General features: G+C 43.4%; 49 protein-coding genes (1 of these 49 running past the window's edge). 30 read left to right on the top strand and 19 right to left on the bottom strand.

What is annotated here, in order from left to right:
* On the bottom strand, positions 1–436 hold the 5' portion of the coding sequence (locus tag CTER_RS07565) for a LacI family DNA-binding transcriptional regulator (protein ID WP_004624801.1). Its footprint begins 596 nt before the window's first position; 436 of the gene's 1,032 nt are visible here — the first part of the coding sequence; it begins with the start codon at positions 434–436; the stop codon falls past the left edge of the window.
* A gap of 361 nt (positions 437–797) precedes the next feature.
* Here CTER_RS07565 and CTER_RS07560 point away from each other — a divergent pair, with 361 nt between their 5' ends.
* The 6 genes from CTER_RS07560 to CTER_RS07535 all read left to right on the top strand — a co-directional run bounded on the left by CTER_RS07560 (position 798) and on the right by CTER_RS07535 (position 12,845).
* The gene (locus CTER_RS07560) at positions 798–2,165 is read left to right on the top strand and encodes an ABC transporter substrate-binding protein (protein ID WP_004624897.1); all 1,368 of its coding nucleotides are present in this window, start codon (positions 798–800) and stop codon (positions 2,163–2,165) included.
* A gap of 72 nt (positions 2,166–2,237) precedes the next feature.
* Entirely contained in the window at positions 2,238–3,143 is a 906-nt protein-coding gene (locus CTER_RS07555; RefSeq protein ID WP_004624969.1) for a carbohydrate ABC transporter permease, read from the top strand.
* A 1-nt stretch (position 3,144) separates the two neighbouring features.
* The gene (locus tag CTER_RS07550) at positions 3,145–3,960 is read left to right on the top strand and encodes a carbohydrate ABC transporter permease (protein ID WP_004625090.1); all 816 of its coding nucleotides are present in this window, start codon (positions 3,145–3,147) and stop codon (positions 3,958–3,960) included.
* 35 nt (positions 3,961–3,995) lie between these two features.
* Positions 3,996–5,177: a glycoside hydrolase family 130 protein gene (locus CTER_RS07545; protein WP_004625081.1), complete on the top strand. Its 1,182-nt coding sequence runs from the start codon at positions 3,996–3,998 to the stop codon at positions 5,175–5,177.
* 147 nt (positions 5,178–5,324) lie between these two features.
* Positions 5,325–6,290, top strand: coding sequence for a DUF1861 family protein (locus CTER_RS07540; RefSeq protein WP_004624820.1), 966 nt, complete (start codon positions 5,325–5,327; stop codon positions 6,288–6,290).
* 174 nt (positions 6,291–6,464) lie between these two features.
* The gene (locus CTER_RS07535) at positions 6,465–12,845 is read left to right on the top strand and encodes a polysaccharide lyase family 8 super-sandwich domain-containing protein (RefSeq protein ID WP_004625029.1); all 6,381 of its coding nucleotides are present in this window, start codon (positions 6,465–6,467) and stop codon (positions 12,843–12,845) included.
* Positions 12,846–12,947: 102 nt separating this feature from the next.
* Here CTER_RS07535 and CTER_RS07530 read toward each other — a convergent pair whose 3' ends face one another.
* From CTER_RS07530 to CTER_RS07520, 3 genes are all read right to left on the bottom strand, one after another.
* On the bottom strand, positions 12,948–13,364 hold the full coding sequence (locus tag CTER_RS07530) for a Fur family transcriptional regulator (protein WP_004625032.1): 417 nt from the start codon (positions 13,362–13,364) through the stop codon (positions 12,948–12,950).
* Between the two features lie 185 nt (positions 13,365–13,549).
* Positions 13,550–14,365 carry a metal ABC transporter permease gene (locus CTER_RS07525; protein WP_004624802.1) on the bottom strand — a complete coding sequence of 272 codons (816 nt, stop codon included), beginning with the start codon at positions 14,363–14,365 and terminating at the stop codon, positions 13,550–13,552.
* Entirely contained in the window at positions 14,358–15,035 is a 678-nt protein-coding gene (locus tag CTER_RS07520) for a metal ABC transporter ATP-binding protein (protein ID WP_004625055.1), read from the bottom strand. The genes CTER_RS07525 and CTER_RS07520 overlap by 8 nt, the downstream gene beginning before the upstream one ends.
* Before the next feature lie 147 nt (positions 15,036–15,182).
* On the opposite strand from CTER_RS07520, the gene CTER_RS07515 reads away from it, so the two are divergent.
* Entirely contained in the window at positions 15,183–16,097 is a 915-nt protein-coding gene (locus CTER_RS07515) for a metal ABC transporter substrate-binding protein (RefSeq protein ID WP_004624948.1), read from the top strand.
* Between the two features lie 52 nt (positions 16,098–16,149).
* Here CTER_RS07515 and CTER_RS07510 read toward each other — a convergent pair whose 3' ends face one another.
* On the bottom strand, positions 16,150–17,037 hold the full coding sequence (locus tag CTER_RS07510) for a fructose bisphosphate aldolase (RefSeq protein ID WP_004624775.1): 888 nt from the start codon (positions 17,035–17,037) through the stop codon (positions 16,150–16,152).
* A gap of 176 nt (positions 17,038–17,213) precedes the next feature.
* On the opposite strand from CTER_RS07510, the gene CTER_RS07505 reads away from it, so the two are divergent.
* The 15 genes from CTER_RS07505 to CTER_RS27945 all read left to right on the top strand — a co-directional run bounded on the left by CTER_RS07505 (position 17,214) and on the right by CTER_RS27945 (position 33,950).
* Positions 17,214–17,858, top strand: coding sequence for a hypothetical protein (locus CTER_RS07505; protein ID WP_004624988.1), 645 nt, complete (start codon positions 17,214–17,216; stop codon positions 17,856–17,858).
* A 158-nt stretch (positions 17,859–18,016) separates the two neighbouring features.
* Positions 18,017–19,804 carry a cache domain-containing sensor histidine kinase gene (locus CTER_RS07500; RefSeq protein ID WP_004624888.1) on the top strand — a complete coding sequence of 596 codons (1,788 nt, stop codon included), beginning with the start codon at positions 18,017–18,019 and terminating at the stop codon, positions 19,802–19,804.
* Between the two features lie 41 nt (positions 19,805–19,845).
* On the top strand, positions 19,846–21,459 hold the full coding sequence (locus tag CTER_RS07495; protein ID WP_004624799.1) for a response regulator: 1,614 nt from the start codon (positions 19,846–19,848) through the stop codon (positions 21,457–21,459).
* Between the two features lie 189 nt (positions 21,460–21,648).
* Positions 21,649–23,019 (top strand): ABC transporter substrate-binding protein, encoded by a 1,371-nt coding sequence (locus CTER_RS07490; RefSeq protein ID WP_004624819.1) that lies wholly within the window; start codon positions 21,649–21,651, stop codon positions 23,017–23,019.
* 73 nt (positions 23,020–23,092) lie between these two features.
* Positions 23,093–23,983, top strand: coding sequence for a carbohydrate ABC transporter permease (locus tag CTER_RS07485; protein WP_117387149.1), 891 nt, complete (start codon positions 23,093–23,095; stop codon positions 23,981–23,983).
* A gap of 14 nt (positions 23,984–23,997) precedes the next feature.
* Complete coding sequence (locus CTER_RS07480; protein ID WP_004624961.1) at positions 23,998–24,828, top strand: carbohydrate ABC transporter permease; 831 nt, start codon at positions 23,998–24,000, stop codon at positions 24,826–24,828.
* A gap of 13 nt (positions 24,829–24,841) precedes the next feature.
* A complete protein-coding gene (locus CTER_RS07475; RefSeq protein WP_004624936.1) occupies positions 24,842–25,249 on the top strand; it encodes a VOC family protein in 408 nt (135 codons plus the stop codon).
* A gap of 32 nt (positions 25,250–25,281) precedes the next feature.
* The gene (locus CTER_RS07470) at positions 25,282–26,601 is read left to right on the top strand and encodes a hypothetical protein (protein WP_004624842.1); all 1,320 of its coding nucleotides are present in this window, start codon (positions 25,282–25,284) and stop codon (positions 26,599–26,601) included.
* A gap of 239 nt (positions 26,602–26,840) precedes the next feature.
* On the top strand, positions 26,841–27,488 hold the full coding sequence (locus CTER_RS07465) for a TetR/AcrR family transcriptional regulator (RefSeq protein ID WP_004624911.1): 648 nt from the start codon (positions 26,841–26,843) through the stop codon (positions 27,486–27,488).
* Complete coding sequence (locus tag CTER_RS07460; protein ID WP_004625014.1) at positions 27,481–28,791, top strand: MFS transporter; 1,311 nt, start codon at positions 27,481–27,483, stop codon at positions 28,789–28,791. Before CTER_RS07465 ends, CTER_RS07460 begins: the two co-directional genes overlap by 8 nt.
* Complete coding sequence (locus CTER_RS07455) at positions 28,776–31,094, top strand: ABC transporter permease (RefSeq protein WP_004624964.1); 2,319 nt, start codon at positions 28,776–28,778, stop codon at positions 31,092–31,094. Before CTER_RS07460 ends, CTER_RS07455 begins: the two co-directional genes overlap by 16 nt.
* Before the next feature lie 3 nt (positions 31,095–31,097).
* A complete protein-coding gene (locus CTER_RS07450) occupies positions 31,098–31,856 on the top strand; it encodes an ABC transporter ATP-binding protein (protein ID WP_004624898.1) in 759 nt (252 codons plus the stop codon).
* A 338-nt stretch (positions 31,857–32,194) separates the two neighbouring features.
* Positions 32,195–32,605, top strand: a complete 411-nt coding sequence (locus CTER_RS07445; protein WP_004624982.1) for a DUF1801 domain-containing protein — start codon at positions 32,195–32,197, stop codon at positions 32,603–32,605.
* A 65-nt stretch (positions 32,606–32,670) separates the two neighbouring features.
* Positions 32,671–33,042, top strand: coding sequence for an iron chaperone (locus tag CTER_RS07440; RefSeq protein WP_004625077.1), 372 nt, complete (start codon positions 32,671–32,673; stop codon positions 33,040–33,042).
* Positions 33,043–33,329: 287 nt separating this feature from the next.
* Positions 33,330–33,950 carry an NTTRR-F1 domain gene (locus CTER_RS27945; RefSeq protein WP_004625026.1) on the top strand — a complete coding sequence of 207 codons (621 nt, stop codon included), beginning with the start codon at positions 33,330–33,332 and terminating at the stop codon, positions 33,948–33,950.
* Here CTER_RS27945 and CTER_RS07430 read toward each other — a convergent pair.
* The 3 genes from CTER_RS07430 to CTER_RS07420 all read right to left on the bottom strand — a co-directional run bounded on the left by CTER_RS07430 (position 33,947) and on the right by CTER_RS07420 (position 38,212).
* Positions 33,947–35,626 carry a recombinase family protein gene (locus CTER_RS07430; protein WP_004624740.1) on the bottom strand — a complete coding sequence of 560 codons (1,680 nt, stop codon included), beginning with the start codon at positions 35,624–35,626 and terminating at the stop codon, positions 33,947–33,949. The two genes, CTER_RS27945 and CTER_RS07430, sit on opposite strands and share 4 nt — an antisense overlap.
* A 73-nt stretch (positions 35,627–35,699) precedes the next feature.
* Positions 35,700–35,963, bottom strand: coding sequence for a DUF6870 family protein (locus CTER_RS07425; RefSeq protein ID WP_004625018.1), 264 nt, complete (start codon positions 35,961–35,963; stop codon positions 35,700–35,702).
* A gap of 272 nt (positions 35,964–36,235) precedes the next feature.
* Positions 36,236–38,212, bottom strand: coding sequence for a cytidylate kinase family protein (locus CTER_RS07420; RefSeq protein ID WP_004624735.1), 1,977 nt, complete (start codon positions 38,210–38,212; stop codon positions 36,236–36,238).
* 119 nt (positions 38,213–38,331) lie between these two features.
* Between CTER_RS07420 and CTER_RS07415 the strand changes: the two genes are divergently transcribed.
* Complete coding sequence (locus tag CTER_RS07415; RefSeq protein WP_117387145.1) at positions 38,332–39,159, top strand: MerR family transcriptional regulator; 828 nt, start codon at positions 38,332–38,334, stop codon at positions 39,157–39,159.
* Positions 39,160–39,551: 392 nt separating this feature from the next.
* Entirely contained in the window at positions 39,552–40,622 is a 1,071-nt protein-coding gene (locus tag CTER_RS28725; RefSeq protein ID WP_242834943.1) for a collagen-like protein, read from the top strand.
* A 143-nt stretch (positions 40,623–40,765) separates the two neighbouring features.
* On the opposite strand, the gene CTER_RS07405 is transcribed toward CTER_RS28725, so the two are convergent.
* The 7 genes from CTER_RS07405 to CTER_RS07375 form a co-directional block, all read right to left on the bottom strand.
* A complete protein-coding gene (locus CTER_RS07405; RefSeq protein ID WP_004625067.1) occupies positions 40,766–41,665 on the bottom strand; it encodes a cysteine ABC transporter substrate-binding protein in 900 nt (299 codons plus the stop codon).
* A gap of 18 nt (positions 41,666–41,683) precedes the next feature.
* Positions 41,684–42,427, bottom strand: a complete 744-nt coding sequence (locus CTER_RS07400; protein WP_004624829.1) for an amino acid ABC transporter ATP-binding protein — start codon at positions 42,425–42,427, stop codon at positions 41,684–41,686.
* Between the two features lie 227 nt (positions 42,428–42,654).
* Entirely contained in the window at positions 42,655–43,332 is a 678-nt protein-coding gene (locus CTER_RS07395) for an amino acid ABC transporter permease (RefSeq protein WP_004624881.1), read from the bottom strand.
* Positions 43,313–43,972, bottom strand: a complete 660-nt coding sequence (locus tag CTER_RS07390) for an amino acid ABC transporter permease (protein ID WP_004624970.1) — start codon at positions 43,970–43,972, stop codon at positions 43,313–43,315. The genes CTER_RS07395 and CTER_RS07390 overlap by 20 nt, the downstream gene beginning before the upstream one ends.
* Before the next feature lie 356 nt (positions 43,973–44,328).
* Positions 44,329–45,153: a polysaccharide deacetylase family protein gene (locus CTER_RS07385; protein ID WP_004624731.1), complete on the bottom strand. Its 825-nt coding sequence runs from the start codon at positions 45,151–45,153 to the stop codon at positions 44,329–44,331.
* A 530-nt stretch (positions 45,154–45,683) separates the two neighbouring features.
* A complete protein-coding gene (mnmL, locus tag CTER_RS07380) occupies positions 45,684–46,613 on the bottom strand; it encodes a tRNA modification radical SAM protein MnmL/YtqA (protein WP_004625096.1) in 930 nt (309 codons plus the stop codon).
* Positions 46,614–46,731: 118 nt separating this feature from the next.
* Positions 46,732–48,174 (bottom strand): MDR family MFS transporter, encoded by a 1,443-nt coding sequence (locus CTER_RS07375; protein WP_004624815.1) that lies wholly within the window; start codon positions 48,172–48,174, stop codon positions 46,732–46,734.
* A 113-nt stretch (positions 48,175–48,287) separates the two neighbouring features.
* On the opposite strand from CTER_RS07375, the gene CTER_RS07370 reads away from it, so the two are divergent.
* The 6 genes from CTER_RS07370 (at position 48,288) to CTER_RS07345 (ending at position 54,418) form a co-directional block, all read left to right on the top strand.
* Positions 48,288–48,920, top strand: a complete 633-nt coding sequence (locus CTER_RS07370) for a TetR/AcrR family transcriptional regulator (protein ID WP_004624914.1) — start codon at positions 48,288–48,290, stop codon at positions 48,918–48,920.
* A 166-nt stretch (positions 48,921–49,086) separates the two neighbouring features.
* Entirely contained in the window at positions 49,087–50,229 is a 1,143-nt protein-coding gene (locus tag CTER_RS07365) for a SpoIIE family protein phosphatase (protein ID WP_242834955.1), read from the top strand.
* A 42-nt stretch (positions 50,230–50,271) separates the two neighbouring features.
* The gene (locus CTER_RS07360) at positions 50,272–50,487 is read left to right on the top strand and encodes a ferritin family protein (RefSeq protein WP_004624755.1); all 216 of its coding nucleotides are present in this window, start codon (positions 50,272–50,274) and stop codon (positions 50,485–50,487) included.
* Positions 50,488–50,534: 47 nt separating this feature from the next.
* Positions 50,535–51,146: a DNA-3-methyladenine glycosylase gene (locus CTER_RS07355; protein WP_004625012.1), complete on the top strand. Its 612-nt coding sequence runs from the start codon at positions 50,535–50,537 to the stop codon at positions 51,144–51,146.
* A 309-nt stretch (positions 51,147–51,455) separates the two neighbouring features.
* The gene (locus tag CTER_RS07350) at positions 51,456–52,475 is read left to right on the top strand and encodes a polysaccharide deacetylase family protein (protein WP_004624928.1); all 1,020 of its coding nucleotides are present in this window, start codon (positions 51,456–51,458) and stop codon (positions 52,473–52,475) included.
* 146 nt (positions 52,476–52,621) lie between these two features.
* Positions 52,622–54,418 (top strand): WD40/YVTN/BNR-like repeat-containing protein, encoded by a 1,797-nt coding sequence (locus CTER_RS07345; protein ID WP_004624871.1) that lies wholly within the window; start codon positions 52,622–52,624, stop codon positions 54,416–54,418.
* Between the two features lie 37 nt (positions 54,419–54,455).
* Here the strand turns inward: CTER_RS07345 and CTER_RS07340 are convergent, their stop codons facing one another.
* The 4 genes from CTER_RS07340 to CTER_RS07325 are packed head-to-tail and all read right to left on the bottom strand — an operon-like array spanning position 54,456 to position 57,463.
* Positions 54,456–55,190 carry an ABC transporter permease gene (locus tag CTER_RS07340; RefSeq protein ID WP_004624784.1) on the bottom strand — a complete coding sequence of 245 codons (735 nt, stop codon included), beginning with the start codon at positions 55,188–55,190 and terminating at the stop codon, positions 54,456–54,458.
* Positions 55,191–55,196: 6 nt separating this feature from the next.
* On the bottom strand, positions 55,197–55,910 hold the full coding sequence (locus CTER_RS07335) for an ABC transporter permease (protein ID WP_004624890.1): 714 nt from the start codon (positions 55,908–55,910) through the stop codon (positions 55,197–55,199).
* On the bottom strand, positions 55,903–56,823 hold the full coding sequence (locus tag CTER_RS07330; protein WP_004624978.1) for an ABC transporter ATP-binding protein: 921 nt from the start codon (positions 56,821–56,823) through the stop codon (positions 55,903–55,905). The genes CTER_RS07335 and CTER_RS07330 overlap by 8 nt, the downstream gene beginning before the upstream one ends.
* 16 nt (positions 56,824–56,839) lie before the next feature.
* Positions 56,840–57,463, bottom strand: a complete 624-nt coding sequence (locus CTER_RS07325) for a TetR/AcrR family transcriptional regulator (RefSeq protein ID WP_004624935.1) — start codon at positions 57,461–57,463, stop codon at positions 56,840–56,842.
* Positions 57,464–57,671 lie beyond the last annotated feature (208 nt).

Genomic DNA, 57,671 nt, shown 5'->3' with positions numbered 1-57,671 from the left:
TTTTAACATTTTGCTTAAGTATAAACTTTACATAATCCTCATTAAAAATACCTACCAGAACAAAACCGGCAATGTTTAATTGGGTAAGTATGGGTGGCAATGACAGGTTCTCCTGCATTTGGCTTGAAATAGTGGCCATTACCGAGTTATATCCATGTGACTTTGAATAGTTGTCTATTGACCAATAGATATCGTTATAGAAAAAACTATCATCTTTTATGTATTCAGGGATAAAAACAAGTATGTTTCTGCAATTGTATGCCGAGTCATCAGTCGTAAATCCGGCATAGTTCAGCTTCCTCGCCAGATCCAAAACCTGGTCTCTTGTAGACTCGCTTACGCCGGGTTTGCCGTTTAGTGCCAGAGATACAGCGTTTTTTGATATGTTTAGCCTTTCGGCTATATCTTTCATAGATACTTTTTTTAAGTTTGTCATATTTCAACCGCCTTTCAGTAATACAATACTGTATGTAAAGTAATATGTCAAGTAAACAATTTTCGACAAATTTATTAGTCAAGTAGACAAGAAACTTGAAATTACAATTGTAAAGTCAAATGTAAAGCGAAAATGACTGGTGGCAAATCTCTCTGCCTAAAGAAAAGTTTTATTTAATTAGATAAAATAGACAAAATAGACTGTAAAAATTATATAAAGTTAGCACAAATCAACAAATGTCAATTGAAATTTAGTTGCAATTATTAAATTATTTCAAGTATATTATTGACAAATGTAAATTAGGTTGTTAATATTTACATATAAAATGAATTGCAATTCAAAAATTTAAAGGAGGATTATTATGAGAGGCACTTCTATTAAAAGAATTTTAGCTGCTGCAATAGCCATGTCACTGGTTGTAACAGTTGCAGGATGTGGAAAGACCGGGGAAAAGGCAACGGCTTCAACAGCAGGTGAAAGCACTGCAGCAACCTCAGCAGAGGCAGCGGCAAAGCCATCCGCTCTGAGGATTATTACCTGGAGTAACCAAAGCTCAGTAGACGCTATCAATGAGTTATCAAAGAAATATATGGAGAAGTATCCAAATGTAAAGGTTGATATGAGCGTTGTTGATACTGACAACTATCCAACTTTACAAAGGACTCGTTTACAGGCAAATGACGTAGATATCGTAACAATGGGAGGAGGATTTGTCGGAGAAAAGGTTGATTGGGCTCCGGGTGCAGTTCCTGAGTGGCAGCAATTAATTGACTCAGGTGTGTTTACCGAATTGACAAATCAACCGTGGGTTGCAAACTGGTCGACAGGTGCAAAAGCTGGTACATATAAAGGCAAGGTATATGCCATCTCAACCGGTGCCAATGCAACAACAGGTATCTTCTATAATAAGAAGCTGTTTGATGAACAAGGCTTAAAGCTTCCGGAAACCTGGGCGGAGTTTGAACAGCTGTGTGCTGAATTAAAAGCAAGGAACATAACTCCCATGACTTGCGGCGGTCAGGATCAATGGCCTTATCAAATGATTGTCAATGATGTAATGGCAGGCCTGGATATAGATTATACTACATATGCAAAAGGTTTGTGGACCGGTGAAAAGAAATTCAATGATGCTGATGGCTTAAAGGTATTTGAAAGAATGGAATTCATCAACAATAACATGGAAAAGAACTTTATGAGCATTCCTTACTCGGCTGTAATAAGCAGATTTGTTTCAGGCAAAGCTGCAATGCTTCCGGACGGTGCCTGGCAGGCGGGTGAAATCACAAAAGCCAATAAAGACTTCCAGTTTGGTTATTTCCCAATGCCGGGTACAAATAAGGGCGTAAACTTCCAGGGCAAGTTTGACTTGTTTTTTGCGGTTAACGATAAATCTGAAAATAAAGATAATGCATTAAATTTGCTGGCAATGCTATCTGATAAGGAAAGTTATACTGCATTTGTCAATAAGGTTGGATTTATTCCTACAATGGACGGCGTAAACATTACTAACGAATTTTTGGCAAGCTTGCTTCCATATACATCGAATCTTAAGAATTCCTGGGAATTGGAGTACAGAATTCCTGTAGGTGTTGGTCAATATGCCCAAAACAAAGGCTTTAACCCACAATTCTTAAAGTCGGCAGGCGGATCCATAAAAACAATTCAGGAATTGGCGGATCTTACACAAAAGGACTTTGAAAAAGCAGCAGCAGCTAATAAATCAAAATAGTCAGAGAATGGGGCTTTTGTTAATTAGTCTTTTTGCAAAAGCCCTAAATATTTCAAAAAAGAAGGATTGCTTATGACAGGGAAATTCCTATTTAATAAAAAAATGATTCTATTAGGGATGCTGCCGGGATTGTTATTGTATTTTTGTTTCTTTGTGGCTCCCAGTATCGGAACGTTTATATTTTCTTTTACCGATATTACACAGGTACCTGGCAAGGCCTGGAGTTTTATAGGCTTGAACAACTATAAAGAACTGATATTCCTTTCCAATGGCAGAGATTTTTTAGAGGCCTTGGAAAAGACGTTTGTTTTCAGTATATCGACAACTATTATTCAAACGGCGTTTTCACTTTTCATGGCAGTAATTCTATGCAGAAAATTTGTTAATTACAGAAATCTTTATAGAACGGTAATTTTCATGCCCACAATTCTAGGTGTAACCGTTACTGCATTTTGTTTTCAACTATTTTTTTCTATAGATGGCCCTGCTCAAAAGCTTCTTAATCTTTTTGGAGCATCTTCAGGTTTCTTTGGCGATTATCAATGGGCTTTTCCATTGGTAATATTCTGTCAGATATGGATGAGTGCGGGTTATGAAATGGTAATATTTATCGCAGGACTTCAAAATATACCTGAAGATATCTATGAGGCTTCCAATATAGATGGTTCCAATGAATGGCAAACATTCTGGAAAATTACATTGCCAATGCTTTGGCCTACTGTAATGGTTAATTTGTCTCTATGTATAATTGGTTCATTATCCGCATTTCAGATAATTCTGATGACAACAGGCGGTACTCCTCAAACCAGAACCCTTTCCATGTTTGTTTACCAGGTGGCATTTGGAATGGGTACCCTTGATCCGAATGCCGGAAAACAAGGCTTGGCTGCGGCTATGCAAATAATTCTGTTTACCTTTATTCTGATAATAACAGTTGGTTCGAGATACCTGATGAACAAAGTGAATGGGGAGGACTAAAATGAGAAAATTAACCTCCAGGTTTCTGGTTTATTTCAGTATACTGATAGCAATGCTCATATTTATAGTTCCTCTTTGTTATGTAGTGTTTACTGCATTTAAGTTGCCCGAAGAGTTTCTCTCCAATCCGCTGGGATTAATTTTTTCACCTACTATCGAAAATTTTGTGAACTCCTGGCAGAAAGCGAACTTTGGGTTTTATATTTTAAACAGCTTGATTTATGTTACAGCAGCAACTGTGTTATCTTTGATTTGCTCGCTGCTGATAGCGTTTCCCATTGCAAGAAATTACGTAAGATTCAGCAGTGGCCTATACTTTTTTATGATGATTGGAGTTTTCCTTCCCGATGGAACAATACCTTTATTTCAAATATTATTAAAAACAAAATTGTTCAATACAAGGCTGGGATATATTATTGCCATGCTATCCATTGGCGGGGTTGCCCTAATGTTCTTTGTCTCATATCTGAAGGGAATACCCACTGACCTGGATGAAGCGGCTATTACCGATGGCTGCGGTTATTTTACTTATTTCTTTAAAATTATTATTCCTCTTTCCAAACCGGCAATTTCATCCATGGCCATTTTAACTGCCATAGGTATTTGGAATGATATAGTAAAAGCAATTATTTTCCTATCCGACGAAAAGCTTTTTCCAATAACTAAAGGGTTATTTGTTTTTTCGGGTCAGTATTCAACAAATTGGACTGAATTGACTGCGGGGCTTATTATCGTAGCGCTTCCTCTTGTTGTTTTATTCCTGTACTTACAGAGATATATTATTGACGGCTTAACTGCCGGATCTGTAAAAATGTAATTTAATCAGTCATTCCAGCATTCAAGGAGAAATTCATGAACTATAATTTTATACATTCAAAAAAATTGGTTTTAAAGCCTTTTGAAAGCAATTGGGCCTCTGAAATGGTTTTAAATCCAGCGATTATAAAAGACAAAAAATCTTCACGTATCCATATGCTGTTTAGAGCAACAGGTCCCTGGGAGAAGAAGAGGGCAGAAGGAAAGCCAGTACCCTATCCCATATTTTTAGGCTATGGCTGGAGTGATGATAATGGTGAGTCGTGGCAGTTTGATACCAATCGGCCTGCCATTTCTCCAAAAGTAGAAATGGATATTGATAAGATTTTAATTCGAAATTATAAGGGTGAAATGGTTGTAAATTACTCAAACGGCTGCATAGAGGATCCGAGATTATTTTATTTTGAAGATCAATGCTATGTGATTACAGCGTGCAGGATGTTCCCTCCGGGACCTTACTGGATTAAGGATGAACCTACCCAGTGTGCTCCCGAGTGGATAAGTACCCGGAACAATCCTTATGGCAAAGCTGCTTCAGAAAATGTGACTGTAAACGTACTATTTAAGGTTGATTTGGATTGCCTGGCATCAGGGAATTATGATAAGGCTTTTACATATGTAACAAATCTTACCGATGCGTGTTTTGGAGAGGACAGGGACGTTTTAATATTTCCGGAAAGGCTTATGATAGACGGTCAGCCTAAAATCGTAATGCTTCAAAGACCTTTTAATCCTTCTGCATACCCAGGCATTAATGAGGAGCTTCCACCCTCCATTGTTATCTGTGCAGCAGATAAATTCGAGGATTTCAGCAACCCCGGCTTAACCAGGTATGTCCTTGCAGTTCCAAAATTTCAGTGGGAGAAGGATAGAATTGGCGGCAGTACGCCTCCTGTGAAGATCGGAGAGGACGAATGGCTCTTGAATTATCATGGAAAACAGGATGCGGAAATTGGTTATACCCAGTCCTTTATGATTCTGAAGGAACAGAAAAGCGGCATGCCTGCGGTGACTCACAGATGTCCGGAAAGACTGGCTATTGCTGATCAGGATTGGGAAATGCCTAACAAGTTCAAGACACCATGTATATTTATGACCGGACTTATTGAGCTTGGGGAAGAATTACTGGCCAGCTATGGCGCGGCTGATGAAAAAATCGGAGTGTTAAAAATAAATAAGGCTGGTCTTATAAATTATATTAAAAAATTTAAAGCCTAGCTTGAGATAAATTGAGGTATCGTCTGTTGAAACCTATAACGCATTCGACAGCACTAAAGGAGTTGTCGGCAGGACTTGGCAGTACAACCTGTCCGGCAACTGAGCTGATATATTACTTCTTAAACTTAAAAAAGGAGAACCAACAATATGCTTGAGCTAAAACCCATGCCACAAACCTGCAGTCAGGGACTTAAGTATTTTTATGAGGCAAAAAGCGTCTTAAAAAGTGAAATAGTAGCCTTTGAAGGTTTTGAAAATAAGGATATTTATAATCCCTCTGTGCCCTTTAAGTGGAATGATGAAGAAATAATTGTGTGCAGAGTGGAAGCCAGAGATAGTGAGCGTTCCAATGCGGTATTTTTTAAAAAACAACAGAACAAATGGGTTGTAAGACCAAATTCACCTGTGTTTGAGCTTCAGGATCCTTTTGTAACCGTAATTGGTGATGAGCTTATATTGGGAGGAGTCAGGGTATTCTGGGAAAATGGCCGGATTGTAAGCTGGTGCACAGATTTTTATAAGGGAAAAAGTATAGAGCGGTTGAGTTTGTTTTTGACGGGACCCGGAGATATGAAGGATATAAGGCTCATTGAGTTGGCTGATGGCAGAGTTGGCATTTTCTCAAGGCCTCACGGGGATAAGATACTTGAAAGGTATGGCTGTAAGGCCATGATTGGCTTTACAATAGAGAACTCTCTTTCGGAGGTTACTGCCAAAAGTATTGAAAATGCGCCAATTATAGAAGGGCAGTTTGCAAGCGGAGAGTGGGGCGGATGTAATCATTTGCAGCTTATGAACAACAATCGGATTGCCATAGCCGGTCATAAAAGCCGGGAAGAAATGATAGATGGACAAGCTGTTTTACACTATTATAGCATGGCCTTTGTATTCGACCCAATCACATTAAAAATGTCGCCATGTGAAATTATTTGTACAAGGGATAGCTTTCCACAGGGGCCGGCCAAGCAGCCAGGATTAAAGGACGTGACTTTTACTGCCGGACTTTTGAGAAATAATGACGGAACAGCTGATATTTATACCGGCTTGAGCGATTGTCAGATAGGCAGGGCAACTATTAAAGATCCTTTCTTAAAGTATGAGATTGGTTATTAAAATAAATCAAGAGTGAAGTAGAGAAATACTCAATTATACATGAGAGGAGGGTATCCTTGTAATGGACAAAAGCTTTGGAGGCTATATGTTTGATTCAGGAAACGGTACCAGGGCTGAAAAAAGAATTTTGTACGAATTATGTAAAATTTTATGGAAAGGTAAAGAGGTGTTCTTATGAGTAAAATTTTCTTCACCCGGAATTCTTATGCACGAGTGCTGAGCATTCTTATAGCGGTGTTTTTACTGTTGGGGGTAATACCTCCTCCAGCGGCCTACGCAGCAGAAACTATAGGAACAGAAACTGCAGGAACGGAAACTGCAGGAACAGAAACCACAGAAACAACAACTGCAGGAGCAATAACCATGGAAGCAACAACTGCAGGAGCAATAACTTTGGGAGCAAAAACTACAGGAGATGAATTCGATCAGCTTCGTCAGCGCTGGCTTGACTTTACCATCGGTGACAGTACCTGGGATCCCGCCAACCCGGATTATGCGTTAAAATTGAAGTCGCTGGAGGATGTTGCCCAGGCAGGTATCAATCTTCTGGTTGCCGATCCCGTCAGCCAAAGTCGTGTGTTTTCAGACTATCCGCTTGGACAGACAGGAAGCTGGTACGATTCGGACAAAATACAGCTAACCTACCAGCGTATCCAGGAAATCGCCACGGCCTATGCCACAAGGGGCACCAGATTCTATAAGGATGCGGCGACACGCGATATCATCATAAAATCCCTGGATTACATGTACCAATACCACTACAATGAAAATGTAAACAGCTACCAAAACTGGTACAGCTGGTGTATTGGCAATCCAATGAGCCTTATGGCTACAACCATGATGATGTGGGACGACCTTACCCCAACGCAGATTGCAAACTATGCAAAGCCCTGCTTGAAATGGCAGACAGTTGGCGCTGTATCGAGGTCAGACACAGGTACCAACGGTATATGGCGCCGCAAGTGTGACCTTTATGTGGGCATCGTTACAAAGAACGCGGAACTTCTCAAAGAAACCCAGGATTTTTACCCAAAATTTCTTAATTTCGTAACTGGCGGCGATGGTTTCTACCAGGACGGTACACACATTTTTCATGGCTACCATATGTACAATGGAGGTTATGGTTCAGGAGCTTTCCGCGATATCGTAGAGATCCTCTACTATCTCAGAGGCAGCCAATGGGACGTAAGCTCCAGTGACCTCAGCAACGTATACAAAATTGCCTATGAAGGCTTTATTCCCCTGCTGCCAAATGGCATGATGATGGACACGAGCAGGGGCCGTGATATTACCCGGCCTGGCGGCGAGCTTAAGCCTGGTCAGCAGGATATGGCCACCTTAATGCGCCTCGCAGACATTGCAAAAGACGAAGCAGACAGCACATATATCAATGGGTATCTCAAAGAGTGGCTTTCCAATGATATTGTCAACAAAAACTTCAACGCAAATGGCACAATATCGGAAATCACAGAGAAAAACAAGCTGATGGCAAACAGTGATTATCAGCCGGTGGGCTCTGTCCAGAGTTACCATCAGTATGCGGTCGGCGACAAGGCAGCCTACCACTCCGAGCAGGGTTTTGCCGCAGGTCTTGGTATGCACTCCAACCGTATTTACAACTTTGAAATCGGCGACTCCAACCGTAAAGGCTGGAACATCAACAACGGCCGGCTCTATCTGTACACAGACGATATTAATCAGAACGAGGACGCTGTAAAAGCAACCATTGACTGGGATCGCCTTCCCGGCACCACAGTTGTGCGTGGAACCGGAAAGGCCTCTCAGGGAACCGGCCGTCCAGGCTGCTTTGCCGGCGGTGTTGGTTTTGACGGCAATTACGGTCTATCCGCCATGTTCCTGCGGGACAAGGACAACACCCTTGATGCTAAAAAGTCATATTTCTTTTTTGATGATGAGATCGTAGAACTTGGCAGCGGCATCACCGCCAGTGACAACAAACCCACGGAGACAATTCTTGAAAATATTAAAATTGACCGCGGAAATGCCCTTGTAGTGGACGGCGATTCAAAGTCCACTGATATCGGTACTGCAGAGCAACTTGTCAACCCGAAGTACCTTTGGGTTGAGGGTAACACAAGCGGCTCAAATCTGGGTGTATACTTCCCAGAAGATACAACTCTTGAAACCCTGCGCAATTCACTAAGCGGCAAGATGAGTGATCTCGGCCCCTTTAACATCGGTTTGGACGATGTATTGACAAGAAGCTACCTGACTATGTACAAAAGCCATGGCACGAATCCGGTAAACGATTCGTATGCCTTTGTGCTGCTGCCTAACCGCCGGCAGAGCGACACTGCTGCATACAGCACCAGCCCGGATGTGCAAATCCTCAAGCATGATGAAAATACACATGCAGTGTATGAAAAAAAATTGAATATCCTGGGTGTTGCCAATTTTACCGCTCAGAAAGGGACTGTGGATGCTTACGGCATTCCTGCCTACATGAGCGTTGACGGCATCGCTGCAGTTATGAGCCAGGAATCGGGACAAACCCTGTCGCTGAATGTTGCCGATCCCACCCAGGCATCAACCGGAATGGTCACTGTCACCGTTAACCGCGCTGCAACCGCCGTTATCTCGAAGGACCCTCGCGTCAATGTAGTGCAAACGACTCCATACATCCAGTTGGACATCAACACAGGCGGCAGCAAGGGTCAGGCAATCCCGGTAGTATTTTCAACGAACCCGCTGGACATGCCGCCCCTGCCAACCACTGCCCCCGCAAAGCCCGCACTGCAGTACGCAATTGACAGTAACGGCATAAATGTTTTCTTTGACGATGTGGGCGGCACTTCCTACAAGCTGTACTATGGCACCGAAAGCGGCAATTATACCCATACTGTTGATCTCGGCAGTTCTACCGCTTCCTACATTTCAAATTTGATTGACGGCGCAGTCTACTACTTCAGGGTGGATGCTGCCAACATAATTGGCACTACCAGTTCAGATGAAATGCAGGTGGTTTTTGACGATGATAAACCTTACTTTACATTCATAGATGATTTTAACAGCAATGACCTTAGCAAGGCGTATAAGCTGTCGCCTGCATCCGGCTGGTCCTGGCAGGCGTTGTCGGACTTTGGCTCCTTGGGTGATTGTATCAAGCGCCCCAGCAACACAACAGTTTCCGAGTTGACTTATGCCGTTCCGGGTATGTCCGGTTTTGACCTGAATGCCTGGCAGTCGGGCGAAGGCGGGTATGCCAACAAATATGCGACTATCACCTTCTATACGGCAGCAACCGAAGCCGATGTCACTGCTGACAATTGGACACAGGTAACTCCGGGTAATATTGTCGACCAGGACCGCACCCCCAAGTTCTATAAGGATGATTACACCATTGACGGTCTGCAAAACGCCAATTACCTGAAAATTAAAATTGCCAATAAGGGGGACGCTGCCTGGGCACCCATGCTGGACCGGCTGACAGTGCGTTATTCCAAGGACGCTGCCGTAACTATCGACCCCACCGGTATAAATCCCCTCAAAACTCCAAACATCGTTAATGTAAGTAAAACCGGTGACATCGCATTTACGGCTTTGCCCTCTACGGTACGCCCCACACAGGTTGCGAAAATAGTGTGGACAGTGCAAAATCCTGATCTTGCTGAAGTTACTGGCTCTACAGTAAATACGGTGAGTGTCAGAGGTCTTGCAGAGGGTACAACTAACCTTGTGGCTACCTATGAAGGAACTCAGATTGCCGCAATACCACTGACTGTGCAACTCTACCGTGTAAACCTGGCACTGAATAAACCCGTTACTCTCGTCGTTGCCCCCACCAATAAAACTCCTAATTCAGACGTGAAAAATGCGGTTGACGGAGACGAGAACACCCGTGTTGGTTACAATAACATAGGCACAAGCCCGGGCTGGATTACTTTCACCGTGGACATGGGCCAGAGCTTTGAAGTGACAGACGTTAATATTCTATGGGAAGGTTCACACCCTAAAACTTCTTACAGCCTGGAGTATTCGACTGACAACGCTACATGGACCAAAATCACCCGTCCCGAACCGTCATCAAAACCAGTCTGGGACAATTACACATTTGCTGCCCCTGTACAAGCTCGCTACTTGAGGGTATCAGCCAACACTTTTCTGAATGCCTATGGGATGTCCATATACGAGTTTCAGGTGTTTGGCAATGTGCCGCCTCCTGCTATCGACAGTATTATTGTAACTCCCAAACACCTTAAATTCTTAAAGGGGCAAACCGCAAAATTGACTGCAACGGCAGCTCCTAACACCGCAGATGTTTCTACTATTGAGTGGGAAAGCAGTGATCCAAGTGTTGCTACTGTAGACAAATCAACAGGATTTGTCATAACCCATAGCCCCGGAGAGGCAACTATTACTGCCAAAGACTCCAGCCCGACCGGCAAAAACGCCAGTGCAGCCTGCGAATTAACAGTTATAGACTCAGGCGGCACCGCAATTGACATACTCGTAAACAGTATCAAGCTTAATCCTGAGGACAGTATCTGGATGCAGCCAGGCAGCACACAAGCTATCACAGCCACTGTCCTGCCGGATAATGCCACCAATAAATATCTGACCTACTCTTCAAGCAACACCAGAATTGCTTCAGTAGATAAAAATGGACTGATAACCGCCCGCGCCAACGGCAACGCAGTTATTACCGCCATGAATTCTGCCAGCGGCATCAAAGCTGAACTGGCCGTGAGAGCTGCAGAGTATGTGGATGACATTGAAGCTGCAAAGGCATTACTTGAATCTTTCGACTTCGGCGCAGCAAGAGTTCTTACGCGAGCCGAAGCAAGACAGTATATTGAAAATATTCTCGCCGACCTTGCCACACCTCTAAACGGAGTAACTGCTGCGATTGCAGCCGGCGATGTATTTACACCACCGGCTGATGGCACCGAGAGCAGCCCAACCGGTACAGCAGGAAGCTACACCTTTAAATTGAGTCTGACCAAAGGTGCCGCATTACCGGGCAACATCCAGGCTGTTTTTGAGACTACTGATCTGAACCTGGTCATTACGGCAATGGATTGGGTACCTTCTGTCAACAAAGATGCTCTGAATACAGCAATCTCCAATGCGGCAGGTCTGGTACCGACAAGTTATACTGCCGGCACCTGGGCAAATGTTCAAGCGAAACTTGACACAGCAAGAATTGTATTTGATAATCCGTCTGCAACTCAGGCAGAAGTTGACACGGCATTAGCGGACTTAATTAGTGCAATAAATGCTCTTGTGTACACCGAGACCACTCCAGGCGGCAGCTCAGGTTCGTCCGGCACCGGCGGTGGCGGCAGCAGTGATAGTGTACCTGCAAGCGTTGGCAATAGTGTTATTGCACCTGTAATCATTGATGGTAAGGTGTATAATATCGGAACACGTACGGTTAAAGATGATACGACGCTTGTTACGGTGAATCAAACTGAATTGTATAAGCAGCTTGCAACAGCGAAGACCAGTTTTGTTATCCCTGTTACAAGCAGTACCAATAAATCAATAGTGCAGCTGCTTGTCAAGAATGTGGAAGATGTTGCGAATAAAAATATGACTCTTTCAGTAGAGATCAATGACATTGTCTGCACGTTACCGGCAAACTCCGTAGATACAAGGAGTATCATGAGAGAGCTCGGTGCAGTCAACACTTCCGAGGTTGTGTTCAGCATCAAGAGTACCGCTTCTATAGCGGCACAGGCTGAAACCAAGCAAATAATCGAAAAGGAAGAGGGCAAACTGATCCTCCCGGCCATGGAGTTTTCAATCACTGCCGCCTATAATGGAAAAACTGTCAATGTAGAAAACTTTAAACGCTATGTAAGCAGAAGAATAGAAATCACAGAGGAGCAAGCCGGGAATATAACTACTGCTGTGGTTGTGGAGCCCGATGGTGCACTAAGACAGGTTCCTACATCCATTTACATGAAAGACGGAAAATGGTATGCACAAATTAACAGCCTGACCAATTCTGTGTATGCGCTGATTTACAATCAACGAAAGTTTTCGGATACCACCGGCAAGTGGTATGAGAAGATCGCAAACGAGATGTACAGCCGCAGGATAATAAACGGTGCTGCCCGGGATGTGTTTGGAGGAGGTAGCGACATTACCCGTGCCGAATTTGCCGCAATCACGGTCAAAGCTCTGGGACTGCCCATGGACAGCGCCAAATCAGTATTTACGGATGTATCAGCAAATGCATGGTATGCAGGCGCTGTAAACACGGCATATGAATATGGGCTGATTCAAGGCAGAGACAACAAAAAATTCGACCCCATGGCTAAAATCACCCGTCAGGAAGCCATGCTGATTATGCAAAAGGCAGCAAAGCTGACCGAGCTTACAAGTTTGAGCGGAGATCTGAATGCCTTCACAGATGCCGAAAATGTAAGCAGTTGGGCGGTAGACGCCGCCAGATTCAACGTTGGCGCCGGGCTGGTTGCCGGGGACCAGGGTAAATTACGTCCGACTGATAATATTACGCGGGGAGAAGCAGTTACTATTATATTGAACCTTATGCGCAAGTCAAAATTGGTAGATGTGAGAAGCTGATTCCACTGCCTTAAGCCCCCTGACAGGAGACATACTCCTGTCAGGGGGCTTTATGTGCAGAGCAAGTGGAGACAATAATCCGAAAAATCGGATTTATTATAATTATCCATTCGGATTACAATCCTTGCAGAATCCAAATACTTCCAGGTTATGCCCCATTACATGGAAATCCTTATCTTCGAGTTTTGGTATGAATTTTTCCATCGGGCAATTATCCATTTCTATGATTTTATGGCAGTTCATACAGACAGCATAATGCTTATGCTTAAAACGATTGAGTTCATATACTGCCATTTCATTATTCATGACGTTGGTTTTGATCACCACGCCTTTTTTAATGAAAAGCTCCAATATCCGGTAGACGGTGGATAACCAGGCGGCATCCCTACCGTTTTCCATTTGGGAGCATATATCCATTGCAGTTAAGGGACTCTTGGAATTTTCAAGCACCGAGAGCACACTTTCACGCTGCCTTGTTCTTTTTATTCCTGCAGGCCAGTTGTTCTGTGCCTTTTCCAATATATTCACCTCGTTTATATATTCATATTAACATATACTTCAAAATTTCTTTAGCATATCGGCATTTCTTTTTATATTGTTTATATGGTTTATATAGTGCGTAAATGCATACTATCCACATTTATCTTTATTATAAAATGACCATATACAGAAGTCAACTTTATGAGGCTATCAGCACATGTGCGTCATTTACCGCGTACGACGCTGATGCTTGATTGTATCTTTTTTATTATCAAGATCAGAACAAGTACGAAAACAGAAATAAGCGCGGTAAAGCCTCCGGGGGCTACATTGAGATAATACGAAATAAACAGCCCCAGCATGATGTCTATTATGCTGAAAACAATTGAAAATATCAAGGTATGTTTAAATCCCTTTCCAAGCTGAAGTGCAGTGGCCACAGGAAGAGCTATCATGGAACTGAGTACCAGTACGCCTACGATTCTGATGGAGACGGATATTGCCGAGGCCACAAGAATGGAAAAAACATAGTTGATCAACCTGACTTTCACGCCTGCAACTTTGGCGGCCTCCTCGTCGTATGCGATATAAACCATCTGATGATATAAAAGTATAAGCGTCAGGACCGAGACAGCACTGAGGATCAACACCATGATCATGTCGAACCGGGTTACGGTCAGGATACTTCCAAACATGAAGGAATCCGCATTTGCATGCAGTTTCCCGGAACTGATGATGGTAATGGCAGTACCCACGCTCAAAGAGAGCACGATGGTGAGGATCAGATCGGTGTACTTTTTGAAATAGCTGCGCAGGAATTCAATCAGTGCGCCGCAGAGGGATGTAAAGATAAATGCCCCAAGTATGGGATTTTGATTGGACATAAGCCCGAGTGTTATACCGGCTAACGACGCATGGGATAAGGTATCCCCTATCATTGAATAGCGGCGTAGCACCAAAAAGATGCCAATGCAGGGACATAAAATGGAAATAAATACTGAAACGAAAATTGCATTTTGCATAAAGCTGTAATTAAGCATTGTCATCGACCTTTCCCTTGTTTTTCAAGAATTCTTCCGCATATTTCCCAGGGGTGCAGAGATGCCCTTGTCCATCCTTCAGATGGTAAATCAGTGTTGAGTTTGAAATGGCGGCGTCCAGATTGTGTTCAACCGAAACAATGGTAATACCGTTTTCCTGGTTTATCTTTTTCAAAAAGCCATAGACCTCTTGTTGACTGTTAATATCCACTCCGGTGGAGGGCTCATCCAGTATCAGCAGGTCAGGGTTTCCCATCAATGCTCTGGCAATCAGTATTTTTTGGCTCTGACCTCCCGAGAGGGTGCCCATCAGCGCGCGAGCAAAGCCGGACATCCCAACCTGTTCAAGATTTTCAGCAATCACGCTTTTGTTTTTGATTTTTAAAAGCCTCCGGTAAGAATTCAGTGTTTCATATACTGTAATAGGAAAATTGGAGTTGGAGAAATCATTTTTTTGCGGAACATATCCGATTCTCTTTGTACGGGACACAATGCTTCCGCTTGTGGGTTTTATGAATTTTAGTATCAACCGCATCAGCGTACTTTTTCCGCTGCCGTTTTCACCCACAACCGATACATACTCACCGTCACGTATTTCCAGATTGATATTGTCCAGTACATATGGCGGTGAACCCGTATAAGAAAAATATAAATCTTCTGCTTTAATCATATTAGCACCCTTTCTGATGTAACCTGAAAAATATGTTTATTACAAATGCATATTATTCGCACTTGACAAAAAAATCCTTGAACACTATCATATATTATAGATGCAAATGGGATGCATTTGCAAGTATTGAATTTGGAGGTTGATAAAATGTTAAAAAGATGGGCTGCGATGCTGCTATGCCTGATTACTGTTGTGAGCTTTTCGGCGTGCGGCAGCAATAACGATAATAAAGCAGATAATAACGGAGAAAGCAAGATAAAAGTTTCTGTTACCTTTGATGCAATGAAGGAGTTTGTTTCGGCGGTTGGAAAGGACAAGGTAGAAATTTCGACTATTATACCCGCCGGTACCGAACCACATGATTTTGAGCCGAAAGCCCAGGATCTTGCCGGACTCAGCACAGCCAGTGTTTTTGTGTACAGCGGCTTGGGAATGGAAGCCTGGACGGAGGAAGCAATCAAAGCTGCTGATAATGCGAAGCTGATTGCAGTGGAAGCGTCCAAAGGGGCTGATGCGATTAAGAACACCGATCCTGAGGAAATCGAAGAACACGGGCAATATGACCCTCATATCTGGCTTAGCTTGAAGGGTGCCGAACTCCAGGTCAAAAATATCAAGGACGCCCTGGTCAATGAAGACCCGTCCAATAAAGATTATTATGAAAAGAACTGTAATGATTTTATCTCACAACTGGAGAAGCTTTATGACGAATATAATGAAAAATTTCAGTCTGCAAATAAAAAGAGCTTTGTGGCAGGACATGCCGCCTTTGGTTATCTCTGCAGGGATTTTGGCCTGGAGCAGAACAGCGTGGAAGACACTTTTGCAGAGGGCGAGCCCAGTGCACAGCAATTGACCGAGCTTGTAGAATATTGCAGGGAAAACAAGGTAACCACTATTTTTGCCGAAGAAATGGCAAGCCCGGACGTTTCCAAAACGCTGGCCAATGAAGTTGGCGCAAAAGTAGAAACTATCTATACTATTGAGAGCAGCGAGAATGATATGACATATTTGGATCGGATGACAGATAATTTATCCAAGATTTATGATAGTTTGAAGTAAAATGCCGGCGCTCCCCTTCTATTTGAATAGAGGGGGAGCGCCAGTGGAACCATTATGTAATTGATGCCGCATAAATGGCTTTAATGGAGTTTGACAACATGGCATTAAATTCTTCATCCGTTTGCTGAGCTGTCAGGCCTTGGGACAGAGCACGCGAGAAGCTGGCGATCAGCCCTTGGTTACGTGCTAACCTTTCATTTGCTTCCCTTTGGGTATATCCCCCGGACAAAGCCACAACCCGCGCAATATGGGAATCATTCACCAAATCGCTGAAGAAATTATCTTTTGTTGGTATGGATAGCTTAAGCATGATTTTCTCATCCTGTCCAAGGCTGGACAATTGATTGAAAATCTCGTATTTTAATATTTTTTCCGATTCTTCCTTATCCGGACTGTGAATATCCACCTCGGGTTCAATAATTGGAACCAGCCCGGCCTCAATGATCCGTTTACCAATATCGAACTGTTGCCTGACCACCTTTTTTATTCCTTCGCAGTTGGCCTCTTTAATAACAGAGCGCATTTTGGTTCCGAAAATGTTCTTTTCAACAGCCCGCTTTAAAAGATTGTCCAAATCCGGGATTGGCTTCATAAGTTGAACACCATTCTCAATCGCGGTCAGTCCTTTGTCAACCTTTAAAAAAGGAACGATGCCCTTCTTCTCCCAAAGGTAATCAGCAGTAAATTGATTGTTAATGGTGCGGTCCATTGTGTTCTCAAATAAAATGGCGCCCAAGATATACTCTGAAGTAAATTCGGGACTTGTTATAATCCGTTTTCTCATATCATGCACTAAATTAAACATTTCTTCCTCATTGGAATAGCTGTCTTCCTTGATTCCATATTGAAGAAGTGCTTTTGGAGTACTTCCGCCGCTCTGATCCAGGGCAGCAATAAAGCCTTTTCCTGTACGGATTCGATCCATTTGCACCTTATTCATTAAAAAATCTCCTTTCTACGAAAAAAATAAAATGACTCTTAAGCTAATTATAGCACGTTTGCACACCTGTATACAGTTTCCCGTTTAACAAAATATCGGGTATGGACAAAAGTGTATACTACACACATGGATCGCGTTAAAATAGAAAGTAATTAATTTGTATTAAGGAGGAGCCTATGAAACAAAAGCCCGGTATTATTAAAGTTGGTGGAATTTCATTGATTATTTCTGGAGTTCTCTTTTTTGTCCAATACCTGTTTCTTTTACCTTTACCTGCTCCACCGTCGGTGGATGCGGAGCTGATGGCATGGCTGGCCGATTGGCGGTTCAACATCGCAATGGCTGACGAAGTGTTTTTCTTTGCCACTTTATTAATGATTCCTTCCATAGCTGCACTGTACAGGATATTGGTGCGAGCCGACAGAATCAAGACATTGGTTGGCTGCGGTCTTCTGGTTACAATTATACCGGTAAATATAATGCTGGTCATTATTCTGGGACGATTGGTATACCCGGTGTATAATATTGAATTATCACCTGATATCTATAAGCTGATAATCAGTATCTACTATGGAGGCATGCACTGTACAGCTATCATACTGAGTGCGGCCACCATCATATTGAGTTTTGCAATAAGAAAAAGTGTGCTTGGAAAGCCTGCAGCAAATTTTGGATTTCTGGCAGGAATATTTGATTTAATCGGAGCTTATCCCTGGCTGCTCGGAACAGCTATGGCATTTGTTTCCCAGTTATTTTTTCCGGCCTGGTTTGTCATTCTCGGAATAAGGATACTGATCGGAGCAGGGCAGTTTGAGCATTGATAATATTTCATCTGCATGTATAATAGTTATTATGTATACTATTTATTTAGAGTATTTAATAGACGTAATTGCCGCAGAGTAAAAATACATGGTCAGACCATAGATTGGGTATGTTTGTCTTTTTTTGTGATTTAAACACAGCGAAAGGAATGATATCTATGAAAAAGCTTACGGAGATTATAAAACGAAAACTGTATTTCAGCTCTATCGGTCAGAGAATTTCTACAGTGATGGTAATCATAATTATCGTTACGGTCATAATTTTCATGATAAGTACTTATAACATCATGAGATATCAACTTTCAATTAAAACAGAATTAAATACTCAAAAGGATCTTACCACGGTTTCCGAAAAAATGGATCTGTTTTTTCAGAGGGTAAAAAGTGATTCTATTCTTGTACTTGCCAGCGGTCCCTGCCAGGACTTGTTAAAAGGAGCCAACAAAACCTTGAATGCCGATTCTTCCGAACAGTATCGGATATACAGGCTTATTCAGGAAACAATGAAAAGTATTTTTGTTTCGGATGATATATACCGTACGATTATATTTTACGACTTGAATGCAAATGCATATGCCCCGGTCAATATGGCAATTCAGGATAAAAATTTCCAAATACAAAAGAAAATAATGCTTGATTTTCTTTCCTCATCCAAAGAAGATGCCGAGTGGGTTACACTGCATAAAAGTCCGTGGCTTTTCGGGACTAAAGGTGCAGAGGAAGACTGCATCAGTTATCTGCACAAGGTTTATGACGGCAGCAGCGGAAAACTCATAGGGGCAATGGAAATGGAGCTGAGCACAGACAGTATTTTCAAGCTGTATAAAACACTTGCCCAGAACGGGATGGATATTTTTATTCTGGACAGCAGCGGTATGGTAATTTCAAGCGAAAACCCAGACCTTCGGTATAAAAATTTTTCCGGTGAAAATTGGTATAAAAACTTTAATGATAAAAAAAAGCATATAGACCAGCAGAACAAATTGTTGTATATGACAAAAAAATATTCCATGCTGGATTGGTCAATAGTTTGTACAATCCCAATGGATGTATATTTGAGGGATTTACATATATTTTCTGTCGTAGATATAGTAATCGGCTTAATACTGCTGGTTATTGCATCATTTCTTTCCCGTATTCTGATCCTGTCCATAATAAAGCCTTTAGGGCTGATCACCAGAACGATTCATGACATTGGAAAGGGAAATTATGAACAGCGCATAAGAATACAATATGGAGGGGAAATCGGAACCCTTGCCGTGGAATTTAACAGGATGATCGATAAGACCAATGAACTTATGGAGAAAATTGTAACAACCGAACAGAAAAAAAGAGAATCGGAATTGTCATTGATTCAGATGCAGATGACACCGCATTTTTTCTATAACATTCTGGAGAGTATCTGCGGTCTGATTGTAATTAATGAAAAAAAACTTGCAATAAAAACTGTACAGCTGCTGTCCGCCTTTTATAGGGGTGTACTGAATAAAGGCAAAGATATAATACCGATTTCGGAAGAATTGGATATTGCAAAAAACTATCTTGATATCATGCAAATCTGTCATTCAAATACCTTCACCTATAAGATTCATTGTGCCGAAGAGCTTAAAAAATACCATATCAACAAGCTGACACTGCAGCCTATTCTGGAAAATGCGGTCCACCACGGGATCATAGGGAGCGGGCGGAACGGAGAAATCAGAATTTTGGTATCGGAAGCTGAAAACAAAATTAGGATTCGTATTTCAGATAATGGAAACGGGATCAGTGCAAAAACTCTGGAAAGTATCCATGAAGGCAGGGAAGAAGAATATCACATGGACAGCTTCGGCCTTAAAAATACACAGGAAAGAATCAGGCTTCATTTCGGAGAAGATTATGGTCTTTCTATTCAAAGTGAAGAAAGTATGGGGACGGAAGTTGAGATACTGCTCCCTATGCAGTAGAAGTTTTGACTATACCCGGATACGGGAGCGGAGGAACTGAAATGTATAAAGTGCTGGTTGTTGATGATGAAACGTTGATAAGAAAACGGATTATCTTTGGTTTTGACTGGGAGTCATGGGGATACCAGGTGGTGAGTGAAGCCGGTAACGGTCCTGATGCCCTGGAAATTCTGGAAAGGGAAGCGATAGATGTTGCCATTGTGGACATTGCAATGCCTGATATGAATGGTATTGAGCTTGTACGGGAAATACGCAGACGGAATTATCCGATTGAAGTCATTTTTCTGACCGGTCATAGTAATTTTGAATATGCAAAGGAAGCAATGGCGGAGGGAGTATATTACTACATACTGAAACCATTGGATGAGGCGGAGTTTTCCGCCACACTCGGGAAACTGGCCAATAAAATGGATAAGGAGCAGGAAAGGGAAAGAACCATGCTCAATCTGAAAGAAAGCAGGGACCATATCAACCTGTTTTTGAAATGTAAGTTCTTCAGTGATCTGTTCCATGCCAGAATCGGCATTGAGGAAGACGAATTGAAAGAAAAGCTTGAGCAGCAGGGAGTCCGGTTACACAACGGGTATCGTGTTGTTGTGATAAAAATAGAAAAAGATCAGGACAGTGAATTGAATATAAAACAGGAATTGGACAGAATGCTGCAATTTTTGACCGGAAAGATGCCCGGGCTGCAGAATATTATAACCCTTTATGATGTGCTGGACGATTGTATCATTTTATTTATAGATATCTCAGAAAACCCTTCTCTGATGCAGCCCCAAAGGTGCATGGAACTGTTTAAGCCGGTCTGTTCCGGTATGGAAGGGACGGAGTATGCCTGTGTCAGAGCCGGAATAAGCAGGGAAGTGAAAAGCACGGAAATAGTTTCAGATGGCTACGAAGAAGCACTTACAGCACTGCAAAACACAATGATGCATGAAGAGAAAGTATTGGAATACGGCATGCTGCTGCCATTTTTAGAAAAGAAATTCCGGATTTCCTCAGCACAGAAGGGTGAGCTGAGACGGGAGGTGGAGAGCGGCGGGCTTGAAGAAACGGCAAGGAAGCTGAAGAAGATATTCAGTGATATCGGAGAGGAAAAGGTTGGGTATTCAGAGTTCTCTCAAACAGTAAAGCAAATATTTTATTTACTGTCCGAAATAGCCTTCGAATCCAACCTTGACATTAAAGGATATATGGATGGGTACAGTAATCTGGAGACAGCTCTTTTGGGGATAAAAAGTATTGATGGGATGTATGCCTGGCTTTACGGTATTGCCGAAAAAATCATTGCAAGCAGGGAGTTTTTCCGGAAACGGGGGCAGAATATCGAGCTTGTGTACAAAGTTAAGCAATACATTATGGATAACTACTGGAATCAGGAGCTGACCCTGACTGATATATCCGATTACCTGCATGTTACGCCTCCGTATCTCAGCGGCAGCTTTAAAAAAGCCGTGGGTATGTCGGTAACACAGTATGTTTCCATGATAAGGCTTGAAAAAGCAAAGGAAATACTGTGTTCAAGAGGTATGGACGTGAGATCCACTGCGGAGCAGGTGGGATACAGTGATGAATATTATTTCAGCAGGTGCTTTAAAAAATATTTCGGGGTATCACCTTCTTCTGTCATAAGAATTAATAATTTTGACTAAAAATCACATGGGTTTTATGGATTTTATCATTAATTTTTTACAAAAACAGCGTAAAGAATTCCATGGTGGTTCTAATTCCTTTCGAATAAAATAAAGAAAACACCCGGTTGGCCGAGACACTTTAAGCAGAGTAATATAAGGCGGTAACCGGGGAGAAATATTCCGTATATGAAAGGAATGGGGGATAATATGGTTAAAAAAAGGAACGCAGTTGGGTTTTTAATGGCTATGGCGATGGTTTTGAGCCTGTTTTCAGGCTGTTCGGGTAACAACAGCGGGGCCGGAGGCAGCTCGCAGGCTTCAGCAGGCGGACAAAACCAGGCAGGGAATGAGAAGGTTGCAGTTCGTATCCTGACAAGATACAGCAATCCGGATAATGTCCGTGAAAAGTATTTTATTGACCGGGTTGCAAAGTTTAAGTCGGAAAATCCGGATATTGATTTGCAGGACATTTCGGTTTCCGATGAAAATTCAAGGGATACCAAGTTCAAAACCTCGGTAGCATCGGGGAATCCAATTGAAGTCTTTAATTTTTTAGGTTATGCAGCAAATATTGACTATGTGAAAAATGGAGTTGTTGCAGACCTGGATCCGCTGTTTAAAGAGGATCCCGAATGGACAAAAAATTATAAGAAATCTCTGTTTAGCCCTGTTGACTACAGTGCCTACGGCATAGAAGGAATCTATGGAATTCCCACAACTCCGTACGGTGTCTGCACTTTTTATAATAAAGCTATTTTTGATAAGTTGGGAATTCAGATCCCGGAGACCTGGGAGCAGATTGAAGCAGCAGCTCCGAAACTGATTGAGAAGGGTATCACTCCCATGGCGTTTGGAGCAAAGGATAATTACCGCGGAGGACACTTTTTAACAGCATTGTCAATGAAAGTATACGGGGCCGATCTGAAAGACAGGCTGATCAGCGGAGAAGAGAAGTGGAACGGAAAAGATACGGTGAGTCTGATTTCTTATATGAAGAAGCTCTATGATGAAGGTGTGTTCGGTAAAAACAACCTGGCCTATACGGCAGACGGGGAATTGGCGAAACTGGAAAGCGGTGAGGCTGCCATCTGCTTCAGCGGCTCCTGGAATATAGCAACTATAAATGGATTTTCCAATGCAAAGGATATTGTATGTAAAGGATTCCCATATTTTGAGGCTCATCAGGAAAACAAGGATATGTGGATGGGCGGACCGGACGATTTTCTTGCAATATCTTCAAAACCCGGAGATGCGGATTATGATGCTACTGTAAAAGTGCTGAAGTATTTTTCTTCCCAGGATTACTGGCAGGGACTCTATGAAGTGCAGAAAGGCTCCGGAACTTATCCTGTATCCTTCGGCGAAGTCATACCGGCAGATACTCTTACCAACGGTTTTAATGAATACTACAATTCTGCAGTCAACATGATCGGAGAAATTGAACAGTATGACAAAATGGCAGCTCTGATGGATGTGGTAAGGACGAATATGCAGACTATCTTCTCAGGCAGCAAGGCACAGGAGATCGGTGACGTAATACAGGGAGAAGTGGACAATTATTTGGCAAGCAACAAATAACTGTAAAATAAGCGGCCTTTAGAAGTCCTTTTCTAGAGGCCGTATGAATATCCGTCCGGAGGGGGTCGCAGGTTTGGTAGGAAATAAAAATTTTCGAAGTAAAATGGAAAGTGTTTTACTCAGCTTACCGGCTTTTCTGATTTATTCATTTATTATCATATATCCGATGGTCAGCGTTTTTTATATGTCTTTTTTCAAGTGGAACGGAATTCCCAGTTCCAGTATGGAATTTACGGGATTGAGAAACTACATCGCCTTTTTTATGGATAACAGGTTTTATACTGCGTTAAGAAATATCGGCATATTTATTTTATCAGGCTTTCTTTTGATATTGCCGGTGGCGTTTTTTCTTGCCACTGTTATACAGAGCAAACTGAGGGGTAAAAGGTTTTTGCGGACAAGTTATTTTTTCCCACAGGTCATAAGCCGTACTGCCATCGCTCTTATGTGGTACTTCCTTCTCTATCCTGAGGGAGGGCCTGTTGCATCGCTGTTTCATATGATTGGACTGAACACTGTTGACGTAAATTTTCTTGGAAGCAAGATCTGGGCTATTTATGCCATCACTGTAATTAATGCATGGACCTATGCAGGCTTTAACATGCTGATCTTTTCGGCAGGGCTGACTTCAATTCCGGAAGAAATTTATGAGGCCGCCGTTGTAGACGGTGTGAATCCGTTACAAAAACTGATGTATATAACAGTGCCAATGATGAAAAGCAGTTTTCAGCTTTTTGTTATTAACTGTGTTATAGGTTCAATCACCACCTTTGAAATGGTTTATGCTACGACAGGGGGCGGTCCCGGCAGTGCATCTGAAGTGTTTGGAACCTTGCTGTACAAAAATGCTTTTACTTATAATAATTACGGTTATTCCAATGCAATCGGCTCCTTCCTGATCATTGCATCGTTCGGCGCTACACTTATATTGAATTTTATTTTCTCAAAGAGGGACAGGGATTGAAAGGGGTGGCGTATATGCAGAGGAAATTGAAACCAAACAATATTATATATGTATTTTTTGCAATTTTATTTTCTTTTATTTTTTTATACCCGGTTTACTTTACGGTGATTTCATCGTTAAAAGATAACAATGAGATCTGGAATACCATGTTTGCACTGCCTAAGGAAATCAATTTGGACAATTACAGGTCGGCAATAAATGATATCGGAATTCTCAGGTCGGTTTTGAACTCTTTTATTTTTTCCTTTGGAGCAACTATCATCGTGGTAATTACAGTTACAATGGGATCCTATGTGATTTCGAGAAAATTGCTTAAAGCATGTGGTTTTCTGCGGTTGTACTATTTGCTGGGACTTATGATTCCCGCATATGGAATGCTTATTCCCATTGTAAAGATGTTTACTACGTTTGGCCTCCAGGATCATTATCTGCCCATGATCATCTTATATGCCGGAATAAACTTTCCAATGAGTTTTTATTTGATTGTGGGACATATAAACGGATTGAGCCGCGAAATTGACGAGGCTGCCTATATTGATGGCTGCAGCACCACAGGGATTGTATTCCGGGTCATATTCCCAATTGCCAGGCCGGGAATATTTACAGGGGCAATTATAACCTTCCTCGCCGTATATAATGAACTTATATTTGCCAATACACTGCTGCAGCAGAAATCAATGCAGACTATATCAGTAACACTGCTGGGATTGAAAGGGGAAAGATTTACAAGCTGGGGACCGATGTTTGCCTCAATCGTGCTTTCAATTGTGCCTATTATGGTTATATACCTGATTTTCCAGGAGAGGATAGAAGGCGGAATAGCCGCGGGAGCAGTAAAAGGATAAGGAGCCGAAAATTATGATTACTTTAAAAAAAATGCAGCACATAGGTATTATCGTTCCGGATGCCGGGCTGTGTGCAAAATGGTATATAGAGCACTCGGGGTTTAAAGAAAAAGCGGAATTCCATCATGAGGGCAGCCGGGTGAAATTTGTTTATTCCGCAGATGCGGGTATTCTCTGTGAACTGATCCAGCGTCCCCAGGGCAGTGATGATGCTCAAAGGGCTCAGCTCACAGGGGGATGGATAGACCATATTGCCTATGAAGTTGAAGATATAGAAAAGGAATTTGAAACCGCTAAAGCTGAAAAGCTGGATATCATTGAAGGTATTGTAGAAATTCCGGGGTTCTGGGAAGCCGGTTTTCAGTACTTCCTGGTGCGTTCACCGGGAGGAGAGAAAGTGGAATATTGCAAAGTGCTTTAAGAAATTACGAGATGGACGGAGGGATTTCCATTATGAGAGCAAAAATAGTAGCCGTGAGATTTGAAAGTACCGATATCAAGGAGTTTGACAGGATATACGATGTGCTGAGAGAGCTTTATAAGAATGAAGCCGAGTTCCTGGACCCCGTGCTGATGGGGAACCCTTTACCCGAGGCCGACGCCGTACTGCTGCCTGTCATGGCTGTGGATGTTTATACAAAAATAGATCGGATCAGGCAGGCGGTCAACATTCCCATTATTGTCATTACAACGGTATTTGGAGTCTCACTCATGTTTGACTGGGAATCGGTAGCCTACTTGAAGTCAAAAGGACTTGAGGTTTATAATCCCCATAGTATGGAGCTAGCAAAGACTATATTTAAAGCCTTTGCCCTGAAAAGGGAAATGAAAAAACAGAAATTCCTGATTTTTCAGGATACTCCGGGAGATGGGCTGATTCCGGAACAGTTCAAAATATTCTACTGGTGGAATGATGAATGTACGCGGGATATAAAAGAGAAATTCGGTATTACCATAGTGAGAAAGCCATATATCGATCTATGCAACAAGGCAAAGGCCATTTCAGATGAGGCTGCGCGGATTGAAGTGAAGCGTTGGAATTTCCATAATCAGGTGCCTTATGAGCGTCCTTTGCTGGCCTCTGTAAAATTGTTCATGGCGTTGCGGGATGAGGTGGATACGGAGGGGAATGTTGCGGGATGCGGTGTCAATTGCCTGAATGAAGCTTATGACAGTGATACCACACCGTGTCTTGCATGGAATCTTCTTTATCAGGATCGCGGTGTAATGTGGGTGTGTGAGGGGGACACCTCCTCTCTTATGACTCAATACCTTATAGGTTCAACGATTGATTCTGCAATTCTTACTACAAACATTTATCCGTTCCTGTCCGGAATGCCGGCCCTGTCCCATGAAAAAATACAGGAATTTCCCCGGGTAAGCGATCCCGACGACCATGCTCTGCTGGTACATTGCGGATATTTTGGCTGTATGCCTCAAAAAGGTACGTCAAAATGGGTTCTGAGACCGCCGGTGCTTTCCTGGCTGGTTGGTGAGAATTCTACTGCTGTTGATGCTGAGGTGGATAAGGGCCCTTTAACCTTATGCAAGCTTCATTCCACCTTCGGGAGTATAATGATTGAAAAGGCCGTATTGGAAGAGTATGTGCAGTATCCCGGATCGGACTGCCGCAACGGCGGACTGATCAGGGTAGCGGATGGCTACAGGCTAATGGAAAGGATTTATTCCCATCATGTTATTGTTGCTACAGGAAAGAGAAGCAATCAAATCAAGGCTGTTGCACAGGTATTCCACATCAATGTTGATGAATAATGAAAGTTCTTGTTGGTTTACATAATACGTATATGATAAATATTTACCCATAAATGGCGCCCTTGGTTTCTTTTGAAACTGAAGGGCGCCTGTTTTAAAACTTATATATATTCATGCAGGGTTCATTTTTTTCCTCAAAAATATAAATAAAAATTTGGTACTATTCATGATAAATAAGGAATGGTATACTGATATTAACTGACAGACAGTCGGTCGGTATACAATGAGGAGAAGTAATAATGAGAATAGTAAAAGAAGCTGAGGAACGCAGAAACGAAATACTGGATGCGGCTGATCAGCTCTTCGGTGAGAAGGGTTTCGACGGCACAAGTACAAACGATATTTTAGAAAAGGTAGGAATTGCAAGGGGAACCCTGTATTATCATTTCAAATCCAAGGAAGATATTATGGATGCACTGATTGAACGGCATAACGCCCGTCTCCTCAATGCTGCACAGGCAGCAGCCTCAGACCGGAGTGTACCTGTAAACGAGCGCATCCTGAGTGTTGTGATGGCACTGAATATAAGCGGCCGAAGCAGCGAGGAAATTATAGAACATATTCACAGACCGCAGAATGCGCTTATGCATCAGAAAATACAAAAGGCCATAATAGGCGGTGTTACGCCCATACTTGCGGAAATAATCCGGGAGGGTATTGATCAGGGACTGTTCAGCACACCGTTCCCGTATGAGTGTATGGAAATGGTTGTGACGTATGCGAATACCGTATTTGACGGAGATATGATTGAATTGACGGAGGAGGAACGCGCCTCACGCATACGGGCTTTTATTTTCAACGCAGAGCGGCTGCTGGGTATGAAAAGCGGAAGTTTTATGTACGGTATGCAGATGTTTGGCGCTGAGAATGGAGAAGGCAATGGGTAACCCGGAAAAATCATTCAGAAAATTTTTGCTTCTGTGGTCGGGAGAATTATGTTCAGCAACAGGAAGCGGACTTACGTCGTTCGGGCTGGGAATCTATGTTTTCCAGCAGACGGGCAGGGCATCGTCAATGGCATTTGTAACCTTGCTTGCGTTTATGCCATCGCTTCTTCTGAGCACTGTGGCAGGTGTTCTTGCCGACCGTTATGACAGAAGACTTCTTATGGTGCTCGGTGACAGTCTTTCGGTGGTGGGACTTGTATTTATTCTGATTTGTATGCTTCAGGGAAAGGCCGGACTTTGGCAGATTTGTGTGGGAGTTACAATAAGCTCGGTGTTTTCATCGCTGCTGGAACCCGCATATAAAGCTACGGTCAGCGATTTGCTAACCGAGGATGAGTACACAAAGGCCAGCGGTCTTGTTCAGGCGGCGGGCTCGGCGAAATATTTGATCTCGCCCATAATTGCAGGATTTTTGCTGACTGTATCAGATATTAAGCTGCTGCTTGTAATTGACATATGTACTTTTTTTGTAACTGTTACATCAACTCTTGCCGTACGAAAGGGTCTTGCTTCAAAGAAATATGAACGGATAAAATCATCTCTTATCCGGGAATTCAAAGACGGCTGGGGTGCCGTTTCAAAAAACAGGGGCGTACTTGTTCTTGTGATCCTGGGAGCTGTAATAACATTTTTCCTTGGAGCAATGGAGACACTTTCATTACCGATGTTGCTCAGCTTTACGGACAGCTCCGCAGCAGGGACAAGTGAAACAATTGTCGCTTCGGGAATGCTTGTATCAAGTGTACTTATAGGAATTATTCCAATCAAAAAGGGCTATGTGAAAATGCTTTCAGCTTCACTGCTGCTTGAGGGGATATTTATTTCGGCCTTCGGCCTCCGTGAAAATATTATACTTATCTGTATTTCAGGATTTCTCTTTTTTGCAATGATGCCCTTTGCCAATGCAAGCCTGGATTTTCTTATCCGAACCAACATTGAAAATTCCGTCCAGGGCAGAGCGTGGGCATTTATCGGATTAATTTCACAGCTGGGCTTTGTTGCTGCTTATGCACTTGCGGGACTGCTCGCAGATTATGTGTTCACTCCTCTGCTGGTTGACGGCGGAGCACTTGCAGACAGTGTGGGTAAGATCATCGGCACGGGCAGCGGCAGAGGAACAGGATTTCTTATTATTATCTCCGGGATGATGTTATGTATAACTTCGGTAATTCTATACAGCTTAAAATCTGTTAAAAATCTTGAAAAGCATGAAAGCAAAGGTGATTTATGTATAGCAGAATAATCCTTAATGATGTTTTAAAAAGCAAGCTGATAACGCTGGTAACGATGATATTTGTTGCTGCTGCGGCATTTCTGGTTTCTCTGGCTGCCATACTCGTTGTGAATCTTTCAGGTGCTATAGATACGCTTATGATGCAGGCAAAAACTCCGCATTTTATGCAGATGCATTCGGGTGAAATTGATACAGCCCGGCTTGAGGCATTTGCAGAGGAAAACAGTTACGTAGATGATTTTCAGGTGCTTGAATTTCTCAATGCTGACGGTGCACGGATTATAGTTGGCGGGAATTCGCTTGCGGGCAGTGTTCAGGACAACGGCTTTTCCATACAGAGTGAAAAATTCGATTATCTCCTTGACCTTGGCGGAAATCTCATAAACGCATCCGACGGAGAGATTTACGTGCCGGTATGTTATTGGAAGGACGGAACGGCAAAACCCGGTGACAGGGCAATGATATACGGGAAGGAATTTACCGTAGCGGGTTTTCTACGCGATTCACAGATGAATTCTCTGCTTGCCTCATCAAAGAGGTTTCTTATCAGCGAAAATGACTATGCTGAAATAAAGAATTACGGGAGCACCGAATATCTGATTGAGTTCAGGTTAAAGAATTTGTCCGCACTTGGTGAATTTGAAAACACTTACACCTCCGCAGGACTTGAAGCAAACGGGCCAACGATTACATATCCGCTTTTCAAAATGCTTAACGCAATTTCTGACGGGCTAATGATTGCGGTCATACTTCTTATAAGTGTGCTTGTGGTTGCAATTGCGTTTATGTGTGTACGCTTCACGCTTCTTGCGAAAATTGAGGACGACTACCGCGAAATAGGTGTTATGAAAGCAATAGGCATGCGTGTTTCGGACATAAAGAAAATATATCTGGCTAAATACGCAGCTATTGCTGCGGCAGGAAGTATTCTGGGATTTGCATTGACTTTTGTGTTCAGGGGCATGCTGCTTGAAAATATACGGCTTTATATGGGTGAAAGCCATAATTCCGCTTTTGCCTTGTTTTTCGGTATAATAGGTGTCCTGCTTGTATTTTTTGCAATGCTTGCCTATATAAGAGGAGTACTGGGGCGCTTTGGGAAGATATCCGCCGCTGAAGCCATACGCTTCGGCATATCACAGGAAAAGTCCGGGGGTGCAAAGTATTTTTGCCTGAGCCGGAGCAAGCTGGTTGACACGAATGTCTTTCTCGGCGTCAAAGATGTACTCACAAGAAAAGGACTATACGTTACAATGTTTGCGGTGCTGGTGATTTCAGTATTTATTATCATTGTTCCCCAGAACCTGTACAACACCATTTCTTCAAAAAATTTTATAAAATACATGGGAATAGGAAGCTGTGATATTCGTATTGATATTCAGCAGATCGATAATATTTCACAAAAAGCAGGGGAAATTGCAAAGGTGATGGAGAGGGACAACTCCATATCCAAATTTGCCGTGCTTACCACCAAGACATTTCAGACAAAGTCCGGGAGCGGTCCGGTGGAACGCATAAAAGTGGAGTTGGGAGATCATTCGGCGTTCCCCGTAAAATATTCCGAGGGCAGGGTACCGGCAGCAGAAGATGAATTAGCGCTTTCGTCTATAAATGCCAATGAGCTGGGGAAAAGTGTGGGAGATGTCATGGAACTGGTTATACAGGGAAAAGAGAAAAAATTTACGGTATGCGGCATCTATTCAGACATCACCAATGGCGGAAAAACCGCCAAGGCTGTTTTCACCGACGATTCGGCCGACAGCATGTGGAGTATTATTTACGCCGAGCTCCCGGATAAATCGCGTACCGGTGCAAAGATTTCGGAATATATCGGCCGGTTTGATTTTGCAAAGATATCGGATATTGATCAATACATTACCCAGACATTCGGCTCCACAAGAAGCTCTGTTGAAAAAGCTGCCTATGCCGCAATGGCTGTTGCCCTGGCTGTAACTGTACTGGTAACCCTGCTGTTTTTGAAAATGCTGGTGGCAAAAGACAGATATTCTATTGCTGTAATGAAAGCGTTTGGCTTTACAAACCAGGATATTAAGGTGCAATATGTTTCACGCTCGGTATTTGTTCTGATATTCGGAATCGTTCTTGGAACGCTGCTGGCAAACACTCTTGGAGAGGCACTTGCGGGTGCGGTAATTGCCTACTTCGGGGCATCGTCGTTTCAGTTTGCAGTCAATCCGCTTTCAGCATATCTGCTGTGTCCCGCGGTGATGATATGCGCCGCACTTACAGCAACAATAATTGGAACTTCGGGGGCGGGACAAATAAAAATATCTGAAAATATAAAGGAGTAGCTTATGAACAAGATTGTTACCGGTGAAAATATAGTAAAATCCTACGGTAAGGGCGATGAAAAGCGCAACGTCCTCGATGGAGTTTCTGCTGAAATATACCAGGGTGAGTTTGTCTCGGTTATGGGACCGTCAGGTTCGGGAAAATCCACGCTGATGTTTGCCCTGAGCGGAATGGACGGTGTTGACGGAGGAAGGGTTGCATTTGACGGCAGTGATCTGTCGGCACTGGGAGAAAATGAGCTTGCCGACATACGCAGAACAAAAATGGGTTTTGTTTTTCAGCAGCCGACCTTACTGAAAAACCTGAATATCCTCGACAACATCATTCTGACCTCAATACGGGATAGGCGAAAAAATGCTGCCAAGATCACCGAAAAGGCAAGAGCACTTATGAAAAAGGTGGGCATCGCAGAACTGGAGAAGCGGGATGTTACACAGGCTTCGGGAGGACAGCTTCAGCGTGCGGGAATATGCCGTGCACTTATGAGCAATCCGAAGATTATTTTTGGAGATGAGCCCACCGGTGCGCTTAACTCAAAATACGCCCAGGATATTATGAACATCTTTTCCGAAATCAACGAGGACGGCACTGCGGTCATGCTTGTAACTCATGATGCAAATGTAGCTGTGCGTGCTCAGCGCATCATGTTTATGTGCGACGGGAAAATTGTGAGTGAAATGCGGCTTTCAAAGTTCAGCGGCACGGATATTGACGACAGGATGGAAAAAGTAATAGCCAAAATGAGGGAGATAGGAATATAATTTTACCGGGAAAAGTGTCTGATAATTTGCCTAAATATTGCAGACGTGTTTTTTCATATAAATTAGCTGGTTTCTCTGCTCATGATTGATTTACGCATATTTTTAGCGTATCATCAAAGGGAATGTTGATGAAAAAATGTCTAAAATACTGATCATAGAAGATGAAATAAGCATACCTGATTTTGCTGGATATCGGACTGCCGGGCCTGCTTGCAGGGATACAGGCCATGCCGGTATTGTAATTTATGATTAAATTAGCAATTGAAAAGAATATTCCTGAAAACTACAAGAAACAATAATATGAGTGAAGTTTGATATTTTTGAAGGAGGATGCTGCCATGGAAAAACAGTCTGCAGAAAATACGAAATCCCCATCTCGGCTGATCGACAAAAGAATTGAGGAACTGGGCGACTGGAGGGGCCGGATGCTCTCAAAGATAAGGAACCTCATCAGGCAGGCCGATCCGGAGGTGGCGGAGGAGTGGAAGTGGAGGGGGACCCCGGTATGGTCCCACGACGGGATGATATGTACCGGTGAGACTTACAAGAACGTTGTGAAGCTGACTTTTGCCAAGGGAGCATCCCTTAACGATCCCTCGCATATTTTTAACTCAAGCCTGGAGGGGAACACCAGGAGGGCCATCGACTTCCACGAGGGAGACGAGGTGGATGAGGAGGCACTTACCGAGCTGATCCGTGCTGCAATTGCCCTGAATAAATCCGGCCGAAAGACATCCCGCAAGGAGTGAGCTTTCATTCATAAGCTGACTGCCGGTATATTTGAACACTTGATCCTTTTTGGAGGTGTAAAGACATGGAAGTTTTTGCAGAATATTTGTCGCGCATTGATAACCCGCAGCACCGGGCCCGGGTGGAAGAAGTTTTGAGTTGGATAATCAAAAGGTTTCCCGATTTAGTGCCTAAAATTGCGTGGAATCAGCCTATGTTTACAGATCACGGCACATTTATCATCGGTTTTAGTACAGCCAGGCAGCATTTGGCCGTTGCTCCCGAAAGGGCGGGCATCAATCATTTTTCTGATGAAATTGTACAGGCCGGATATAATCACAGCAAGGAACTGGTACGTATTCCGTGGGATGGTCCGGTTGATTTAGCATTACTTGAAAAAATAATCGAATTTAATATTTTAGATAAGACAGGATGTTCCAACTTTTGGCGGAAATAAGGAAAAAGCCGTCAAGCTAAAAGTTGTCAAACAAAAATCCAGACCAAAAGCACTGATTTGGCCTGGATTTTTGTTTTTACAGATGACAGGATTCCTTAAGGATATCAAGTGTTTTGCCGCTTCAAGCACCCGGCACACCGCAGATTTAACCGGTACAAATTCCCGGTTGCCCCAAGGTCTTTAACTAAGCTAAGTACCAAACACAGCCAGCGATCATATAATGTTAAAGAGCATGTATACATTACAGCATGCTATACCCATAACTTTCAGGAGGTGAAAATTCAAAAATGGCTGAATTGATCGTAAACGGCGGCTTTGAGACAGGCTCATTTCCTCCCTGGCTTGTGGACAATGCAAGTATTACTTCCCTGTATAGGCACTCCGGAAACTTTTCCGCACTGCTTCAAAGTGGTATTTCAGTAATATATCAAATTGTACAAGGAGATTTCAGCAGCAGTAGCAGCTTTTCCGCATATCTCGGGAAAATAGGGGCTTTGCCCAACCCGCTTACAACAATCACTATTTCATATTTTAATGCATCTTTTAGCTTTCTTGGACTGGGATTGGTAATAAGTATCCCTCCAAACACTCTTCCAGATGCATCCCTGGGTAACTGGCAGCTTTTTACCGGAACTGCTGTTCCGGCTCCTCCAGGGACAACAATGGCAATAGTATCAATTAGCAAACAGGGTGATCCCGGCACAGCTAATGTGGTTGTGGATGATGTATCCTTAATGTCCGGAGGTGTGGTTCCGACGGGGCCGACCGGAGTTACAGGTCCCACGGGTCCAACCGGCCCAACTGGCCCGACAGGTGCTACAGGAGCAACCGGACCGGCGGGTCCAACGGGGGCCACCGGAGCGGTTATATTAGGAAAACATACTGCTTTTCAAATACGGTCTGCCTAAACCGCGTTTGAATGGGTATTGACTTCAATGTATTCCGCAACTCTGCGGTACTCGTTGGCAAATTTCAACTTGACGCTGATATTGCCGTTTTCGAATACCTTGATTGTCTCAACAAATTCAATCAAAATATCCCTTGTCAGTTTGTCGATATTTCCATACTTCCGAAAGGATGCCAAAAATGGGTTTTCCGCATCAGTACCATTTTCAAGCTGTGCCTTTTCCTCTTGCAGATTGCGTATGACCTCGTTAATGGTTTCTATTTGACGTTCATAAGCTTCCTTCATCTGGAGATAATCCTTATGAGTAAGTTCACCGTCTTTCCAGTCCTGATAAATGCTTTGCTTGTAGTGTGAAATACTGGAAAGCTCTTTTTCTTTTGCCGTTATCAATTCATTCAGCCGGATAGACTGGCTTTTTTGCGGTGGAGCCGTGTTAATCCGTGAAACAATGTCAGAAAAGGATACCGCAATATACACCTGCTGCCGGATTGCATACAATACAGCCTGTTCTAAGTGGCCGTGCTTAATCGTATGTTTGGTACAGGCTGTTTTTGACTGGTCTTTGTAGGTGCGGCAATAGTAATATACATTTCCTCTGGCCTTGCTTCGCGTCATAGCTTTGCCGCAATCCGCACAGCGGAGAAATCCGCTGAATAGGTACAGCGTTTTTTCTTTCGGTGCGGTACGGGTATCTTTTTTCAAAAGCTCCTGTACATGGGCGAAATCTTCACGGCTGATGAGAGGTTCATGGGTATTCTCTACAATAAACCATTCATCTTCCGGGACGGTTTCCTGCACATGGATTTTATAGCTCTTAATGCGGTAACGGCCCTGAACCATATCACCAACATAAATGCGGTTTTTTAGAATGTTACTGACAGTCATTGCACACCACAAAGGATTGCCTCCCTTGGCGCTCGGATTTTTATATTTCATACCTTTGTTCTTCTTATAAGCCGACGGGCATAAAATACCGCTTTCATTCAGCTTGTGCACAATGGCATTTTTACTCATGCCCTCCAAGAACCAGGCAAAAATGCTTTTGACATTTTCTGCAGCTTCCCCGTCAATGACAAGAGCATTTTTATCCTCAGGGTCTTTCTGATAGCCGTAAGCCGCAAAGGAGCCAATATGCAAGCCTTTTTCCCGCTTCTTGTCAAAGGTTCTCCTGACGCTTTCCGAAGTACCTCTGGCGTGTTCCTCGTTCAAAACGCCTTGAACCGGAACTGCTATGTTTTGCGCGTTTTGCGGGTCTTTGTAAGTATCAATGGGCTGCTGGTAAAGAGAGATAAACCGCACATTATTCCTTGGAAACCAATCGCCAAGATAGTAGCTCTGATCGCCATTGTTGCGGAAACTCCGGGCAAGGTTCTTGACAACTACACAATTGATTTTACCCTTTTGAATATCTGTTAACAGCCTCTGGAAATTTTCTCGTTCTTCGTCCGTCGTGCCGCTCACGCCATCATCAACATATTCTCCGACAAAAACGTATTCGTCGCCGTCGTCCTGCTGTTCAAGGAAGTCTGTCAAAATAAGTCTTTGGTTGGTAATGCTTTCCGATTCGTCTTTTCCACGCTTATCTTCACGCGATAAACGGATATAAAGCCCTGCATACCATATCCTTTTTTTGTTTGTTACTTTTACGATATTTTGCCTGTTGGCTGCTCTTGCCATGTGTCCTCCTTTCTATTACATTACACCCATACCATGTCATCCTGGAGTAATGTGAATAAGGTTGAAATGCGCATTATAAACCGCTTTTCTTGCGTATCATGAAGCTCGCAAGTACCTCTTGAACGGATGGTGCAGTATCGTCAAATTCAAGTTTTACTCCTACTTCGCCACAACGGAAACACAAGGGATTTTTCAGCTTTTCCAAAACATAAGCCGGCCGGTTTTCTTTCGGAAGGGAATTATCAAACTCCAGCATACTTATATCAACCAGCTTTCCTATATCAACCGTTTCCATATTTACGCTCATAAAACTATCAATCATTGCGGAAGTAATCATTTATCATGCTCCTTTAATGGCATGATTCAATATATGCACTTCCCGGTTGTCATGTGAGCCCGAAGTCAATAGGGACTGTTGCAGTAATGCTCGTCAGCTTCCTCAATAGACTTCATATCAAAAACATAATGAAGTCCGGAAACTACGCGCTGAATATCATCGGGCTTGAAGCCGCAGTTTTCCTTGTCCAATGAAAAGTCAGTCAAAAAAGGGCATAAAAATGCCTTCGAGGGAAAATCCCTGAAAGATGTTAAATAAAAAATGGGCGCACTTCACGCCCGTTTTTTGCTGTACTTTCCTTTTATTTTTTCAGTATGTAGCATCAGCTCTACGCATTGTTCTATTCCCATACTGCTGTTGATAGATAAGTGGTAGTAATGTGCGTCACCCCATTTTGCACCTGTATAGTGGTTGTAATAGCTTTCCCGGGCCACATCGTTATTCTGCACGGCTTGTTCTGCGTCCTTCGCCTTTAACCCATATTCCCCCATAGCCCGACGAACACGCTGCTTAAAGGGCGCATGGATAAAAATGTGAATGCAGTTTTCCTTGCCCTGCAAAATGTGGTCTGCGCATCGACCTACAATCACGCAAGCTCCCTTGTCTGCGATTTCCTTAATTACTTTGCTTTGCGCGATAAAAACCTGATCGGGAATGGGCATATATTTCCGCCCGATGTACAGCCCGTATTCAAAGCCTTTCTCCATCTTTTGGTCGGATTGCTCAACAGCTCCTACGGATAACTGTGCCTGCTCCGCAGCCAAGCCTATAATTTCTCTGTCATAGAAGGGAATATTCAAGGCTTGCGCCACCCTGCGTCCGATGATGCGTCCTCCCGAACCGTATTCCCTGCTAATTGTAATAACACAACCTGTATTTACACAGGCCGACTCAATAACAGCCTGCGTTTCTTCAGTACCGACCTCAATACCTTTCATTGTCCTTCTTACCAACAATTGAGAAATAAAATAATGGCACAGTTCACCGGCAAAGTATGCCAGATACAGCCACTTTGCGTCAAATGCAAAGACGGAAAGCAATATAAACACCTGTGTAAAGCCCATGCAGCGCAGGAAAGAAATCAGCGTTGCGTATCTGTTCCGTTCCGTGGTCTGGAAAAAGAGAATATTCATCAGCGCAAGGCCGACAAAGATGTAGGCCACTGAATACTGACGGAGGATATAAGCTGTTAATTCCGTTAACTCTACCGAACTTCCGCTTTGGAATAAGGGAACCATCTCTCTGCCAAAGAGGATACAAATTCCGGCCAACAGAATGGAAGCAACGATATTCGTGCGTTTTCCAAGGCTGTACACGTGAGAAAATGTTTTCTTTTCGCCCTTGCCATGATAAAAGCTCATAAGCGGCTGTGTACCTTGTGTGACGCCTAATACCACCATGCTTATAATAGAAGTCACATAGCAAACTATAGCATAGGCGGACACGCCCACGGTTCCAGCAGCGCGAACGACTGCAATGTTAAAGGAAAGCGTAACAGCAGGTACACTGAACTCCATCAGAGCGGACGAAACGCCGTTACTCACAACCCTTTTTATCTCGCTAAAATGAAATACTGGTTTGCGGATTCGCAGCATGCCCTTTTTTCGGATGAAGTGGCTAATATAGAATACAAACTCGATGGAAACGCCGATACCGTTCGTGATGGCGGCCACCTCAATTCCATAGTGCAGGACGAGAATAAAAATAACGTCGAGGATTGCGTTGATAACCGCCCCGAAAATAGAACCGAGCATAGCGATTTTGGGATCTTCATCATTACGGACAAAAACGGAAAGCACGAATGCCACTATCTGTATCATTGAAAAAGGTGCTGACCATTTCATATAAGCGGTAGCGTAGGGCAGCAAATCTTCATTTGCACCTAATAATATGGAAAGGCTTTCACGGAAGAAGAAGCCTATCAATGCTAATACAGCACCAAGAATAACGGATACGGTGAGGCACTGGCAAAAGATATTGTTTGCTTTCTTAATTTCGTCTTGACCTTTGTGAAAAGAATATACATTGGCTCCACCCACCCCGATCAGCATGGACAGCGCAATAACAATCATACTGAAGGGGAACACGACATTTACGGCACCGAGAGCAACCTCACCAATTCCCTGTCCAACAATAACGCCATCCAAAATAATATAGAGTGCTTGAACAAGCATTCCGATAATAGATGGAATAACATACTTAACAAATTGCTTGTTAAGCTGTTTATAATCTGTAAGGTGATTTAACATATTTTTTTCCTCCTTAAGCAAAGTTGACTTATACAAGATAGCATTATAAACTATACATATACTGAACAGTCAAGCATAGAAACGACAATAAGAGGAAAAAAATAATGCAGAGAAATTGTATGAAAATTAGTGAATTTGCGCAGGTAACAGGAATTACACGAAGGAACCTTTTGTTTTATGATGAAATTGGACTTTTATCGCCCACAATGATAGATGAGAATAATAAGTACCGCTATTACACATATCAGCAGATAGACACTGCGAATGTCATTACTGTATTGCGGGAGATTGGGATGCCTTTGAAAGAAATTAAAGAGTATTTAAGCGGGCGATACCCGGAAAAACTAATTCGTATGTTAGGTACACAAAAGAAGATTGTCCAGGAGAAAATCAAGACTTTGGTACAAATTAGTGAAATGCTGGACACACGAATTGATCTGGCTGAAAAGGGGCTTCGCGTAGATGCTAATATCAATGCGATTACTATACAAGAATGCGAAGCGACACCAATTTTAATGGGGCCGGTTTTAAGGGGGCCAGAGCTTCCGGCAGACAGCCATATATTGGAGGGCTGGTATTATCTTGTAGACTTTTATGAGTTTTGCAAGGAACGTCAGGTCATTCGCGGATTGCCAACCGGGGCTATTATTGACCACGCAGATTTGATACATGGAAATTTTGAACGTTCCTCCCGGTACTACTATCGCCCTTTGTCTGGAAATAGCTACCCGAATAACGCAGAGAAACCAGAGGGATTATATGTTATCGGTCAGGAGTATACGGAGTATGCTAAAAGCCATCATCTATACGCCCGCCTTTACAGTTATATTGATGAAGTTGGTTTAAAGATTTGCGGTCATGCTTATGAAGAATATTTGCTCGATGAAATATCCACAACAGACCCCACGAAATACCTTTTGCAAATAGCAATACATGTACAAAAATAAAAATACAATGCTTCACAATCATCTATGAGGGAGACTAAAATTAAGTCTCCCTCATAGTCAAACATATTAAGTATTTTAGTTAAGTTTACGAATATGGAAAAACCTGAAATCGGGGGATAAAGTCCTCGTTTTTTACACTGTTTCAAAGAGTTTTGCTAAACGGCAAGCAGGACAGCTGTGGCCACAGTTATATATTTTTTGTAGGATGAACCTACAAAAACTTGTTTGTTGGGGAGCCTCTCCAAACCCTGCCACTTCGGGTCAACTTGGAGCTGTTGACAAAGCCCCATAAAAATATGAAATTAAGAAAAATTAGCACCATAAGGATCCGACCAGATAAAAAAGCTCAAAAAAAGAACGCCTATTGGCGTCATCTTTATTCCGGGCTTGTTTTGCAATTTCCTATTATAAACGGCCCCACCGGTCCAACTGGCCCGACAGGTGCTACAGGAGCAACCGGACCGGCGGGTCCAACGGGGGCCACCGGCCCGACAGGCCCAACTGGTCCGACGGGGGCAACAGGAGCAACCGGACCGGCAGGTCCGACAGGTGCAGGAGTTACCGGAGCAACCGGTCCAACCGGCCCGACGGGGGCCACAGGAGCCACAGGTCCGGCAGGACCGACAGGTGCAGGAGTTACCGGAGCAACCGGTCCAACCGGCCCGACGGGAGCCACAGGAGTCACCGGCCCGGCAGGTCCGACAGGACCAACGGGACCAATAGGACCAACCGGACCTGCGGGACCGACAGGCACAATAGAACCTAACCCATTTGAGGTATATGTTCAAGCCGGTGCGGTGGATGGAAACGGTACACATGCGAATCCTTTCGGAACGATACAGCAAGGTTTGGCAGCTGTTTCTCCTACAGGAACTGTCCACATACTGGGAGGAACTTATAATATTACTTCTACAGTGGCAGTCAATAAAGCAGGTGTGACATTAATGGGATACCCGAGCACCATGATTGTGCTGCAAGCAGCTGTAATAGCCTTTCTTGTTACCGGAAGCGGTGTTACAATCGACGGATTAACCATTACCAGTAATGCTCCGTATGCTGTTGAATTCATTCAACTTGCCGGAGCAAATCATAAGCTTGTTGATAATGTGATTTTTGGACCGCCTCAAGCAGGGCCATCTACCGATTGGGTAGTAAACCGGGGCTTTTTAACGCAATCGAATGTAACAAATTTGATTGTGGAAGAAAACATTTTTTACTCTCTCAGGCAGCCTGCATATTTGAATCCAAATTCCACAGGTCACATTATCAATAATATTGTTTACAATACACGTGGATTTGTAGTTGACAGGGCGATTTTCGTTATTTCAGGCAATTCCTGGGGGAATCCGGAAAATGCAGTTGATATTGCATTGCTGGTCGGCACACCTACCGGGGCTCCTTACGACCCGCTGACTGAATTGGTAAACAGCAATAGCGTTGCTACAATCAGTGATCAAAGGTAAACAGGTATTGGCAGCGATAATATGGATTAACTGGACGCTCTGACCTGAAGAGTGCGCAAAAAGGCTCCTGCTTGTAAACAGGAGCCTTTTGCGTTAACTTTTCGGTCTTATTAATTATTTTATTTTACAATTGCGACAGAAAATTATTTCTCTACAACGCCGCTTTCAACCACAAGACTGTCGGGGTCAACTGCATCTCCGTAAACAGGGGCAAGTGTCTCTTCAAAATTCTTGTGGAAAAAGTTTTCCTTACCTAAGGTTTTAATCTCATCATTGAGCCAGTTCAGCAGCCCGGTATTGCCCTTTTGAACAGCCGGAGCAATGGTATCAAGAGATCCGAGACTTTCTATTCCAACTTTAAAGCCTTTATTCTGCAAAGCCCATGCAAGAACTTCGGTATTGTCTGTTGAAAAAGCATCTCCTCGTCCATCCAAAAGTGCATTATAGGTTTCGGTATATTGATCAAACTTAAGCAATTTTACTTCCGGATGATTTTTGGTAAAATAGGTTTCGGCAGTGGTTCCTTTGGCAACGATCAGAGTTTTGCCATTAAGCTGGGCTACATCAGTGATCAGTGACTTATCGGGGCTGACAACTCCAAGTGCCACCTTCATATATGGAAGTGCAAAATCTACCGATTGAGCTCTCTCTTCATTAACTGTAAAATTTGCAAGAATAATATCTACTTTGCCGGTTTTCAAATACTCTACACGGCTGGCAGGTTCAACCGACACAAATTCCACGTCTACTCCCAGGTCTTTACCTATACGGTTTGCAAAATAAACGTCATAACCCTGGTACGCTCCTTTTTCATCTACATAACCAAATGGAGCCTTATCACTGAATACACCGATGATGACTTTACCGCTCGATTTTATATCTTCCAGTGATCTGGCGGTGCCGGCAGCCGTATTGCCTGCTGAAGAAGTCTTTGCGGCCGATGAATCGGCACTTGAAGAGCCGGCGGCTCCGCAGCCTGCAAAAAGTGTAATTGCAAGAATCAGCACTAGAGCTGATGATAAAATTCTTTTTAATTTTTTCATAATAAATCCCTCTTTCTGTCAGTAATTAAATATATTCAAAAACTTGCGCGCACGCTCAGTTTCTGGCTGAGTAAAAAACTCTTCCGGATTTCCGGTCTCCACTATCTCACCGCTGTCAATAAATACAATGCGGTTTGCAATTGCTCTTGCAAATTGCATTTCATGGGTAACAATAATCATGGTCATTCCGCCCTTTGCCAATTCCAGAACTACATCCAGCACTTCGCGCACCATTTCAGGGTCCAGCGCGGCAGTGATTTCATCAAACAGCATCATTTCGGGTTCCATCATCAGGGCCCGTACGATAGCTACTCTTTGCTTCTGGCCGCCCGACAACTGGCGGGGATAGGAATTAATTTTATCCTGGAGGCCCACACGTTCCAGCAGCTTTTTTGCAGCAACGGCAGCTTCCAGCTTATTACGGCCCTGCACTTTTAAAGGGCCAAGCAGTACATTATCCAATACGGTCATGTGGGGAAACAGATCGTAGTTTTGAAATACCATGCCTATTTTCTGGCGTATCTGGCTCCATTGAGTCTTACCGTCGGTGATGGCCTTCCCGTCCAGCAGTATATCTCCTGCCTGAATGGGCTCAAGTCCGTTGATGCATCTGAGGAGAGTGCTTTTTCCGCAGCCCGAGGGACCTATTATCACCACAACCTCACCCTGGTGAATATCAAGAGAGATATCCTTCAAAACCGCATCATTTCCATATTGTTTTTTTAAATGCCGGATTTCCAGCACTTTTTGTGTCTGTGCCATATTAACCTCCTAAGCCATACTATGGCTTTGAGCCGCATTGCGGCCACAAAATGTTATGCAAGTAATTATCCTTTATCGCAATGTGGCGAATAAAGGAGGTTAATTGGCCATGTGCGCTTTCAAAGTATTGATAAATACTTTGAATATTTCGCACGGCCATAAATTCACAGGTTAGCTTGGAAGACAAACGCAATTGAAGTCTTTCAAGCTAACCTCCATATAAGACTTCAATTCATCCAGCGTTTTTCCAGCCGTCCGGCCAAACGTGAAATGGGGAAGCAAACAATAAAATAAAGAAGGAAAATAGTTCCGTAAATCCACAGTGCACCCGAGGGTGCAGTATAACGGTTGGCCTCGATGATTTGCTGACCTACCTTCAGAACCTCTACAACACCGATGAGAACAATCAGGGAAGTGGTCTTGACCATGCGTGTCATCAGGTTTATTGACAAAGGGAGCAGCCTCCGCACTGTCTGGGGAATAATTATATACCTGTATACCTGCAGATTGGTCAGCCCCAGAGCCGTTCCGCTCTCATACTGGTGTTTTGATATGGAAATAAGGGCACTCCTTACCAGGTCTCCCATTTCAGCGGTTCCCCATACAACAAAAACAATTATGGCCGACAATTGTCCCGAAAGATTGATGTTAAAAGCTCTGGTCAAACCGAAATAAACCAGGAAAAGCAGCACAAGCTGGGGCATGATCCGGACAAATTCCAGATAGAGCCTTGTTATCGCTTTTGTCACAGGGTTTTTAAAGGTCATTATTATACCAAGAAAAATTCCCAATACAAAGGAAATGGCCACAGAGATAAGAGCTATTTTTACAGTAATCCACAAGCCGCCCAGCAGGCGTAATAAATTGCTTCCTTCAAAAAGTACTCTAATTCCCAAATCCTGCATAGCGCAGCCTCCTCTCCAGTAATGACGCTATAACTGAAACCGGCAGAAGGATGACAAAATAGGATAAAACCAGCATGAGCAGTGCTTCATCGGTTTTGTAGTACAACCCTATTAAATCCTTTGCAACATACATCAGATCTGCAAGTGCCACCACGCTGAAAACAGAGGTTTCCTTTATGAGGAAAATAATGTTTGCGCAAAAGGCGGGCACTGAAACTGAGATAGCCTGGGGCAAAACAATATATCTGATTATTTGACTGCGCTTCAGGCCAATGCTGAGTCCTGCCTCCACCTGCCCCTTCTCCACGGATTCCAATCCGCTCCTGAAAGCCTCGGCCATATAACTGCCGCCGAGAAAGGAAAGGCCAAGTATTGCACAACCCTCGGAACTGATAATTATACCCAGCTTGGGAAGGCCAAAGTATAGGAAGAACAGCTGGACCAGTAAAGGCGTATTCCGGGATAATTCAATATAGCCTGATATAAGCTGTTTCAAAGCAGGTATTTTATAATATTGAATCAAACTGCAGATAAGTCCTGTCACCAGAGAGAAAATGATTCCCCAGAATGCAATCCTCAGCGTAAGTGCGGCTGCAGTAACATACATAGGTGTGTATTCTGCAATAAAATCAAAATCCAAAATAATATGCTCCTTTCACTATATCAAAATCCGGATATGGCCCTGGCAGTACTTTATATAACATATAAATCATACTATTCTTATATGATTACTTTGATATATTACTATATTTCACTTAAGCTGTCAACAAATTAAAAAATTCAGACATGCCAGTATAAGCCACCGGAATAATGTCTATGGACTGGAAAGGATTGCAGTTGAGTATGCGGCTGTATGCTTCAGAAGTAAAATTGAAGGATGCAATTGAAAAGTACCGATTGAGGGGTACTTATAAAGATGATGATTGAGGAGTACCACATTTCAAAGGATCATGAAATCCGGCATGCAGATAAAAGACATGTAGACATATAAAGGTATTACTTTTTGTAATTTGTTAAAACATCAAAGGTATAGCCCTGCTTTTTCAATCCTTCAATAATAGAGGGCAGTGCCTTTACTGTGTATATTTTTGTAGAATCGTCATGCATCAGTACGATGAGCTGCTTTTTTCCGCGGGTATTATGGAGTACATTTCCTGTCATAAGGTTTACTATAAACTTTTCATCTCCGTAATTTTTCAAGCTGGGATCGGTATCCGCAACAGATACATCCCAGTCAAAATACCGGTACCCGTTTTTCTCCAGGATATCGGCTCTTTTTTGAATAATGCTCTTTTTTCTTCCCAGGGTTCCCCCGGGGAACCTGAACACCGTTGTTGTATAGTTGAGCTTTTTATATATAAAGGCTTTTGCTTTTAATACATCTTTCTCAAAGTCATCCGCAGAAGCATATATATGCCTGGAATGGGAGTAGGAATGATTTCCGAGCACATGGCCTTCGTTGACTATGCGTGCATAAATATCATCCATGTGGCTTTTGGGAAGTACAAAAAAAGTTGCTTTGATTTCAGCTTTTTTGAGTATGTCTAAAATTGCTACGGTATTATTGGTAGAGGGACCATCGTCAATTGTGATATACGCAATTTTATTGTCATATTTTTCTTCCTTTTTTTTCTTTTCTTCAGATTCTTCAGCTTTGCCTGCAAAATCATTTTTTGAGGTTATCTCATTTTTATTTTCAAACGGTAAAGGTGCAGTATCAACAGATTCTTTTTGGGGTATGTCCTTTTTTGGTAAACTACAGCCCGCTGCCAGAAATGCGCATATAAATACCATATATAAAATGCTTGTTTTGCTTCTCATAAGGAATCCTTCCGGGACCGTTGCCTATGCTGCCGACAGATATCGGCACATTCTGACACATCCCATGAATTAAACATTTTCATACATTAGTATCGCATTGGCCAGCACAATATTATTCATAATTTTCTACTTAAATTAACTTGTTGTGCTTTTCAGATTATGTAACTTTTTTATATCAACTGGTAACTTCCGTACTAACTTCATGAAATAAGGATGCCAAAAAACAATTACAAAAATTGTATCGCCTCACTTAAAGTTTTTTTGCCGTCGCTCAAACTCGACATCCTGTCTCGGTTTGCAGCTCAAAGCAGTGTCCTGCTGCTTTGACGGCAAAACCACTTTAATTTTGTCGACAATTTATAGCAATTGTTTTTAACTGTGCATCTTATTTCATGAAGTTGTCCTCGCGTACCAGTTGATTCTAAATAGAGCTAACTGTAAAGCAAAAACAAAATTTCATTTAGACACAACAGGTTAGTTAAAGCAAAATTTAAATTAAGAGGGCTGAGTGGTTCTGACAATGAGAGATATTACCTCACGAGTGCCTGTCCTTGATACATGCCATGCCTGGCCATGTATTGATACAACCCGTTAAGCACATGACGCTTATGCCCGCTCCATTTAGGTGCAATCAGGTGTTTGTGATCGCCGTCTCCGGTCACTCTGTGAATAACCATTTCCTGGGGCAGACGGGTGATGGCTTCTGCCACCCATTTTATATAAGTTGCTTCATCCAGCAGGGGAAAGGGCTCTTTCTCATAGTATTTATATAAAGGGCTGTCTTCCAATATGTGCAGCATGGCCAGCTTAATGCCGCTTATGGGCTGTTCTGCCATATAGTCTATGGTTGCCATGAAATCCTCATAAGTCTCATCCATGAGTCCGACAATCAGATGAACAATCACCGGAATATCAGCTGAATTTAATTTCAAAACAGCATCTTCATAAACGGACAAATCATATCCCCGGTTAAAAAGCTTTGCTGTCTTTTGATGGATTGTCTGAAGCCCGAGTTCCACCCATAGGGGTTTGATTTCAGATAAACGCCCAAGCTCCTTAATCATCCTGCCTGATAGACAATCCGGCCTTGTACCGATGGCAAGGCCCAAAATTCTCTCATCAGCCAGGATTTCTTCATAGACAGGCACCAGCCGGTCCACCGGTCCATAAGTGTTGGAAAAGGCTTGCAAATAGGCAATATAGCCATTTGAACCGCTTTTTGCCGAGACCAGTTCAATCGCCGAGTCAATTTTTTTGCGCATATCCATTGGCCCTGTGATGGCAAAATCGCCCGAACCTTTTGCAGAACAAAAGGTGCAGCCGCCAATGCCCTTTCTGCCGTCTCTGGTAGGACAGGTACAACCAATATCCAACGAGATTTTGTAGGCTTTATGGCCGAAGAGTTGTTGATAATAATGATTGACAGAATAATACGGCTTCTGGTCGGGCCAGAGTTTCATATTGCACCTCTCATGGTAAAGAATAAAATATAGTTTGACGCCTTGTGTCAATTAGCTTACCAACTTTGCAAATATAAATCAATACTGATTAACCGGTACTTCTGTCATTATGGTCTGTTTAATTTGTTTTATCTGCTGTATTGATTTTATTGGTTAGAAATAATGCCGGTATAATAGCAGTCATCATGAAGAGCAGACTCGTAATAAACCCTGCATGATAGGCCCCGGAGACATTGGCGGCTGTAACTGCTTTTCCGTTAAGGGAGTTGCTTACAACAGTTGCCAGAATAGCCGAACCGAAAGCTGCGCCAATATTCTGTATGATGCGCGTGGCGACGCTGGCCTGTGCAATCTGCCCCTTCTCCAGCCCTACATAGGAATCGCTCATAACCGGAATGGTCACACCGCCAACGCCCATGCCCCTTAAAAGCAGGATAAGCCATATAAACCAATGGCTGGTTCCCATGTCAAAGAAAGCAAAGGGAAGGGTGCCCAGAATTGTGACTGCTATTGAGGGCAGGACTACGAAACGTGCACCTATCCTGTCGGTCAGCTTTCCCACCAGGGATCTTGTGGCCAGCATGCCCGTCCCTTGAGGGATGAGCCACAGTGCCGATGTGATGCTGTCCAGGCCGCGCACGTTCTGGAAGAACATGGGTAAGAGAAGCATTGGACCGTTGGTGGCAAATCCCGCCAGAAACAGTGAAATAAATGAAGCGCTGAAATTTTTGGACCGGAACAGTTTCAGGGGAATCAATGCCTTCTCCTTTGTCCTCAAGGCGTAAAGAACGTAGGCTGCCAACGAGAGGGCACCGGTTAAAATGAACAGAACTCCGGCAATACTGTGGTCTGCCCCCTTGATTTCGGTAACGCCGAAAATAAACATTCCCGAGGTCAGTCCCAGAAGCAGTATTCCAGGCCAATCCATCCTGGCACCGGTGTCGGCAGCTTCAAATTCCGGAAGCTTCCACTGCATCAGGAGCAGTGCGATGATTCCCACCGGGAGATTTACAAAGAACAGCCAGCGCCAGGTCAGATGCTTCATAATCAGGCCGCCTATAATCGGCCCCACTATGGGGCCGAAAACAATTGGGATTCCCACAATGGACATCAGGCGGCCAAGGTTTTCCGCTCCCGCTGCCCGGACGATCATGGTGGTCAATGTTGGAATCAAAAGCCCTGATGCAAAGCCCTGCAAGACGCGAAAAGCAATCAGGCTCCGTATATCCCATGCAAGACCGGAAAGCAGCGAAGAGAGCAGGAAGAGCCCCAGTGCACCCATAAATATTTTCTTGCCGTTAAATTTCTGGATCAGCCATCCCGAGAACGGGACAGCAATGCCCAGAGCCAGGGAATATCCGGTCACAGCCCATTGCATGAAGGCAAAGGTGACCGAGAACAGTTTGGTCAAATCATTGACAGCAATATTTACAATGGTAGCATCCAGCATCGGAGGGAGTGCTCCCAGTACTAAAATCAGCGAAATACCGATGATACCCTTTGGAAGTTTCTCTTTTTTCAAATCGACATCTTTCAAATAAACATCCCCTTTACAGTACATAATGTATCTTATTTTGTATTATTATACTATCTCGAAAAATAAGAGTCAACATGTATCTTAATAAGTTTTGTGATATAATGATTAAAAGTCTTGTAAACAGGAGATAAGTAAAAATGAAAGAACCGGATAAAAATACGCGAAGGCGCGGTGACGTACTGATTGACAATATTTATGATGCCACCATCAGGATTATCAGGGAAGTTGGTTACTCCAATCTTACATTCAAGCAAATTGCACAGAATGCCAAAACCAGCAGAACCGTATTGTACCGGCGGTGGACTACAACCTTTGACCTGATCCGGGAGATTATGTTGTATAAATCCGCGCTTGCACTGGACGGTGATCTTATTGACAAGATAGAGGATACCGGAAGTCTGCGCAGTGACTTGTTGCGGCTGCTTACACTCTACCAGAGGTTTTATACCGGGGTCGGTACCGAAGTTATGAATGCCTTCCTGTTTGAGATGAGTCAAAACAGCGAAAAGATGGCTGGTATAAAATCAGGCGAAACAGGAAAAAAGATAGCTGATATAAAAGCAGGAGCGATGGAAAAAAACATTCTGGTTATGAAAAAAGTGTTAAGGTTGGCCAAAGCGCGCGGTGACAAATTAAAAGAGGTGGATGATATGACACTTCTTTTGCCTTTTGATTTGATCCGTATGGAAAATTTACTCCGTGAGGTGGTGGACACAAAACGGCTGGAATTATTGGTTGACGAGATATTGCTTCCGGTATTCAAAGTGTGATATCGAACAGAACTGAAATCCATATATGGGTTTGTGCGGGAAGAATGGGAATACAAAAAAAGTTCCGCTTGTGTGATAACAAAGAGTAATTATGATATAATTAAAAACAAATATAGTATAAACCATATGAAAAGCCTGGTGGAGTTGGGGGAGAATACTGTTGGAGATGGACTTTGACACAACGAAAATAAATGAGACAATAGTCGGTATGATTGATGACAGGATTCTGGTTTGCAATGCCGGCGGGCGGATAGTTTTCTCCAATAAGGCCATGCAGTCATACCTGGGTTATACCGGTTCCGAGCTGCAAGGAAAAAACTTTTTGGATATACTTGAGGACATTCAAGCCGGTAAGGCCAAAGCCTTGCTGAACAGTCTGTCGGAAGAGCCCACGGGCTGGGCGGAGTTTTTATTACATGGCAGGCACCATGTGTTGAAGCTTCATCTCAAGTTTTTCCGGAAGGATAATCTTATATATATTTACGGTAATGAAAAATATGTGGAATATGAAAGAATACGAAAAAAGCTGGATATAGAAATAACAAATGCCGTTAAAATTCACAAGCGCTCCCTGCCTGAGAGTCTTCCCGATACCCCGAATATATCTTTTTCTTCCCTGTATATTCCCGCCGAAGAACTGGGAGGGGATTTATTTGATGCGTTTAAAGTGGAAAATGGACTGCTGGATGATTATTTTGAACAATATGTATGCTTTATAGCCGATGTTTCAGGACATGGGTTGGATAGCGCCATGCTGGCTATTTTCGTAAAAGATACAATAAGAAGTTTTTTCAGACTCAAGCATATACCGGGACAATTGTTGTCACCTAAAGAAATCATGCATTTTTTTATTGAACAATATTTAAAGGAAGGGTATCCGGACGAATATTTGGTTTGCCTTTTCATAGCCGTTTTTGATCTGAAGACAAAGGAATTGACATATTGTAATGCGGGTCTGCATACCTGTCCTTTGTTGGCCGGAAATGGGGATGATATAGTAGAGCTGAACCGTGCGGGGCTCCCAATATCAGCAGCTATAGGTGCCGATTTGTTAATTTATGAGGATTCTTCTCTGCCGCTTTCCCCTGGCATGACCCTGTTTATTATGTCTGACGGATTGCCGGAGCAGAGATCCAATAATGAATTTTATGAAGACAGGCTAAAGGGACTGCTCGGTGGAATCTACTGCATGGATCCCCCTCATATTATCAGGAGGATTCAGGAGGATTTTACTGATTTTTTAAGATATGAGAAAATAAAAGATGATATAACACTGGTTGTAGTAAAACTATTACCGCCATCGGACTAGTATATTGGATTTCATATTAATGAGTTTAAGGAGGGAAGCTGCATGCAGCAGATATTGGAGGGCATTTTAGAAGCTATTGAAGATGAGATTAAAGCCCAGAAACGTTATCAAATACTGGCTGAAAAGGCAAAAGATCCAAAAGTTAAGAAATTTTTTGAACAATTGAGAATAGATGAAGAAAATCATGAGAATGTACTGCGCAACCGTTATGAGGCTTTTGAAAAAATGCTGAATGCCGACAGGGGAGAAAACGTATGAGCTCCCAATTGCTAGGATAAAAAATTTTTGAAATGGGAAATTGGAAAATGAAAATATTGAAAAGGGATTTTTACAACAGGGATTCATTGACAGTTGCAAAAGAACTCCTGGGAAAGGTGCTTGTACACCGCATCGGGGGACAAAGGATTGCTGCCAGAATCGTTGAAGCCGAAGCATATATGGGTATCGAGGATAAAGCCGCACATTCCTATGGAGGGAAAAGAACACCAAGAGTAGAGGTTATGTACGGTGGGCCGGGATTTTCCTATGTATTTATTATTTACGGTATGTACTACTGCTTTAATATAGTCACCAGGGAGGAAGGAAATCCCCAGGCTGTTCTCATAAGGGCTGTGGAACCCATAGAGGGGTTTGACCTCATGTCTCAAAACAGGTTTAAAAAGCCATATGATCAATTAACTGTCAGCCAGATTAAAGGGCTGACCAACGGGCCGGGGAAATTATGCAATGCTTTTTTAATCGATAAGAATTTAAACGGTGAAGATTTGTGCGGCAGCAGGCTATATGTGGAAGAAGGAGCGGATGAAAAATTCAGCATGGTATCCACTGCACGGGTGGGGGTTGACTATGCCGGGGAAGCAAAGGATTATCCCTGGAGATTTTATATAAAGGACAATAAATATGTGTCGGTAAAATAGATAAATACTGAATAAAGCAGAGAAATGACAATGCCAGGGACGTGGGAGTGATAACTTTCACGTCCCTGATTTTATATAAAGAGGACAAACTGGTAAAAAAATTACTTATTTCAGTAAAAAAAATACATTTAAAATATATGGAAAAATAAATATAATTTACAATATATTAAAGTAATTTCAAATATTGTAAAAATATTTATTGCTGCTCAAAGTCAAACCTCTTCATACGGTTTTTATCCATAAGCATCACCTGGAAGGATCATAAAACTCATGTTGGTATAAAAATTTCAAAAGAAAGGAGGTTTGTATATGAAAAAATTTCTTTCTTCGGCAACGGCATTATTGTTTTCCTTGTTTATAGTGTTTTCAAGCGGTTTACCGGCAGTGGCGGCGTCGGTCAGATATGAATGCGAAAGTATGACCCTGGGCGGTCAGTACGCCGCAAAAATCAATTCACCCTTTTCCGGGGTGGCCTTATATGCCAATAATGATTATTGCCAAACCGGCAATATCAGCTGGGACAACACCCAGAAAACCATCAGTGTCAGAGGGTGTTCCAACAATTCCAGCACCGCTACGGTAGCTGTCAGGATGAATGGCTATGAGATGGGCAGAGTGAGCTTCAGCGGCACCACTCCTACGGTCCGGTCCTTCACCTGCACCCCGCAAACAGGCAGCTACCCCGTTCAGCTCATAGTGACCAATGATACCGGGAGCTGGGATGTCTATGTGGACTATCTGGAAATCAGCGGCAGCACCGGTGGTAACGACGGTGGCGGCAGCAGCGGCAATGTTTATCTCACCTTTGACGACGGGCCGAACAACAGCACTTCGGCAACTCTGGTAAACAACCTTAAAAGTGCAGGCTGCAGCAAGGCCACTTTCTTTGTCATCGGCAGGAATATTGCCGGCAACCAGACAGGCTGGAATGCATATAAAAACTCCGGCTTCAGCATCCAGAACCACAGCCAGACCCACCAGCATATGACCGGCTGGAGCTATCAGCAGGTATATAACGATCTCAGTGCGTGCAACACAGCCATCCAGAACGGCGGAGCTCCCAAGCCCACAAAGATCCGACTGCCCTATCTCGAAAGCAACTCCACCATCCAGCAGGCATGTTCGGCACTGGGGTTGTCCATCATCAGTCCCACTGTTGATACACAGGACTGGAACGGAGCCAGCACGCAGTCAATCATCAACGCCTGCAACAGCCTGAATGCCGGCGGCAATCCATTGATGCACGATTCGTACCAGACCACTAACAACGCCATTGCCACCATTGTTCAGAATCTCAAGAACCGCGGCTTCGGCTTCGCACAATATTAAGACCGGAACAGTTTCACAAGCCGCCTGTTTTAAAGCAGGCGGCTTATTGTCAATACATCCCGGCTGCACATTACAGCAGCTGCAGCATCTTCCTCGGGAACTTTTGCATGAAATGGTGACAGCTGCCGTTTACAAGGAGAAAGAACATGAAAAAGCTATACCGCTATCTACTGCCAGCGTTTCTGATATTGCTGGTGTCTGTGATATTGTTTATTCCTGAGAAATCGTCATCCGAACCCTGGGTACAGACCAGCGGGCCCTATGGCGGCTACATCCATTGCTTTGCAATCGAGGGCGGGAATATTTATGCCGGAACCCAGGGGGGAGGTATCTTTTTATCGGCCGACAATGGTACAAGCTGGAACGAGGTTAATTCCGGGCTGACCAACAACAATATTTATTCTCTTGCTGTCAGCGGCACGGATATCCTTGCAGGAACCGGGGAAGGTGTTTATATCTCCAACGACAAAGGTGCAAATTGGAGGCTGCTGGATTCCGAACTGTCAAATACTATTGTCCTGTCCCTTGCAGTAAATGGCACAAGTATCTTTGCCGGAACCGGCAACGGCATTTTTCTGTCTGCAGACGGCGGTACAAACTGGACTTCGGTAAATTCAGGGCTCACACCGGTTAATATAAATTCTCTTGCCATCAGCGGCAACAATATATTTGCAGGAACCGAGGACGGAGGAGTTATTCTTTCAACCGACAACGGTGAAAGCTGGAGTCCGGTGAATTCAGGGCTGACAAACCTGCAAATAAATTCTCTGGCTGTGAGCGGAAGGACAATTTTCGCCGGGACATACGGAGGAGGCGTTTTCCTTACCAATAATAACGGCAGCAGCTGGGAAGCCCTTAACTCGGGTCTGACAAACAAGTATATCAACTCTCTTGCCGTAAGCGGTACAGACATCCTGGCCGGTACGGCCGGAGGTGTTTTTCTGTGGGAGGATGACGGCACAAGCTGGAAGGGGATAAATTCGGGATTGACAAATACTTATGTCTACTCCCTTGCCGCAGTTGGAGAAAATATCTATGCAGGAACAGACGGAGGGGGTGTTTTTCTTTCGGCAGACGGGGGCACGAGCTGGAGTCCGGTTAATACGGGCCTGACGAATATTTATGTGGGAGCTCTTGTCATGAGCGGGCCGAAAATTTTTGCCGGAACTAATGGGGCAGGTGCATTTCTCTCCGAGAACGGAGGCCAAAGCTGGAAAGCGGTAAATTCAGGTTTGACCAACCCCTATGTTTTTTCTCTTGCCATGAGCGGTACCAATATTTTGGCAGGAACCAACGGCGGAGGTATTTTTCTTTCAGGCGACAGCGGCGCAAGCTGGAGGGAGGTAAATATTGGATTGACAAACAGGTATGTCTATTCCCTTGCCGCCAGTGGTACCAAAATCTTTGCCGGAACTCTGGGAGGGGGTATTTTTATCTCTGCCGATGGCGGAAAAAGCTGGAGCCCTGCCAATTCCGGGCTGACAAACCTCAATGTGGGCTCCCTTGCAGTCAACGGCGAAAATATATTTGCCGGAACTTTCGGCGACGGTGTTTTTGTTTCGGCAAACAATGGTGCAAACTGGACCCCGGTAAATTCGGGCCTGACAAATTCCCAGATATTTTCTCTTGCCGTCAGCGGCACAAATATCTTTGCCGGAACTCCCGGGAGCGGCGTTTTCAGTTGGGAGGCCGGCGGCAAAAGCTGGAATCCGGCCAATTCCGGACTGAAAAACAAAAACGTCAATTCTCTGGCCGTGAGCGGTACAACAATTTATGCCGGGACATATGGCGGAGGTGTTTTTCTTTCGGCTGACAGCGGGAAAAACTGGAGGGAGCTTGATTCGGGTTTGACAAATATTGATGTGTACTCTTTGGGCATAAGCGGCAAGGAGATCTTTGCCGGAACCAACAGCAGGGGAGTGTGGAAACGGCCGGCTTTCTGAGGTTCAACCGGACAATATACGTTTTAGAGGTTGCAGACTACTGGCTTCTGCTGTAGATATCCTCCTGCTTTTTTGCATCCGCAAAGAGGAAAAGGACGGGCCAGACCGCCAGGATGCTCCAGTGAACACCGTAATCAGGCAGGATCTTCATTACATCCATGCCCAAGATATGATCTGTCAGAACGAAAGGGATGCACATGGGAATGAATTGTATAAAATCAGTACTGTACAGCATCATACACAGGCACATGCCGGCTATTCCGTAGATAACTCCGGATACGGCCATATGGGTGAGCCCTGCAAGAAAAAAGGCTGCCGGACTCAATAGAAAATGCATCAGGCTCACAAGCAGCAGGATTTTTATAAAATGCCGGAATAATGCCGGCGGCAGTGATGCCTTGAGGAGTATTGAACCTGAAAGCAGGGTGCACATGCCGAATAAAATAACCGTTATTCCAATGGCTAAAAGCATAATAACCAGTTTGGAAAATAGAAAGTTACGTTTCGGGTACGGATAACATAGGATTACCTCCAGCATGTTTTCTTCATATTCCCTGGCCCGGAGGAAGGCTGCAAAGGAGGAAAAGATCAGAAGGGATTGAACATTGAATATCAGCAGCGCCACATGCATGAAAATCAGCCATGAAATATCCCTGTCCTCCAGGAAGGAAAGGCTGGTGATCAGCGCCGGCAATACTGCCCCGGCCGCAAGCAGCCACCACATTTTTGAGGCATGCAGTTTTTTTATCTCGGCTTCCATTAATCTCAGCATTATCCATCACTCCTTTTTCTTTATACAGCGTACCGACAGGTATGAAAAAGCTGCAAAAGTGCCGGCAAGGATCAGGATTCCGGGCCCGTAGCCCATTCGGGTGTAACGTTCATAGCCCAGATATTTGGATACAAGGATAATGGGTACCAGATGGGGAAAAATATAACCATAGCTCATGAAAGTAAATGGAAATGTGAGCATGAACAGGACAAGGAAAATAATTGATGAGCCGGCAAAGCTCTGCCTCCATAAAGCTATAAAGATAATGGCCGGTATCAGGCAGCCCAGAAACAATGCACTTAAGACGCCCGATACGAGGAAGCGGACGGCAATATCACCGTCAAAACCGTCAACGACCGTGTTGACACAGAACAAAGCTCCGAAAATGGCCAGCTGAAGTACAAAAGTCTCCATAAACAACAGGATGAGCTTGCAGAACAGGACCCGGACCATGGAATTTGGCGTAACAGCCAGGTAAGGCAGCATGTTGCTTTTATATTCCCTTGTGGTTATGTAACATCCAGAAATCACAATACATGCAAAGGATATCATCTGAATAAAAACACTGCTTTTTGTTATGATATCCGGTAAGGATGCCTTTGGGCCTGAAGCATACTGGATGAGGACAAGAATGAGAGGTATCAGAAAAGTAACGGGAACCAGCAGGAGAAGGAACGTCCCCTTCAGTTTTCTGAATTCCAGATTTAATAATTTATACATGAATGCCCCCTCCTGTAAGTTTGATGAAGTAATCCTCGAGAGAAGCCTGAACAAGCTTGCTTTCCTTTACATCAATATCGTTTTCAACCAACAGTTTTGTAATTTTTCCGCTATTATCATTTTCTGTAATTTTTAATATGACGAGATCCCCGTCGACGGTAATATCCGGCTGGTTCACCAGTCCTTTTATCAGTCCGGCTGCCTTTACAGGGTCGCTGACCCTATACTGGATGGAATGGCCGCATTTTTTGAGGAAAACTTCCCGGCTGCTCTCTTCAAGCAGTTTCCCGTTGTGTAGAATACCCACCCGGCTGATTATTTTCTCTACTTCTGCCAGAATGTGGGAGGATATGAGTATGGTTTTGCCCTGCTTTGAAATATTTATAAGCATATCCCGGATTTCCACGATTCCCTGGGGGTCCAGCCCGTTTGTGGGTTCGTCCAGTATCAGCAGCTCCGGATCGTGCAGGAGGGCTCTTGCAAAACCAAGGCGCTGTTTCATTCCAAGGGAGTATTGACGGGTTTTTTTACCTTTCTGCTCCGACAGTCCTACCAAATTCATAGCCCTGTCAACGCTGGATTTGTCCGGAATATCCATCATGATCCGGTGGATATCCAGATTTTCCTCTCCGGTAAGGTTCAGATAAAACCCCGGTGTTTCAATGATTGTGCCAATTTTCTTCAAATGCCGGTATATGCTGCTGTCTGTTACCTTTTCTCCAAACAGTTCCACAGTCCCGCAGGAGGGCCTTGTCAAATTCAGCAGCATGCGTATGGTGGTGGTCTTTCCGGCGCCGTTTTGACCGATGAAACCGTAAATATCACCTTTTTCAACATTTAGGTCCACCCTGTCGACTGCAGCGGATTTTTTGAATAACTTGCCCAGTCCTTTTGTCTGTATGACATATGACATTTTTGATACCCCCTGACTAATCAACTTTTTTATATTTTGCCAGAAAATTCTGAATATGCCTTAACAGGCTCCGGTTAACTTCGGCCCTGATCCCGGCGGTTATTTCACCTGCAGCAAGATAGCGGTGAAACAGATAAATAACATGTGAATAGTATTCCATAACCATCATATCTACATCTGAATTTCTCAGGAAGCCGATGTTCACCAGCCATTGGTATATGACCTTCTGTCCTGCAAGAGCATCGTCGAACAAAACCCGGTGATACAGTTCAGCCGCCTGCACATTGGTGCCTTGCTCAATGATCAGCATCCGGATGAACTTGTTTATTTTTTCGTTCATTAGATAGTCGTTAACAAAGCTCTGGCATACGAATATGAACTCCTCATCCTTTACCGAGGTCACTTTCTGCATCTCTACAGAAAAGGCCTGGGGTAATGCATAGAGGGTTTCGGTAAAGGAGTTGCAGAGAACGTCAAAAATATCCTGCTTGCTTTTGAAATGGTGGTATACCGAACTTTCCTTTATACCGACCTTGCCGCATATATCGCGTATGGATACCGAACTGTAGCCTCTGAGGGAGAATAGGTCCAGTGAAACCTGCAGTATCCGGTTTTTTGTATCATTTTTATCTTTTATCACATTAACCTCCATGAGCCACATTTGTGGCCACAAAATGTAATGAAAACTTATATCCTTTATCGCAATGTGGCGAATAAAGGAGGTTAATTGGCCATGTGCGCTTTCAAAGTATTGCTAAAATACTTTGAATATTTCGCACGGCCATAAATTCACAGGTTAGTTTGGAAGACGAACGCAAGTGAAGTCTTTCAAGCTAACCTCCATGAGC

Source organism: Ruminiclostridium cellobioparum subsp. termitidis CT1112 (assembly GCF_000350485.1).
GTDB classification, from domain to species: Bacteria; Bacillota; Clostridia; order Acetivibrionales; family DSM-1351; genus Ruminiclostridium; species Ruminiclostridium termitidis.
This window is presented reverse-complemented; position numbering and strand designations above follow the sequence as displayed.

Bases quoted from the DNA above. Each gene is read 5' to 3' on its own strand.
- CTER_RS07560 (WP_004624897.1), top strand. From the start codon at position 798: ATGAGAGGCACTTCTATTAAAAGAATTTTAGCTGCTGCAATAGCCATG.
- CTER_RS07555 (WP_004624969.1), top strand. From the start codon at position 2,238: ATGACAGGGAAATTCCTATTTAATAAAAAAATGATTCTATTAGGGATG.
- CTER_RS07550 (WP_004625090.1), top strand. From the start codon at position 3,145: ATGAGAAAATTAACCTCCAGGTTTCTGGTTTATTTCAGTATACTGATA.
- CTER_RS07545 (WP_004625081.1), top strand. From the start codon at position 3,996: ATGAACTATAATTTTATACATTCAAAAAAATTGGTTTTAAAGCCTTTT.
- CTER_RS07540 (WP_004624820.1), top strand. From the start codon at position 5,325: ATGCTTGAGCTAAAACCCATGCCACAAACCTGCAGTCAGGGACTTAAG.
- CTER_RS07535 (WP_004625029.1), top strand. From the start codon at position 6,465: ATGAGTAAAATTTTCTTCACCCGGAATTCTTATGCACGAGTGCTGAGC.
- CTER_RS07525 (WP_004624802.1), bottom strand. From the start codon at position 14,365: ATGCTTAATTACAGCTTTATGCAAAATGCAATTTTCGTTTCAGTATTT.
- CTER_RS07520 (WP_004625055.1), bottom strand. From the start codon at position 15,035: ATGATTAAAGCAGAAGATTTATATTTTTCTTATACGGGTTCACCGCCA.
- CTER_RS07515 (WP_004624948.1), top strand. From the start codon at position 15,183: ATGTTAAAAAGATGGGCTGCGATGCTGCTATGCCTGATTACTGTTGTG.
- CTER_RS07510 (WP_004624775.1), bottom strand. From the start codon at position 17,037: ATGAATAAGGTGCAAATGGATCGAATCCGTACAGGAAAAGGCTTTATT.
- CTER_RS07505 (WP_004624988.1), top strand. From the start codon at position 17,214: ATGAAACAAAAGCCCGGTATTATTAAAGTTGGTGGAATTTCATTGATT.
- CTER_RS07500 (WP_004624888.1), top strand. From the start codon at position 18,017: ATGAAAAAGCTTACGGAGATTATAAAACGAAAACTGTATTTCAGCTCT.
- CTER_RS07495 (WP_004624799.1), top strand. From the start codon at position 19,846: ATGTATAAAGTGCTGGTTGTTGATGATGAAACGTTGATAAGAAAACGG.
- CTER_RS07490 (WP_004624819.1), top strand. From the start codon at position 21,649: ATGGTTAAAAAAAGGAACGCAGTTGGGTTTTTAATGGCTATGGCGATG.
- CTER_RS07480 (WP_004624961.1), top strand. From the start codon at position 23,998: ATGCAGAGGAAATTGAAACCAAACAATATTATATATGTATTTTTTGCA.
- CTER_RS07475 (WP_004624936.1), top strand. From the start codon at position 24,842: ATGATTACTTTAAAAAAAATGCAGCACATAGGTATTATCGTTCCGGAT.
- CTER_RS07470 (WP_004624842.1), top strand. From the start codon at position 25,282: ATGAGAGCAAAAATAGTAGCCGTGAGATTTGAAAGTACCGATATCAAG.
- CTER_RS07465 (WP_004624911.1), top strand. From the start codon at position 26,841: ATGAGAATAGTAAAAGAAGCTGAGGAACGCAGAAACGAAATACTGGAT.
- CTER_RS07460 (WP_004625014.1), top strand. From the start codon at position 27,481: ATGGGTAACCCGGAAAAATCATTCAGAAAATTTTTGCTTCTGTGGTCG.
- CTER_RS07455 (WP_004624964.1), top strand. From the start codon at position 28,776: ATGTATAGCAGAATAATCCTTAATGATGTTTTAAAAAGCAAGCTGATA.
- CTER_RS07450 (WP_004624898.1), top strand. From the start codon at position 31,098: ATGAACAAGATTGTTACCGGTGAAAATATAGTAAAATCCTACGGTAAG.
- CTER_RS07445 (WP_004624982.1), top strand. From the start codon at position 32,195: ATGGAAAAACAGTCTGCAGAAAATACGAAATCCCCATCTCGGCTGATC.
- CTER_RS07440 (WP_004625077.1), top strand. From the start codon at position 32,671: ATGGAAGTTTTTGCAGAATATTTGTCGCGCATTGATAACCCGCAGCAC.
- CTER_RS27945 (WP_004625026.1), top strand. From the start codon at position 33,330: ATGGCTGAATTGATCGTAAACGGCGGCTTTGAGACAGGCTCATTTCCT.
- CTER_RS07430 (WP_004624740.1), bottom strand. From the start codon at position 35,626: ATGGCAAGAGCAGCCAACAGGCAAAATATCGTAAAAGTAACAAACAAA.
- CTER_RS07425 (WP_004625018.1), bottom strand. From the start codon at position 35,963: ATGATTACTTCCGCAATGATTGATAGTTTTATGAGCGTAAATATGGAA.
- CTER_RS07420 (WP_004624735.1), bottom strand. From the start codon at position 38,212: ATGTTAAATCACCTTACAGATTATAAACAGCTTAACAAGCAATTTGTT.
- CTER_RS07415 (WP_117387145.1), top strand. From the start codon at position 38,332: ATGAAAATTAGTGAATTTGCGCAGGTAACAGGAATTACACGAAGGAAC.
- CTER_RS07405 (WP_004625067.1), bottom strand. From the start codon at position 41,665: ATGAAAAAATTAAAAAGAATTTTATCATCAGCTCTAGTGCTGATTCTT.
- CTER_RS07400 (WP_004624829.1), bottom strand. From the start codon at position 42,427: ATGGCACAGACACAAAAAGTGCTGGAAATCCGGCATTTAAAAAAACAA.
- CTER_RS07395 (WP_004624881.1), bottom strand. From the start codon at position 43,332: ATGCAGGATTTGGGAATTAGAGTACTTTTTGAAGGAAGCAATTTATTA.
- CTER_RS07385 (WP_004624731.1), bottom strand. From the start codon at position 45,153: ATGAGAAGCAAAACAAGCATTTTATATATGGTATTTATATGCGCATTT.
- mnmL (WP_004625096.1), bottom strand. From the start codon at position 46,613: ATGAAACTCTGGCCCGACCAGAAGCCGTATTATTCTGTCAATCATTAT.
- CTER_RS07375 (WP_004624815.1), bottom strand. From the start codon at position 48,174: ATGTACTGTAAAGGGGATGTTTATTTGAAAGATGTCGATTTGAAAAAA.
- CTER_RS07370 (WP_004624914.1), top strand. From the start codon at position 48,288: ATGAAAGAACCGGATAAAAATACGCGAAGGCGCGGTGACGTACTGATT.
- CTER_RS07365 (WP_242834955.1), top strand. From the start codon at position 49,087: ATGGACTTTGACACAACGAAAATAAATGAGACAATAGTCGGTATGATT.
- CTER_RS07360 (WP_004624755.1), top strand. From the start codon at position 50,272: ATGCAGCAGATATTGGAGGGCATTTTAGAAGCTATTGAAGATGAGATT.
- CTER_RS07355 (WP_004625012.1), top strand. From the start codon at position 50,535: ATGAAAATATTGAAAAGGGATTTTTACAACAGGGATTCATTGACAGTT.
- CTER_RS07350 (WP_004624928.1), top strand. From the start codon at position 51,456: ATGAAAAAATTTCTTTCTTCGGCAACGGCATTATTGTTTTCCTTGTTT.
- CTER_RS07345 (WP_004624871.1), top strand. From the start codon at position 52,622: ATGAAAAAGCTATACCGCTATCTACTGCCAGCGTTTCTGATATTGCTG.
- CTER_RS07340 (WP_004624784.1), bottom strand. From the start codon at position 55,190: ATGCTGAGATTAATGGAAGCCGAGATAAAAAAACTGCATGCCTCAAAA.
- CTER_RS07335 (WP_004624890.1), bottom strand. From the start codon at position 55,910: ATGTATAAATTATTAAATCTGGAATTCAGAAAACTGAAGGGGACGTTC.
- CTER_RS07330 (WP_004624978.1), bottom strand. From the start codon at position 56,823: ATGTCATATGTCATACAGACAAAAGGACTGGGCAAGTTATTCAAAAAA.